This window comes from Sphingosinicella xenopeptidilytica, from assembly GCF_042676985.1.
Lineage (GTDB): Bacteria > Pseudomonadota > Alphaproteobacteria > Sphingomonadales > Sphingomonadaceae > Sphingosinicella > Sphingosinicella xenopeptidilytica.
Genome location: NZ_JBHTIK010000008.1, coordinates 168,238 through 225,908 on the forward strand (window position 1 = coordinate 168,238; position 57,671 = coordinate 225,908).

General features: G+C 62.3%; 47 protein-coding genes (2 of these 47 only partly in view). 29 read left to right on the plus strand and 18 right to left on the minus strand.

The features are described from left to right. The 5 genes from ACFQ00_RS13390 to ACFQ00_RS13410 form a co-directional block, all read left to right on the plus strand. On the plus strand, positions 1-402 hold the 3' portion of the coding sequence (locus ACFQ00_RS13390; RefSeq protein WP_381491699.1) for a winged helix-turn-helix transcriptional regulator. It extends 330 nt beyond the left edge of the window; only the last 402 of its 732 coding nucleotides appear in the window; the start codon falls outside the window, past its left edge; the stop codon is at positions 400-402. Positions 403-610: 208 nt separating this feature from the next. Next, entirely contained in the window at positions 611-1,609 is a 999-nt protein-coding gene (locus tag ACFQ00_RS13395) for an alpha/beta fold hydrolase (protein WP_381491702.1), read from the plus strand. Positions 1,610-1,685: 76 nt separating this feature from the next. Further along, on the plus strand, positions 1,686-2,264 hold the full coding sequence (locus tag ACFQ00_RS13400; protein WP_381491705.1) for an RNA polymerase sigma factor: 579 nt from the start codon (positions 1,686-1,688) through the stop codon (positions 2,262-2,264). Next, on the plus strand, positions 2,264-3,211 hold the full coding sequence (locus ACFQ00_RS13405) for a FecR family protein (RefSeq protein WP_381491707.1): 948 nt from the start codon (positions 2,264-2,266) through the stop codon (positions 3,209-3,211). Before ACFQ00_RS13400 ends, ACFQ00_RS13405 begins: the two co-directional genes overlap by 1 nt. 87 nt (positions 3,212-3,298) lie before the next feature. Continuing rightward, entirely contained in the window at positions 3,299-6,283 is a 2,985-nt protein-coding gene (locus ACFQ00_RS13410) for a TonB-dependent receptor (protein ID WP_381491709.1), read from the plus strand. Between the two features lie 137 nt (positions 6,284-6,420). On the opposite strand, the gene ACFQ00_RS13415 is transcribed toward ACFQ00_RS13410, so the two are convergent. From ACFQ00_RS13415 to ACFQ00_RS13430, 4 genes are all read right to left on the minus strand, one after another. Next, positions 6,421-7,170 (minus strand): FadR/GntR family transcriptional regulator, encoded by a 750-nt coding sequence (locus ACFQ00_RS13415; RefSeq protein WP_381491711.1) that lies wholly within the window; start codon positions 7,168-7,170, stop codon positions 6,421-6,423. 98 nt (positions 7,171-7,268) lie between these two features. Further along, positions 7,269-7,898: an MSMEG_1061 family FMN-dependent PPOX-type flavoprotein gene (locus ACFQ00_RS13420; protein WP_381491713.1), complete on the minus strand. Its 630-nt coding sequence runs from the start codon at positions 7,896-7,898 to the stop codon at positions 7,269-7,271. A gap of 14 nt (positions 7,899-7,912) precedes the next feature. Beyond that, entirely contained in the window at positions 7,913-8,923 is a 1,011-nt protein-coding gene (locus tag ACFQ00_RS13425; protein WP_381491716.1) for a Rieske 2Fe-2S domain-containing protein, read from the minus strand. A 16-nt stretch (positions 8,924-8,939) separates the two neighbouring features. Further along, positions 8,940-9,455 carry a RidA family protein gene (locus ACFQ00_RS13430; protein ID WP_381491718.1) on the minus strand — a complete coding sequence of 172 codons (516 nt, stop codon included), beginning with the start codon at positions 9,453-9,455 and terminating at the stop codon, positions 8,940-8,942. A 63-nt stretch (positions 9,456-9,518) separates the two neighbouring features. On the opposite strand from ACFQ00_RS13430, the gene ACFQ00_RS13435 reads away from it, so the two are divergent. Continuing rightward, positions 9,519-11,654, plus strand: coding sequence for a TonB-dependent receptor (locus ACFQ00_RS13435; protein ID WP_381491721.1), 2,136 nt, complete (start codon positions 9,519-9,521; stop codon positions 11,652-11,654). Positions 11,655-11,700: 46 nt separating this feature from the next. Here the strand turns inward: ACFQ00_RS13435 and ACFQ00_RS13440 are convergent, their stop codons facing one another. Then, positions 11,701-12,402: an alpha/beta fold hydrolase gene (locus tag ACFQ00_RS13440; RefSeq protein ID WP_381491724.1), complete on the minus strand. Its 702-nt coding sequence runs from the start codon at positions 12,400-12,402 to the stop codon at positions 11,701-11,703. Positions 12,403-12,834: 432 nt separating this feature from the next. Between ACFQ00_RS13440 and ACFQ00_RS13445 the strand changes: the two genes are divergently transcribed. The 12 genes from ACFQ00_RS13445 to ACFQ00_RS13500 all read left to right on the plus strand — a co-directional run bounded on the left by ACFQ00_RS13445 (position 12,835) and on the right by ACFQ00_RS13500 (position 27,160). Continuing rightward, on the plus strand, positions 12,835-13,377 hold the full coding sequence (locus tag ACFQ00_RS13445; protein WP_381491726.1) for a Csu type fimbrial protein: 543 nt from the start codon (positions 12,835-12,837) through the stop codon (positions 13,375-13,377). Between the two features lie 27 nt (positions 13,378-13,404). Beyond that, a complete protein-coding gene (locus tag ACFQ00_RS13450; protein WP_381491728.1) occupies positions 13,405-13,944 on the plus strand; it encodes a Csu type fimbrial protein in 540 nt (179 codons plus the stop codon). 27 nt (positions 13,945-13,971) lie between these two features. After that, positions 13,972-14,739, plus strand: a complete 768-nt coding sequence (locus ACFQ00_RS13455; protein WP_381491730.1) for a fimbrial biogenesis chaperone — start codon at positions 13,972-13,974, stop codon at positions 14,737-14,739. Between the two features lie 112 nt (positions 14,740-14,851). After that, the gene (locus tag ACFQ00_RS13460) at positions 14,852-17,122 is read left to right on the plus strand and encodes a fimbria/pilus outer membrane usher protein (RefSeq protein ID WP_381491733.1); all 2,271 of its coding nucleotides are present in this window, start codon (positions 14,852-14,854) and stop codon (positions 17,120-17,122) included. After that, positions 17,122-18,120 (plus strand): Csu type fimbrial protein, encoded by a 999-nt coding sequence (locus ACFQ00_RS13465; protein WP_381492006.1) that lies wholly within the window; start codon positions 17,122-17,124, stop codon positions 18,118-18,120. The genes ACFQ00_RS13460 and ACFQ00_RS13465 overlap by 1 nt, the downstream gene beginning before the upstream one ends. Before the next feature lie 221 nt (positions 18,121-18,341). After that, positions 18,342-20,045 (plus strand): MFS transporter, encoded by a 1,704-nt coding sequence (locus tag ACFQ00_RS13470; protein WP_381491736.1) that lies wholly within the window; start codon positions 18,342-18,344, stop codon positions 20,043-20,045. Next, a complete protein-coding gene (locus tag ACFQ00_RS13475) occupies positions 20,038-21,147 on the plus strand; it encodes an HlyD family secretion protein (protein ID WP_381491739.1) in 1,110 nt (369 codons plus the stop codon). Before ACFQ00_RS13470 ends, ACFQ00_RS13475 begins: the two co-directional genes overlap by 8 nt. Next, complete coding sequence (locus ACFQ00_RS13480) at positions 21,144-22,508, plus strand: efflux transporter outer membrane subunit (protein WP_381491741.1); 1,365 nt, start codon at positions 21,144-21,146, stop codon at positions 22,506-22,508. The genes ACFQ00_RS13475 and ACFQ00_RS13480 overlap by 4 nt, the downstream gene beginning before the upstream one ends. A 138-nt stretch (positions 22,509-22,646) precedes the next feature. Next, a complete protein-coding gene (locus tag ACFQ00_RS13485; RefSeq protein ID WP_381491744.1) occupies positions 22,647-23,306 on the plus strand; it encodes a hydrolase in 660 nt (219 codons plus the stop codon). 88 nt (positions 23,307-23,394) lie between these two features. Then, positions 23,395-23,643, plus strand: a complete 249-nt coding sequence (locus ACFQ00_RS13490) for a XapX domain-containing protein (RefSeq protein WP_381491746.1) — start codon at positions 23,395-23,397, stop codon at positions 23,641-23,643. Beyond that, on the plus strand, positions 23,640-25,568 hold the full coding sequence (locus ACFQ00_RS13495; RefSeq protein WP_381491747.1) for an amidohydrolase: 1,929 nt from the start codon (positions 23,640-23,642) through the stop codon (positions 25,566-25,568). The genes ACFQ00_RS13490 and ACFQ00_RS13495 overlap by 4 nt, the downstream gene beginning before the upstream one ends. Positions 25,569-25,570: 2 nt before the next feature. After that, entirely contained in the window at positions 25,571-27,160 is a 1,590-nt protein-coding gene (locus ACFQ00_RS13500; protein WP_381491750.1) for an MFS transporter, read from the plus strand. 7 nt (positions 27,161-27,167) lie between these two features. Here ACFQ00_RS13500 and ACFQ00_RS13505 read toward each other — a convergent pair whose 3' ends face one another. After that, positions 27,168-28,097: a LysR family transcriptional regulator gene (locus ACFQ00_RS13505; RefSeq protein WP_381491753.1), complete on the minus strand. Its 930-nt coding sequence runs from the start codon at positions 28,095-28,097 to the stop codon at positions 27,168-27,170. 120 nt (positions 28,098-28,217) lie between these two features. On the opposite strand from ACFQ00_RS13505, the gene ACFQ00_RS13510 reads away from it, so the two are divergent. Both ACFQ00_RS13510 and ACFQ00_RS13515 read left to right on the plus strand, forming a co-directional pair. Next, a complete protein-coding gene (locus tag ACFQ00_RS13510) occupies positions 28,218-28,916 on the plus strand; it encodes a pirin family protein (protein ID WP_381491756.1) in 699 nt (232 codons plus the stop codon). A 262-nt stretch (positions 28,917-29,178) separates the two neighbouring features. Beyond that, positions 29,179-30,687: a PQQ-dependent sugar dehydrogenase gene (locus tag ACFQ00_RS13515; RefSeq protein ID WP_381491759.1), complete on the plus strand. Its 1,509-nt coding sequence runs from the start codon at positions 29,179-29,181 to the stop codon at positions 30,685-30,687. A gap of 366 nt (positions 30,688-31,053) precedes the next feature. Here ACFQ00_RS13515 and ACFQ00_RS13520 read toward each other — a convergent pair whose 3' ends face one another. Both ACFQ00_RS13520 and ACFQ00_RS13525 read right to left on the minus strand, forming a co-directional pair. Next, positions 31,054-31,722, minus strand: a complete 669-nt coding sequence (locus tag ACFQ00_RS13520; RefSeq protein ID WP_381491761.1) for an RraA family protein — start codon at positions 31,720-31,722, stop codon at positions 31,054-31,056. Between the two features lie 16 nt (positions 31,723-31,738). Next, positions 31,739-32,545: a carbon-nitrogen hydrolase family protein gene (locus tag ACFQ00_RS13525; RefSeq protein ID WP_381491764.1), complete on the minus strand. Its 807-nt coding sequence runs from the start codon at positions 32,543-32,545 to the stop codon at positions 31,739-31,741. A gap of 215 nt (positions 32,546-32,760) precedes the next feature. On the opposite strand from ACFQ00_RS13525, the gene ACFQ00_RS13530 reads away from it, so the two are divergent. The 4 genes from ACFQ00_RS13530 (at position 32,761) to ACFQ00_RS13545 (ending at position 38,039) form a co-directional block, all read left to right on the plus strand. Beyond that, positions 32,761-33,432 (plus strand): RraA family protein, encoded by a 672-nt coding sequence (locus tag ACFQ00_RS13530; RefSeq protein WP_381491766.1) that lies wholly within the window; start codon positions 32,761-32,763, stop codon positions 33,430-33,432. Positions 33,433-33,461: 29 nt separating this feature from the next. Further along, positions 33,462-34,442 carry a LysR family transcriptional regulator gene (locus ACFQ00_RS13535; protein ID WP_381491769.1) on the plus strand — a complete coding sequence of 327 codons (981 nt, stop codon included), beginning with the start codon at positions 33,462-33,464 and terminating at the stop codon, positions 34,440-34,442. Between the two features lie 112 nt (positions 34,443-34,554). Beyond that, entirely contained in the window at positions 34,555-36,729 is a 2,175-nt protein-coding gene (locus ACFQ00_RS13540) for a TonB-dependent receptor (RefSeq protein WP_381491772.1), read from the plus strand. A gap of 11 nt (positions 36,730-36,740) precedes the next feature. After that, positions 36,741-38,039: an MFS transporter gene (locus tag ACFQ00_RS13545; protein ID WP_381491775.1), complete on the plus strand. Its 1,299-nt coding sequence runs from the start codon at positions 36,741-36,743 to the stop codon at positions 38,037-38,039. A 228-nt stretch (positions 38,040-38,267) separates the two neighbouring features. On the opposite strand, the gene ACFQ00_RS13550 is transcribed toward ACFQ00_RS13545, so the two are convergent. From ACFQ00_RS13550 to ACFQ00_RS13595, 10 genes are all read right to left on the minus strand, one after another. Then, positions 38,268-38,684: a nuclear transport factor 2 family protein gene (locus tag ACFQ00_RS13550; RefSeq protein WP_381491777.1), complete on the minus strand. Its 417-nt coding sequence runs from the start codon at positions 38,682-38,684 to the stop codon at positions 38,268-38,270. Positions 38,685-38,701: 17 nt separating this feature from the next. After that, complete coding sequence (locus ACFQ00_RS13555) at positions 38,702-40,954, minus strand: TonB-dependent receptor (RefSeq protein WP_381491779.1); 2,253 nt, start codon at positions 40,952-40,954, stop codon at positions 38,702-38,704. Positions 40,955-41,134: 180 nt separating this feature from the next. Continuing rightward, positions 41,135-41,779 (minus strand): response regulator, encoded by a 645-nt coding sequence (locus ACFQ00_RS13560; protein WP_381491782.1) that lies wholly within the window; start codon positions 41,777-41,779, stop codon positions 41,135-41,137. After that, a complete protein-coding gene (locus tag ACFQ00_RS13565) occupies positions 41,745-43,028 on the minus strand; it encodes a sensor histidine kinase (RefSeq protein ID WP_381491785.1) in 1,284 nt (427 codons plus the stop codon). Before ACFQ00_RS13565 ends, ACFQ00_RS13560 begins: the two co-directional genes overlap by 35 nt. A 103-nt stretch (positions 43,029-43,131) precedes the next feature. Further along, a complete protein-coding gene (locus ACFQ00_RS13570) occupies positions 43,132-43,890 on the minus strand; it encodes an SDR family NAD(P)-dependent oxidoreductase (RefSeq protein WP_381491787.1) in 759 nt (252 codons plus the stop codon). 126 nt (positions 43,891-44,016) lie between these two features. Beyond that, the gene (locus ACFQ00_RS13575; RefSeq protein ID WP_381491790.1) at positions 44,017-45,063 is read right to left on the minus strand and encodes an alpha/beta fold hydrolase; all 1,047 of its coding nucleotides are present in this window, start codon (positions 45,061-45,063) and stop codon (positions 44,017-44,019) included. A 36-nt stretch (positions 45,064-45,099) separates the two neighbouring features. Continuing rightward, positions 45,100-47,562, minus strand: coding sequence for a 2Fe-2S iron-sulfur cluster-binding protein (locus ACFQ00_RS13580; RefSeq protein WP_381491792.1), 2,463 nt, complete (start codon positions 47,560-47,562; stop codon positions 45,100-45,102). Positions 47,563-47,645: 83 nt separating this feature from the next. Further along, on the minus strand, positions 47,646-48,017 hold the full coding sequence (locus ACFQ00_RS13585) for a c-type cytochrome (protein WP_381491794.1): 372 nt from the start codon (positions 48,015-48,017) through the stop codon (positions 47,646-47,648). 17 nt (positions 48,018-48,034) lie between these two features. Then, positions 48,035-49,825: a hypothetical protein gene (locus ACFQ00_RS13590; protein WP_381491796.1), complete on the minus strand. Its 1,791-nt coding sequence runs from the start codon at positions 49,823-49,825 to the stop codon at positions 48,035-48,037. A 6-nt stretch (positions 49,826-49,831) separates the two neighbouring features. Next, the gene (locus ACFQ00_RS13595; protein ID WP_381491799.1) at positions 49,832-51,571 is read right to left on the minus strand and encodes a flavin-containing monooxygenase; all 1,740 of its coding nucleotides are present in this window, start codon (positions 51,569-51,571) and stop codon (positions 49,832-49,834) included. A gap of 459 nt (positions 51,572-52,030) precedes the next feature. On the opposite strand from ACFQ00_RS13595, the gene ACFQ00_RS13600 reads away from it, so the two are divergent. From ACFQ00_RS13600 to ACFQ00_RS13620, 5 genes are all read left to right on the plus strand, one after another. Continuing rightward, positions 52,031-53,221 (plus strand): acyl-CoA dehydrogenase family protein, encoded by a 1,191-nt coding sequence (locus ACFQ00_RS13600; protein WP_381491800.1) that lies wholly within the window; start codon positions 52,031-52,033, stop codon positions 53,219-53,221. A 44-nt stretch (positions 53,222-53,265) separates the two neighbouring features. Then, positions 53,266-54,354, plus strand: a complete 1,089-nt coding sequence (locus tag ACFQ00_RS13605; protein ID WP_381491805.1) for an acyl-CoA dehydrogenase family protein — start codon at positions 53,266-53,268, stop codon at positions 54,352-54,354. Beyond that, a complete protein-coding gene (locus ACFQ00_RS13610) occupies positions 54,335-55,954 on the plus strand; it encodes an AMP-binding protein (protein ID WP_381491807.1) in 1,620 nt (539 codons plus the stop codon). The genes ACFQ00_RS13605 and ACFQ00_RS13610 overlap by 20 nt, the downstream gene beginning before the upstream one ends. Before the next feature lie 28 nt (positions 55,955-55,982). Next, positions 55,983-56,627 (plus strand): TetR/AcrR family transcriptional regulator, encoded by a 645-nt coding sequence (locus tag ACFQ00_RS13615; protein WP_381491810.1) that lies wholly within the window; start codon positions 55,983-55,985, stop codon positions 56,625-56,627. 187 nt (positions 56,628-56,814) lie between these two features. Then, positions 56,815-57,671, plus strand: partial view of an enoyl-CoA hydratase gene (locus ACFQ00_RS13620; RefSeq protein WP_381491812.1) — the 5' portion only. 31 nt of this gene lie beyond the right edge of the window; 857 of the gene's 888 nt are visible here — the first part of the coding sequence; it begins with the start codon at positions 56,815-56,817; its stop codon lies off the right edge, out of view.

Here is a 57,671-nt window from a genome sequence, read left to right on the forward strand (position 1 = left end):
GAACCGATCGTGCAGGAACTTGGACGCTGGGCCGCGCGCTCGCCCGCGCACGATCCGACACTCCCAATCAGCGGTGTCTCGATTCTGCTTTCGTTCCGGACGATGATCGACCGGAGCCGCATCGGGAACCTCGACCTTGCGATCGGCTTCCGGTTCGGCGAGGACGAATATAACGCACATGTGGATCGCGGCGGCATTCATGTTGAACGAGGTGCGGCTGCAGGCGACATCATTTTCAGCGGCCAGCCCTCCGCGCTGGCGGCATTCGTTTACAGTGGCGCATCGCTGGGAGCTCTCGCGAACGAAGGTGCGCTCATTCTTGATGGCGACCCGGCGCTTGCCGGCCGCTTCGCCTACCTTTTCGTTCTGCCGCCGAAGCTCGACCCGCATTGCATTGCCTGATGCACGGGGTAGCAATGAGGCGAGGCGCAATAAATTTGGATGGTGAGGAAGGATTTTTCGTCCTCGTGTCTCTACAGATCAAAGGTTCTTGTATACGGCGGTAAGAGGGGTGGGGATGGCTGCATCTGGAGGATTGCCTGAGGTCGCCATCAGTGGTCTCCGTTCGGATGTGGCGCGTCGCCGCTGGATACGTTGGCTTAAGAGGGGCTTGCTGGCTGTCGCCGCGCTGCTCGTCGTGTTGCTCCTGGTCGGGGCGGTGTACGAGATCGCGTCGCAGCGACGCGCGGCAGAACGCTACCCGGCCTTCGGCACTCTGGTGGATATAGGCGGACGCCGGATCCATCTCGACTGTCGCGGATACGGCGCCCCGACGGCGGTGCTCGAAGCCGGGTTGAGTTTCAACGGCTCGCTCGACTGGATACCGGTTCATGATGCGCTGGCTGCGAAGACCCGTGTCTGCAGCTACGATCGTGCCGGCATCATGTGGAGCGATCCGAAAAATTCGTCCCAGGACAGTGATGCGGTGGCGCAGGATCTGCACGCGGCGCTTTCTGCGGCCGGTGAGCGCGGGCCCTTCGTTCTGGTCGCCCATTCGCTCGGCGGCCCCTATGCAATGATCTACACCCGCAAATATCCGAAGGATGTGGTGGGGTTGGTGCTCGTCGATGCGTCGCATCCGGACCAGTCTGCAAGGCTCAAGCAGGCGGGCGTCACCATGAGTGATCCGGAGTCATCTTTGCTGATGAAGACTCTGGCGTCGCTGCGGTGGACGGGGCTACCGCGACTGATGATGCAATCGAACGACGCTGGCATCCCGCTCGAGGTTCGCAAACACGCGAACGCCTATGCGGGCGCTTCCATTGCCGGCGTGAATGCTGAAATGGCAGGCTTTCAGAAAACGATGCGGGATGCTGGTGCCGCGCGGGACCTCGGAGACCGGCCGCTCAGGGTGCTTACCGCGATGAAACCGTTGTCGGAAACGGAATTGAGCGCGGCCGGGTTGAGCAAGGGCGATGGCCCCATCATCCGCAAGGTCTGGCGGGATCTGCACGACGAAGAGGCGCGCTGGTCCAGCAGGGGCGTGCAGCGGCGACTTGCCGATTCATCGCATTACGTAGCTTGGGACCGCCCTGACGCCGTGATCGCCGCTGTTGGTGAGGTTGTGGACACGGTACGCGCGGATCAAGCGGCGGCGAAGACCAAATAGTTTGGCTTTTCGGGATGAGAGGGGCCACGCCCGCATTTTGGGTTCGGATGGATATGGAGACCGCATAGGGACGGCCATGGACCATACGGGTAGATTCGAGCGGCGCCACGCGATCGCCTTATGGGTTGCAAGGGAAATCCTGCCCCATGAGAGCGCCGTGCGTGCGCTGCTGCGCCGTCTGCGCCTGCTTCCTCAGGATATCGATGAGGTGATCCAGGATTGCTATTGTCGCTTTGCCATGCTCGAGGATGTCGATCATATCGAACGGCCGCGCACCTACTTCTTCTCGGCCGCGCGGAATATCGCGGGTCGGCGCCTCAGGCGCGCGAAGATTGTTCCGATCGATTCTCATGTCGCGATGGATCTTTTCGAGGATAGCGAACTGCCCTCGCCTGAGCAGGTGGCAGGCGGGCGGCTCGATTTCCTTCGGATGCGTCACTTCATGGATGCGTTGCCAGAGCGTTGTCGGCGGATCGTTGAACTTAGGAAGATCGAGGGCTGGTCGCAAAAAGAAATCGCCGCGCACCTGGGCATCACTGAAAAGGCCGTGGAAAAGCAGGTCTGGATTGGTGTGAAGGCGATTCAGCGCGCGTGGCGGGAAGCCGATGCTGCGGTATCCGAGCGTTTGGCGGCAATCGAAGCGGGGGGACAGTGATGGCCTCGCACAATGATACGGCTCGGGATGAAGCGGCGCTGTGGGTCGCACGGATGGATGCAGGCGTTTGGGACGAGCACGACGAGAGCGAGCTCCAGGCTTGGCTTGATGTCGATGCACGCCGCTCGGGCTTGCTCCTGCAGGCGCAAGCCACCTGGCTGGCCCTGAATCCGACACAGGATCTCGCGCGGGAAGCTGAAACGTCGCCGTTGCCCGTCTATCGCCGCCGCTCATTCTTCGCCTTGGCCGGCACGGCGCTTGCTGCATCAGTCGCCGGCGGCCTGTTCTGGTTTGATGACAGCACCCGCTTCACGACCCAGATTGGGGAAATACGGCGGGTACCGCTCGCCGACGGGTCGATTGCCGCGATCAATACGGCAAGCCAACTGAACGTGACGGTTGCAGAGAATCGCCGCAGGGTCACCATCGACCATGGTGAAGCCTGGTTTCAGGTGGCGAAGGATGCAGGCAGGCCCTTCGTGGTGGAAGCCGGTTCTGTTCGCGTCCGGGCTGTGGGCACGGCCTTTTCGGTACGCCGATACAATCATGGCGCGGAGGTGCTGGTTACTGAAGGCGTCGTGGAGACGTGGGTTGCCGGCGCAGAACAGCGCGGGGTTCTGCTGAAAGCCGGGCAGCGGGCGTTCGTGGACGAAGCGCTGGAGATCAAGGAGGAACCCGCCCCGCCATCATCCATCGATCGGGCGCTGGCGTGGCGTGGCGGCAATATCGATCTGGCCGGGGAACGCTTGTCGGAAGCGGTCGCAGATTTGAACCGGTATAATCGCAAGCAGATTGTTCTGGCTGATCCAGCGCTGGGTGATGAACGCTTCGACGGCGTGTTCCGCACAGATGATCCGGAAGGTTTCGCCATGGCCGTGCACAGCAGTTTGAATGTGCGCGTTACAATTGCCGACCGCGCGATCACGATCGGATCGGCCAAAAAATAGAACGCTTTCCGCGAAGGATTTTCGGGGCTGGGGTCTCTGACCTTTCTAGGCGGCGGAAGAGGCCGCATTGGTAGGGGGGATTCATCGATGCATACACTGTTCCGTTCCGCGATGTTCGCGTCGAGCGCGATCGTGCTGGTTTCCGGACCGGCAATTGCGCAAGAGAAAACATTCGATATCCCGGCGCAGTCAGCGCAGACGGCGATAGGCGCAATGGGTCGGCAAGCCGGTATCCAGATCATTGCCGCGCGTAGCGCGACGAACGGCAAGCGCACCAATGCGGTCCGCGGCAACATGCCTGTTGAAGAGGCGCTCAACCGGTTGCTCTTGGGGACCGGTCTCACTGCCCGCCAGTCGGGCCCCCAGACCTATACCGTGGTGCTGAGCGGGAAGAACGGCGCGGCTGCGATAGCGAAGATGCCTCAGGTCGCGAGTGCCGAGGGTAGCGCCGATGCCGGGATGCTCGAAGCGCCGCAGGAAATCATCGTCACGGCATCGCGCATTCAGCGCTCCGGCTTCGATGCGCCAACTCCGACGACAGTGCTTGGCGCGGTGGAAATGAGCCAGGGCAACCGTTCCAATATCGGCGAGGTCCTAAACGATCTGCCGCAATTCCGCGCCTCCACGACGGCGGTATCCACCGTCGGGAGCACCAACACCGGAACCACGACAGCTGACCTGCGGGGCCTTGGCGCGAACCGGACGCTCACCCTGCTGAACGGTCATCGTTTTATGGGGGCAAGCGATCTCAACATCGTTCCCCAGGAGCTGATCAAGCGAGTCGATGTGGTGACCGGTGGCGCATCTGCCGCGTGGGGTTCTGGTGCGGTAGCCGGGGTGGTGAACATCATCCTGGACGAAGACCTCACCGGAATTCGCGGCGGCGCCCAAACCGGAGTCTCCTCGCGCGGCGATGCGGCACGATATGGCATCAACCTGGCAGCCGGTACCCGTTTCGCCGATGGGCGTGGTCACCTCATGATTGCCGGCGGCTATCTGGACAACAAGGGCGCGCTCAGCCGCAGCGATCGGCCATTCCTCGATTCAGGTCTCGTCAGTATCGGCGATAACCAGTTCCGGCTGGCGAACGATGTGAACTCGGTTCAGCTGTTCAACGGCGGTACGGTTTTGAGCCCCTTCACGGGTGCAACGCTGGGCGTATTCAATCCGGACGGGACATTGTCGCCGTTCCCCTATGGAAGTGAAACGTTCGGAGAATCGACGATCGGTGGCGGTGGTCAGGGCCTCTATGATTATGTTGCAGTCTCTGCGCCATTCAAACGCGCGAACATGTTTGCGCGTATCAGCTATGAACTGAACGACACGCTCAAAGTCTGGGCGGAGGGAAGTTTCAGCCGCAATTGGGCACACTATGGCTTCTTCACCGAGCCAGCCGTGGCGCTGATCGCGCCAGACAACGCCTTCCTCTCGCCCGCAACGCTCGACCAGATTACCGCGGCTGGATTGCCCGCCGGCGCTCCTTTCCTCATCGGCAGGTTCCTCGACGATGTCGGTGGCCCCAATCGCTTCCTTGATTTTCGGGTCAAACGTCGCAATCTGGAGGGCGCCATCGGGCTGGAAGGCCGCTTCGCGAACTGGACGTACAAGGCCTATTACGATCACGGCGAGCTCCGCGACGATGGTGCGCTCGCCAACCAATCGATCAGCACCCGCTTCGCGAACGCCGTGGATTCCGTTCTGGTCGGAGGAAACCCTGTCTGCCGGATCAATGCCGACGCGGATACGACGAACGATGATGCCGGTTGCGTGCCGATCAATCTGCTCGGCAATGGCAATATCACGCCACAAGCTGCTGCCTATTCGTTCGGCACTTATCGTTCGATTCAGACATCCAAGCTGGATGCGCTCGGTGCAAGTCTCCATGGTCAGCCGTTTGCGACATGGGCTGGTGAAGTCGATCTCGCCATTGGCGTAGATTTCCGTTGGGAAGAGTTCCGGACGAACGCCATCGATCCCATCTCCGCGGCAAGCGGCTTCTCGCTTGTCAACGCCTCAGAACTGAACGGCGCGTTCGATGTGAAAGAGGTTTTCGGCGAAGTGAACATACCGCTTCTGGACGCGGTTGACGTCGCACGCCTGGAAGTCAACGGGGCCGCACGTTACTCCGATTACAGCACGAGTGGTGGGATCTGGACGTGGAAAACCGGTGGTACGCTGCGCCTGTTCAACGACTTCCTGCTGCGCGGCGTCTATTCTCGGGATATCCGTTCACCCAGTATCGCCGAGTATTTCACGCAGCGCAGGGTCAATATCGGTGTGCCTGTAGTAGATCCGTACACAGAGACGGCTGACACCGCGACACTGTTCACGGGCGGCAACCCGGACCTGAGGCCCGAGATATCTCACACCTTTACCGTCGGTGCTTCTTACTCACCCGTTCGTGTGCCGGGTCTTCGCCTTTCGATCGATTACTACGACATCGACATTCGCAACGTGATCGCGTCGCTGACAGCGCAGGATACACTGGATCAGTGCTTTGAAGCCCTTCCTGCCGACAATTCCTGTGGCGGCGTCATCACCCGCTCCGAAACCGGCACGACGATTACGGGTACGTTCCGCAATCTCGCGAACTACGGAACGCGCGGACTTGATATAGAAGCGTCGTATGTTCTGCCGCTGGATCGCATTTCTAGTGGGGGCAGTGGCAATCTGCGGTTCCGGGCCTTTGCGACGCATGTCATAGCGCTTGAGATCGACGATGGCGTACGCGTTACCGACAGGGCCGGCATCGTCGGCAACACGACGGAATTCTCCATTCCGAAGTGGCGCATATCCGCAAGCATCGGGTATGAAAATGAGAGTTTCGGAGGCGACGTTCGCGTCCGCCATGTTTCCGGCGGGTGGTTTCAGGATGCGCCGATCGTCAACAACCACCTCGATAGCCAAACCTATGTTGACCTCGATTTGAGGTATAATGTCGGCCCGTTCACTCTGTTCGGCAGTGTCACCAATCTATTCGACATGAACCCGAAATATGTGACCAATGTGGCTGCGATCAATTATGATGTCATCGGAACATACATGTCGGGCGGTGTGAAGGTGAAGTTCTAGAGTGATTTCGAGGCGGGTGGAATCACCTGCCGGCTCGGAAATAACGGCAAACAAAAGATAATCTGGAGTCATTCCGGTTCAATCCGAACCGGAATGACTCCAGGATACGGACCCTGGCTTCAAAAGCGAATTCTCGCCTATTTATGCTTCGATTTCCCTTGTTTGCGGGCAAGGCCTATCCAGATCTCGACCTCCTTACGGTCACGATTGACGAGGCGGGCAGCGAGTTTGCCGTCGCCGCGTTCGATAGCCGCGACGAGGTCGTCGTGCAGCGACTGGAGCGAAAGTGTCGACGTGCCGGGCGCGGCGGGGCCGGTGAAGTGTAGAAGCGCCTTGAAGGCCTGCTCGATGCGCGCGCGGTTCGTGCGATAGAGCTCGGCGGCAAAACGGCTTCCCCCGGCTTCGAGGATGGCGATGTGGAGATCGGTATCCACGGCCGCCACGGCACTCATATCCTGAGCCTCAAGGTGCTTCTTGGCGCTCTCGAGCAGCTGCCGGATCGCCTTCATCTGGCGGCCGGTACGCCGGAGCGCCGCTTGCTCGGCCGCCGGCGTCTCAACGGTATAGCGGAACGCATAGATATCTGCCGCTTCGTCGAGGCTCATCGTGCTTTGCGCATGTGCTTTCGTACGGCGATGATCCACCACATAGGAGCCCGAGCCAGTACGCGTTTCCACCCGGTTGAGGTGACTGAGTACCCGCAGCGCTTCCCGGATGGTCGAACGGCCGACGCCGAACTGACCGGCGAGCTTCATCTCAGGCGGAAGCCTGTCTCCTACCTTGTGGACGCCCTTGTCCATGGCGTCCTGAAGCGCTTCGATGACCTGGTCGACCAAGTAGTGCGGCCGAACCTGTCCGCCCTTTGGAGGCCCCTTGTCCTTGCTCATTCGATCCCCGGTGATGTCGTCGTCAGCATCCCTTAACAAGCGCGGGGCATCTGTAAAGCTGTCATACAGCCGGGGTGAGCCTTCGCGGCGAAGTCCGCTCAGTATAGCTCGTGCGTCAGGCCGTGCTCGTAGAAGGCATTAAGCTGATCGACGCTGAGTTCGGTGATCTTCGCCATGTCGGCAAGAACCTTGCCGACGCTCGGAAAACCGCTGACATCGGGCCAGTCCTCCGGTTTCCAAAGATGCGAACGGCGGAAGGCCTTGCCGCAGTGAAAATAGGCCTCGCGCACGCGGACCTTTACCGCTGCTTTTGGCACTTTGCCCTGCTCGGCCAGCCGTTCGAGAACGGCAGGGTCGCGCGTCACGATGGCGTCGCCGTTGATACGCAGGAAGGTATCGAGCTTCGGGGCCATGAAGAGGAGGCCGACGCGACCGCTCTCGATCACGTTGGAGAATGTTTCCATCTTGTTGTTGCCGGGCCAGTCGGCAAAGGCCACGCTTCGACGATCCAAAGCCTTGACGAAACCGGGCTCCCCACCGCGCGGTGAGGCATCGAGCCCGGCCTCCGTTTCGGAAGCCACGCAAACGATGGGCGCCAGTTTCATATACTGGATCATGTAATCGTGGATGAAATCGAACTTCGATCTCACGATCAGCGGACTCGGCACATCGTAGTGCTGCCGCAGTTCCTCAAGGGTCGAGATTTTGTAGGGATCAGTCTCGGTCATCGTACGCTCCTCGGCTAATCGATGAACTCGGCGGAGGGGTGCGCCCGCGGGAAACTGCGCATGTAATCAAGGAACCTCGCCAGCGTCGCATCCGCACGCGTGAGCGAGCCGACGCGGAAATGGATCGTCTGACCGATCGCCGAATCTTCCATCGCGATTGCAATCTCGTGAAGGCGGGCTTCTTCCAGAAAAGCGCGGACCTCGGCCTCATCCTCGGTGCGCTCCGCCGCGAAAACAGAAAACATGCGGCTCTGTGACGGGGCGGGAAGGCCCATGCCGGTCATGAAGCCGAACCAGCGGCCGTCCAGCGTGCCTGTCTGGAAAAAGATCGACGTGCCGACGATACCCGCACGGATTGTCATGCGCCGGCCGCCCCAGAGGCCGTCCATGTCATAGAACATACTGTGGTCCGTCCAGGCCACGTTTCCTTCGGGATTGGGGCCTTTCAGATCGAACTTGTGCAGGTACAGGAGGTGCTGGATATCAGGCGTCTGCGCGCAGATGATCCAGGGATCGATGTTCATTGGTACCGGGAATTCCTGCGTATCGGTAAGGATATCCGCGTCCGGAAAAGGCCAGTCCGGAATTTCGAACCACGGCTCCTCCCCGTTGAATGCCCAGATCAGTCCGTGCTTTTCCTGCGTAGGAAAGGCAAACAACGACGCGCGCCGGGGCGCGGGGTCACCACTGCCGGTTTTCTGGCAAATGCCGTCCCTGTTGAATTCCCACATGTGATACGGACACTGCACGTGATTGCCGACGACCTTGCCGACGGAAATATCAGCTCCTAGGTGCGGGCAATAGGCACTGGTTACCTGCGCGGCACCGTTAGTACCCCGGAAGGCGATGACGCGCCCACCGAGGAAGGGAAAGCCCTTTACCTCCCCGGCGCCGATATCCGAGGACATGCAGATCGGAAACCAGCTTTGCGTATACAGCCCGTTCTCGCCTTCCATGGGGACGTGCTGGCCCAGCAGGCGGCGTCTGCGCGGCTGCGCTGTATCGGTTTGGATGACAGTCGCCATTCTTTATGCCTTTCGATCAGTTTCGTTGGCCGGGCAGAAGCGCATCGACCTGAATTTCCACCAGAAGCTCGGGAAACAGCAGGCGCCGGACTTCAATGCCCGTTGAGGCCGGAAAAGGGCCGTTCCCGTAAAAAGCCTTGCGCAGCGGGATCGCGGCGGCGAGCGCATCCATGTCTGTCACGTACATGACTTCCCGCACAACGTCGCCGAAGCCCAGCCCGAACTCGGCAAGTGTGCGACCAATCTGGCGGTAGACAAACTCGAGCTGTGCATTGAAGTCGCCGACATTGAGCGGCCTGAAATCGGCATCCAGACTGGTCGTGCCCGAGACATGCAGCAGCCTTCCGTCGCTTACCGCCTGCGCAAAGCCGATGTCCCGCTGTGCGGCCTGCCATTCGGGAAGGAAAAAGCGATCACTATCCGACATCTTAGATCTCCATTGGTCTGGCTGTCTGACAGATTTAAATATGTACGTCAATGGCGATATCGGCACGGATCCGCGATGAAATATCATTGCCAACGCATTCGCCATCTGTCATCTGTCTGACAGCCTGACAAAAGATTGGGTCATCTCAAGAATGAAGGGAGAGTGTTTATGCGAAGCAAAAAGGGAATGCTCCGTCTAGCCTGCTGCACTGCCGCCATCGGAGCCCTGACTGGCAGCTTCGAAGCCCATGCCGGAACGACCGCGAACGAAAACGGCGTTACGAGCGGTGACGAAATCGTCATCAGCGCCCGTCGCCGCAATGAAGCGCTCCAGGACGTGCCGATCGCGGTCACGGTCCTGACCTCTGAAGAGATTGCAAAATCGGGCGTTCAGGGCGTCGGTGACATCGCCAACCTCACGCCGAACGTCAGCTTCGACAATGCGCTCAATCTCGGCACGAACTTTCTCACGATTCGCGGGCAGGGTCAGAGCCAGTATGCGCCACCTCCAGCCGCGATCGTGGTGGATGGCGTGCTCACGATCTCACCGCTTCAGTTCAACGTCGATGAATTCGACTTGCAGCAGGCCGAAGTCCTGAAAGGGCCGCAGGGCGCCATTTACGGGCGGAACGCCATTGCCGGTGCCGTCAACATCACTAGCCGCAAACCGGGTGATACGTTTGAAGCGCGAATGCTTGCGGGTTACGGCCGCGGCGAGGAATGGCGTGCGAAAGCCAGCATAAGCGGCCCGGTGATTCCCGGGCTGCTTTCGGTTCTGGCCGGTGTCTCGTTCACCGATCGGCGCGGTCAAGTAGAGAACGTCACGACCGGGGCCTACTCGGACAAGATGAAAGACCTCACCGGCCGGCTACGGGCCATCGTGATGCCCACAGATACTGTCGAAGTCGACGTCAAATATACCTACTCCGACGCGAAGGGGCGTGATCCTGCATATATCACCAGTCGCTCGGGCGACCCTTCGGTGAGTTCGGACCCTCTCGATGCCAATCGCGAGGGCCGTAACCCGAGGACGCTTCACGACCTGTCGGGCAAGCTCAGTGTCGAATCCGGTTTCGGTACGGCGACACTGACGCTGGCGTATGTGCATGTTTCGGAAAATGTCGAGGCGGACTTCGACTTTTCGCCGCTCGATATCTTCGCGGTAAAGCAGAAGCAGAGCGAAAGCGGATTCTCCCAGGAGCTTCGCTTCACATCCACCGACGACGGCCCCCTGCGCTGGCTGGTCGGCGGCTATCACGTGCGCTCGAAACGGCGTATCGGCGCCGATATTTTCGTCGACCCGTTCTATTTCGGGCTGACGCCGGAACCGACGCAGGCGGATTTCCTGATCAGCCAGAGCAACGATCTCAACCGCTACGAAACCTGGTCCGGCTTCGCGAACGTCGAATACGATATCCTGCCTAATCTGGAGGCCGCCGTCGCCATTCGCTATGATGACGACGATCTCACCCAGCATCCGGGAACGGGGGGCACGCGCCGCGCCGGCTTCTCAAAGTGGCAGCCGAAGGGCACGCTGACGTTCAAGCCGATCCCGGAGTGGATGCTCTATTCCTCTGTAGGCAAGGGCTTCCGCAGCGGCGATTTCAACGCCAGCGGATCGAGCTTTGGCAATCCGGTGATCTCGGCGGAATCGGCAATCAACTATGAAATCGGTACCAAGGCGCGCCTGTTCGACGGACGCGTCATACTCGATGCCGCTGTTTTCCGAACCGATCTTGATAATGGACAGTTCAAACTGTTCGATGCTGTCGGTGCGACCAATGTCGGCATCAATATCGACAAGACACGCATCGAGGGCTTCGAAATCGCGGGCGCCTTCCGGTTGACGGAAGGCTTCACGCTCAGTGCCAGCCTCGGCTATGCGGATCCGAAGATCCGCGGCTTCACGCCGCCGCTTGGCTTCGGCGGTTCAACGGCCGAATACATCGGCAATCGGCCGCCGCGCGTCTCGCGCTATACCGCCAATGTCGGCCTCGATATCGACATCCCCGTTTCCGATGATCTGAACCTCTACGTGCGACCGGAGTTTCGCCACACGAGCGGCTTCTATTGGGATCTCGAGAATGATTACCGTCGCCCATCGGCGAACCTCGTCAATTTGCGCGCTGGCCTGAGCGATGCGGATGGGAGCTGGACCGTCACCGGCTGGGTAAAGAATGCGCTCTCGGAAAAGGTGACGGGAGAATACCAGCCTTTCACCAACTCCGGTCATCCGCTCGGTATCGATGTCTACTACCCTGCGGTGGGTGCAAGCTACGGTATCGAACTGACTTACAGCTTCTGAAGAAGCCGGGTGCCCGATCAATCATCGGGCATCCGGTTCTTGCCGATCAACGGGTGAGAATTTCGTTGAGGCGTGCCGCGACTGCCTCAGCATGAGTCGTGATCGCCATATGCCCAGCCTCGATCTCGCTCACTCGCCATCCTTCCGCTGCAGCTTCCGCTGCCGTTGTCTCGAAGAACGGAAACTCCGTGAAGCGCACATAGTCTCGCCCACAGTGCACGGGCGCATCATATTGCGCGATATCCGCAAATCCTTTCAGCGGCATAGGCCGCAGCCGCTCAACGATCTTCCGCGTATCTGCCGTTTCAGGTAAACCGAGAAATGTCGAGTCAGGAGGCTGAATATATTCGGGAGCCTCCCCAGTGATCAACGACCCGAACACATCACGAAGCTCCCGATGTTTACCGAAGAGCGACTGCCCGCGCTGGAGCATAAAGCCGTCGAGAACGACCAGATGGCTGACAAGATCTGGCCTCGCAGCGGCAACTTCAGCAGCGACCACCGCCCCATAACTATGTCCGATCAGGGCTATATTCTCATTGTCCAGAAACGGCAGCGTCTCCAGAATATCGGCCACATGCTCGGCAAGGCCGATGTTTGCCGTTCCCAAATGCCTACGTTCGGCAAGCGCTGTAAGTGTGGGGGCATGGGGTTCGAAGCCGAACCGCATCAGCTCGGCCTGCAGCGGACGCCAACACCAGCCGCCCAGCCAAGCACCATGAATCAGGATTATCGATGGTAAGGTCATAGGTGGAGGTTAGGCATGTTACACGTCAGAGTGCAATATTTGTCTGACAGATTTTTGTGTGAGTGATCCCGAGGCGCCTAAGTGAACTCCCATTGCGGCCCGCATTTGATAAAGGCCGCTCAACCTCATCGCTAAGGGTTCATGGTGTAAATAACAGTTTACTATTCGGAACACGGAAATGCTCTTCAGAAATTCAAGTGCGGGCTAAACTCAGCCCGCAATTTTCAGCTTACGACAGGGTGGTCGTCCTTCGATCTTTGGGCGATCGATGTAATCGACCCGACATTCCGCTATTTGAACAAATTTGCTCCAGTGCTGTCTTTCTGAAAACATCAATGTCATTTTTGGCATTTGGAAGTTCTTAACATTAATCGCCAATGATCTAGAGATTGGAAAAAGGAATCGATGACTGTGTGATGCAAGGATAGTTTCATGCTGAAAATACGACGCTACATGACTGCTTCCTCTGTACTTTGTGCTATAAGTACGTCCGCTTACGCAGACATAACAGGGAGCATAGATGCAAAGATTGCCTTGACGACAGGGTGCATCGTCAATGCGCAGAGCGCCGACGATGGCGGTGCTTCGGTAGATTTCGGCGAAATTGACTTCGGTAGTCACAACACATTGTTTACGCAGGCGGACGGGGAAGTAGCCGGCACTGGTGCCGGCATCGCTGTACAGTGCAGCCCCGGCGTGTCACCTGTCCTTGTCTTCGATGCCGGTCAGAACGATGGTTCCGGATCGGGTGGCGGCAACCGTGCAATGGAACACACGATCACCGCCGGTGAGTATGTAACTTATAGCCTGTTCTCTGACGCTGGCCGATCCACCGTTATCCCGATCGGTGGAAGCATCTCGCTGACGACCAACGGCAGCGCGCAGGTCATTCCCGTCTATGGGCGCGCTTACGGCGCCTCAGGCCTGATCACAGGCACCTACACCGATGTCATAACGGTAGTGCTCGAGCTTTAGCGGGCGTGCAAGGCGGGGCGCTGTACCATGAATCCATCCCGACAGCCCGCCGCGATCGGGATTTTTCTGGCGCTGCTATTCGTGGCTTTCGAAGCCAAGGCCGCAACTGGTGCCAGCTTTCAGGTCTCAGCAACCATAGAACCCGGATGCCTCGTCGACGGCCTCGGCGCGAGCGGACATGCGGGTACTCTCGGCGAGCTCGATTTCGGAACAGACTCGGCGCTTTCCACAGCGACACACAGCGCGAGCTCGCAAAGTACACAGGCCATAACCCTGCGCTGCACACCCGGTGTCGCGCTCGCCATGAGCATCGACGGCGGAGCCCATGCGGGAACGTCCACGCGGCATCTTCAGCGCGGCACGAATCCGGCCGATCAAATCGCCTACAGTGTCTGCGGGGACGCTGCGTGCACGGCGCCGATCACTATCGGGGGAAGCGTCGGCATTACGGTCACAGCCGCAAACATGAACGACGTTCGCCTGCCCGTTTTCGGCCGGATGACGCTGCCCGGCGATGTGCCCGCCGGTACGTATTCAGACGTGCTTACGGTGACGCTTAGCTGGTGAGGAGCGGTTTTTTTAAGGGGGACAAACATGAGGAACTGGGCATACGCGGCCGTAGCCGCCATCCTTGCATGTCAGCCTTCGCCGGGCGCCGCGCAGCCCACCGGGTCGGTTTTGATCTGGCCAGTGGATCCCGTGATTGAGGCCGGACGCAACGCCGCGGCGCTATGGCTTGAAAACCCCGGTACTGCACCCATCCTTCTTCAGGTTCGAATTTTCGGGTGGGCGCAGCCGGACGGCGAGAATGCGTATACGCCGCAAAGCGATGTTGTCGGCACGCCGCCGATGGTTCGGATCGAACCCGGCAAGAGGCAACTCGTGCGCCTGACACGCACGACCGCAACCGCTGCGAACCGTGAGCTTGCCTACCGTGTGATCATCGATGAAATCCCAATTGCGGATACCGCGCAGTCTGCACAGACCGCCGCCTCTGTGCGTTTCCGCATGCGCTATTCGCTACCGCTGTTCAGCTACGGAACGGCCGCTGAGCCGGACGTTCGGAAAAGCGATGGGAGACAGGGGGCAAAGATGTCGCCGCCGCTACGCTGGCGAACGGCCGAAGCTAACGGCAGAACGGTTCTCGAGGTTCGCAACGACGGCGATATTCATGCCCGGCTCGTGGATGTCGGTTTCACGGCGAGCGGGCGTGCCCAACGCTTGACGCCGGGGTTGCTCGGCTATGTTCTTCCCGGCGCGATCGCGCGTTGGCCGCTGCCGGAAGGGGTTTCACCCAAGGGGACACTGGTCGCGACCGTCAACGGCACACCGGATGTACAGTTTCAGCCCATGGCGCAGTGATCCGAACATGGAACCGACTGCGATCTTCGGGCGATATCGGCATGCACGGTGATATGGCATGCGCGGTGCACGCCTCTCACGCGCTGCATCCTGCACCGGGTGGTGTCTGCTCATGACGACTGCAGGCTCGCCTGCGGCTGCATCGAGCGGATATGCTTCACTGCCGCCGCCCGTGTCCGCCGCAGTGCTTGAAGATGTGCCGCTTCAGCTGGAGCTCGTCATCAATGGGGCTGCGACGGGCGCCATCGTTCCCGTGCTGATGCGCGCTGACGGCCCTGTTCTGCAAGGGGTCGATCTGAAGCGTGCTGCAGTCCCCATCGGTGGAGACGAAACCCGTCTGATTGCGCTGCGCACGATCCCGGAGGTCGCCGCGGAATATGATACGGCCAATCAGCGTCTTCTGCTTTCCGTGCCGCCCGCATGGCTCCCCCGCCAACGCCTCGGCACCACCGGCTTATCTGAAGAAACAGCGCGCAGTAGCCCCGGCGCAGTGTTCAACTACGAACTGTTTGTCAACGATCCGGACGGGCGGAAGGCGACGGCGTCGCTGTGGAACGAGGTCCGCGTGTTCGGACCCGCCGGAATTGCCAGCACCACCGGCGTTTGGCAGGTCGGCAGCCGTAGCACGCGCTTCACGCGCTACGACAGCCGCTGGACCCGATCGGATGAAGCGCGGATGATCACCTGGGAAGCGGGCGATTTCATCACGCGGGGATTGCCGTGGACGGGCGCCGTGCGCCTGGGCGGCGTTCAGGTGTCGCGTGATTTCGCGGTACGGCCCGACGTCGTCACATATCCCCTTCCCGAGTTCGCGGGCGAAGCCGCGCTGCCATCCACGGTCGAACTGTTCATCAACGACCATCGCGCGGGCGGCGGCGCGATCGAGCCGGGTCCATTCACGATGGCGACGTTGCCGCAGATCAGCGGCGCAGGAGAAGCCCGTCTTACGGTTACCGATGCGTTTGGAAGGCGGGTGACGACGACTCTTCCCTTCTACGTTTCCAGCGCATTGCTGCGCACCGGTCTCACCGACTATGCGATTTCGGGCGGTCTCCTTCGCCGCAACTATGGCACGCACAGCTTCGACTACGGGGAGGCTGCCGCGAGTGGCTCGATCCGGCGCGGGATGACCAACACGATCACGCTGGAAGCGCACGCGGAAGCCTCCGAGCACGTCGCGCTCGGCGGTGCCGGCGGCGTGTTCGGTGTCGGCAATGCCGGAATACTGACGGCATCCTACAGCTACAGCGGGCATCGCGACACGGAAGGCGGACAGCTCTCGGTAGGCTACGCCTATCAGGCCCGCCGTTTTTCGCTGACCGCAAATCATATCCGCCGCGACCGTGATTTCGCGGACATCACGACCGACGGCGGTGCGACCGCGTGGCGGCAGCTAAGCTCCATCACCGCCAGCGTTTCCACCGGCACTTTCGGCAATCTCGGTGCCGCCTGGTTCGAAACCCGGGATCGGAAAGGTGGCAAGGCCAGGCTTGCGACCGCGTCCTGGGCCCTACCACTTGGGCGATTGGCGCGTCTCTACTCAGCGGCGAGCCGGGAGTTTGAGGGACGAACTTGGTCGCTATCGGCGAGCCTTTCGATTCCCTTCGGTGCGAGCGGCGGCACGGCCAGCAGCGGCTACACGCGGGAAGCGGACGGCAGCAACAGCTGGCGCACCGACTATTCGCGCGCGGTGCCGAGCGCGGGCGGCATTGGCTTCAGCATGGGCGCGGCGCGTTATCGTGGTACGGACCTGTACGCACAGGGCGATTTCACATGGCGCGGGCCAAACGTCGAGGTTCGCGGCGGCGCCTATGGCAGCGCGCGCGGCGTGACGCGCTGGGCAGGCGCCAGCGGGTCGCTGGTGATGATGGATAATGCTCTGTTCGCGGCCAACCGCATTGCCGACGCGTTCGTTCTTGTAAGCACCGGCGAGCCCGGTATCCCCGTCCGTTACGAGAACCAGCGCGTCGGCAACACCAACGGCAAAGGCCATCTTCTGATGCCGTGGGCGACCGGCTATTACCGCGCCAAATATGAAATCGATCCGCTCGGCCTTCCGCCTTCGATCGAAACGCCGGTAGTCGAGCAGCACGTCGCCGTCAAACGCGGTAGCGGCTACCGGCTCGCCTTCCCCGTGAAACGATCCGTGTCGGCACGGATGACTCTGAGAGATTCTGTGGGCGCGCCGTTGCCGGTGGGCTCAGCGGTTACCGTCAACGGCATGTCAGGCGCCTATGTAGGCTGGGACGGCTTCCTCTATCTCGAATCGATTGCGGCGCAGAACCGGCTATCCGTGAGACTGCCGGACGACAGTACTTGTACCGCCATGTTCGCCGCAAAGAGCACGGAAGGTGAAACCGATGCGGTGCTGACATGCCTTTGATGGTCCGCTTCGCGTTCGTGCTGCTTGCAGCCGGCGTCTTCTGGTCCTCAGAGGCTGTGGCACAAACATATGGATCATGCACCGTGGGAACGGCGGGTACCAATCTGGGCAACGCATCCTCTTTTGTGGTCGGCACGTCCAGCCAATCGGGAAGCGGCGGAAGCGGCATGGCGTGTAGCGCGATTTCGCTGATCACGACATCCTATCTTAAGCTGCGCGTCGAAACCTCGACATTCGTGCTAACCGGCCCCAGCGGCCAAACAATTCCGTTCGTGATGTCGGGGACGGCAGGTGGAACCGCAATCGGTGTCGGAACCGAGTTCGATTTCTCCGGCTTCGACCTGCTCAATCTCTTTTCCGGTCCCGGCGGTGCGGTCCCAGTCTATTTCCGTACCACGCCAGCCACAGGCCTCGCAGCAGGCAGCTACACCGGTTCCGTATCGCTGCGCTGGTATTTCTCGGTCTGTACCCTGGGTGTGGTCGCTTGCCTTGCCTATTCGAACAGTCCCGGCGCAACCCGCAACATCTTCGGCGTACTAAGCAACTGGGGCAGCGGTGTGCCCGTTACCATCAACGTATCGCTCACTGTCGAGAATGATTGCATCATCACCGCCCCCGACCTTGCGTTCGGCGCCGCACCCCTGGTGGGTACATTCAATCCGGTAACGCGAACGATCTCGATCCGCTGTAGCGCGGGCGCCGCCTATACGGTCGGTCTCGACAACGGCGCCAACGCGAGCGGCAGCACACGTCGCATGCGCCGCGGGGCGACCAGCGATTACCTCACGTACGAAATCTACCGCAATACGATCACGACGGATCGTTGGGGTAACGCAGGCGTGGAAAGGCGCAGCAGCACAAGCGCAGACAGCAATCCCGGAATCTACGATGGGAGCACATTGCAGGGCTTCAGCTATCGAGCCGCTATCGATCCCGGTCAGCCGACACCGCCCACCGGGACCTACACGGACACGATCATTCTCGACGTGACCTTCTGACTCTGTTTGCACCTCAAGCCAGCTTCAGCCGGTGATAACTCAGCTGCCATGATCATGCGCTTACTGTGCCCGACCCGTCTACGTCAGCGGTCGGGACGCCAGTGTCCCTTACATGGAACGCGCTTGGCCATGCTCGAAGCGACGGATCGAACGGGGCAGATTGTGCAGCTGCGAACAAGCGTAGTATGATGCAGCGCAATGTGCATCGTGGGGACTTGCGTATGGCCTCCCGGCTTTCGCTGGCATATCAGTTCAAGCCTCACGAGCGCCCCACGCTGCCCGGCTCCCCTGCAAACCCTGACCATCCTGCCGCGCGGCGGCTGGGCTATCTTCTGGTTGGCGCCCTCGTCGGGTTGACAGGCGGGCTTGGCAACGCGCTCATCAGCACCAACCTTGCGTTCGTGCAGGGCTCGCTCGGCCTTTACAGTGATGAAGCCGCATGGCTGCCTGTCGCTTACGTCACGACCAACATTTGCGCCAATCTGCTGCTCATCAAGTATCGGATGCAGTTCGGACTTCAGCCTTTCGTGCGGTGGACGCTGGTGGGCTATGCGGTTGCAACGCTTGCGCACCTCTTCGTTCACAGCTTCTCCACCGCCATCCTGATCCGCGCCATCAGCGGCATCGCGGCGAGCGGCCTCACGACGCTTTCCGTGCTTTACATGATGCAGGGCATGTCCGCGGCAAAGCGGCTGGGCGGGCTCATGCTTGGCATCGGCATCCCGCAACTTGCGATGCCGCTTGCACGTGTCGTCGCGCCGGAGCTTCTCGAATGGGGCGATTGGCGGATGGCTTATTTCTTCGAGCTCGGCCTGGCGCTCGCCTCGCTCGCGGCCGTTATGGCCCTGCCGCTGCCGCCCAGCGAACGCCACAAAGTATTCGAACGCACCGATTTCCTCACCGTCGTCCTGTTCTTCCCCGGTATCGCCCTGCTTTGCGCCGTGCTCGGCCTCGGGCGTATCGTCTGGTGGACCGATGCGGAATGGATCGCATGGGCGCTGATCGGCGCCATCCTGCTGATTGGCGCGGCGCTGTTCATCGAGCACTATCGCAGCAATCCCTTGTTGCAGACCCGGTGGATCGGCACGCGGGAGATCGTTCGCATCGCCTTCGTCGCCATCGCTGTCAGAATTCTGCTTTCCGAGCAGGCATTCGGCTCGGTTGGCCTGCTGACGGCGCTCGGCATGGGAACCGACCAGCTGCGGACGCTTTACATTGTCATCTGCGTCGCCTCGCTTGCGGGCCTTGTCGCGTCGCTCGTCACGTTCAATCCCGCCAGCCCGGCGCGGCCCATTCGCATCGCATGTGTTTTGATCGCGATCGGCGCGTTTATGGACGCAGACTCCACCAATCTGACGCGGCCTGCGAACCTCTATATCAGCCAGGCCTTGATCGGTTTCGGGGCTTTGTACTTCATCGGCCCGGCTATGATCATAGGCATTTCAAGGACGCTTCTCGCCGGGCCGCAGCACTTCATAAGCTGGATCGTGCTGTTTGGTGCCACGCAGAATCTGGGCGGCCTGATCGGCCCGGCTTTCCTCGGCAGTTTCCAGACGATCCGCGAGAAATATCATTCGCACCATCTCGTCGAACAGATCGTGCTCACCGATCCGCTCGCAGCGCAGCGCATCGCGGGCGGGGCCCGCGCAGTCGGAGGCGTGATCGCCGATCCGGCGCTGAGGTCGGCGGAAGGTACGGCGTTGTTGGGTTTGCAAGCGCGGCTTGAAGCCAACATTCTTGCCTTCAACGACGTTTTTCTCCTCCTTGGCATGCTGGCGTGCCTTGCGCTTGTATGGGGTATCCTGATCCAATTCCGCATGTGGAGGCTGGGAGAGCGCTCCCCGGTGGTTCAGCTGGCAGAACGTATGCAGGCCGCGATGGCAGAGGCGATGAAACAGAGCAAAACGGGGCAGACGCATGAGTGAGGAAAAACGGCCTGACGGTGAAGTGGAAGGCGATGGGGCGGCTGAACCCTCGTCATGGCAACCGCCACGCAAGGATCGCAAGGCGATCGCGCTCATCGCGGCCCTCGTCCTCGCGGCCATTTTCACCATCCTCTACGCTTGGCGCCTGCCGCCGTTCGCTGGGCGTTTCGAGCAGACCGACAACGCCTATGTGCGAGGTCGCACGACGGTCATCAGCCCGCAGGTTTCCGGGTACGTGAGCGCCGTCTCCGTGCGCGACTTTCAGCAGGTGAAAGCGGGAGACGTGCTCATTCGCATTGAGAACCGAACGTATCACGCTCGCGTTGAACAGGCACGGGCTTCCATGCTCGCGCAGGTCGCAAATCTCGACAATTCGTTGCAGGCCGAACGTGCGCGCAGGGCCGGCGAGCAGGCGCAGGACGCGGCGATCCGCAGTGCAGAGGCGCAGCTGCTCCGTGCGCAGGCGGACATGAGACGCGCCGATGCGCTGGTGGCCGACGGTTCAGTTTCGGCACGCGAGCAGGACCAGACCCGCGCCGCCTTGCGGCAGGCGGAGGCGCAGCTTCGGCAGGCGCATGCGGCGCGCGAGATTGCACGGCAGGATCTTCGTTCGGTCACCGTGGGGCGGGGCGGGCTTTCGGCTGCGGTGGAAGCCGCCAAGGCGCAAATCCGGCTTGCCGAAATTGATCTCGACCACAGTATCATCCGCGCGCCCGAAGCCGGGCAGCTCAGCGAAATCGGCGTCCGCACCGGTCAGTTCGTTACGGCCGGTACCCAGCTCATGTTCCTCGTGCCGCGCGATTTCTGGGTCATCGCCAATTTCAAGGAGGCGCAAACGAGCAACATGCGGATCGGGCAGCCCGCGACCTTCCGTGTCGATGCCCTCGGCGATGCGGAGCTGACGGGGCACGTCGAGAACATGGCTCCTGCCGCCGGATCAGAATTCGCGGTGCTGAAAGCCGACAATGCGACCGGCAACTTCGTGAAGGTCGCGCAGCGGATCGCCGTGCGCATCCGCATCGATCCCGGCCAGAAGTTGGCGGAACGGCTTCGCCCCGGCATGTCCGTTGTCGCGCGTATCGACACGAAGGGCGACCGATGAGATTAGCCGCGGTGCTCTTTGCGGTCTCGATGCTTGCCGGATGTGCCGGGCCCGCGATCGAAACGGCTTCGGTTGCGCCGATTCAGGCGCCCGCCGCATGGCGCGTCGAGGCGGGGGCAAGTGCGCCGATCGAGCGGCAATGGTGGCAGGCATTCGGCGATGCAGAGCTAACTGTGCTTGTCGAGAAGGCGCAGGCGAACAATCCTGATGTCGGGATTGCCGCAGCGCGTGTCCGGCAAGCGCGCGCGCAGGAGATGGCGGCGCGAGCATTGCTGTTTCCCTCGCTCGATTTCGGGGCGGCGGCGGGCCGGTCGCGAAGCGTCAATGCGTTCGGGCGGCCCGCTGAGCAAAGCTTCGCGCAGCCGCAATTCCAGGCGGCTTACGAGGTCGATCTGTTCGGCCGGATCGCCGATGAAGCGCGGGCGGGGCGTTCCGCGTGGCTTGCCAGCCAGACGGCGCACGATGCAACCACGCTTACTGTCTCGGGAGCGGTCGCAAGCGGTTATATTACGCTTCGCGCTCTCGATGCGCGATTGCAGATCACGCGCGAAACGCTTGCCGCGCGCGGCGAGGCGCTGCGGATCGCGCGTTCACGCGCTGCGGCCGGCTATGCGCCGCTGCTCGAACTTCGGCAGGCGGAGGCGGAGTATGAGGGCACGGCCCAGCTCGTTCCGCAGATCGAGATTGCCATCGCGCGTCAGGAAGATGCGCTCAGTCAGCTCGTTGGCGAGACGCCCCACACGATCGGACGCGGCAAGGACTTTCTGGCGCTCGCCGAACCCGGCGTGCCCGATACCCTGCCGTCCGAACTTCTGCAGCGACGGCCGGATATTGCAGCTGCGGAATTCCAGCTTGCCGCAGCCGATGCTTCGCTTTCGGCGGCACGGAAGCGGTTTCTTCCGCAGGTCCGCCTCACCGCCAGCGCGGGTGCAGCCTTCTCCACCCTGCTTGCCGATCCGATCACGATCTGGTCGGTCGGCGGCAGCGTGCTCGCGCCGCTCTTCGAAGGGGGGAGATTGCAGGCACAGGCGGAAAGCACGGCCGGGCGGCGCGACGAAGCGGCCTTCGCCTATCGGCGTGCGGCGCTCACGGCATTTCGCGAGGTCGAGGACAATCTGGCGGCGGTAAAGCATCTGTCGGTGCAGATGGAGCACGTCCGCGCCCAGCGCGATGTGCTTGCCGCAGGGCTGCAACTCGCAACCAACCGATACCGTGCGGGCTATTCCCCCTATCTCGAACAGCTCGATGCGCAGCGAGGTCTGCTTGCCGCCGAACTGAACCTCATCCAGACCCGCGCCGACGCTCTCGTCGCGCGCGTGGCGCTTTATCAGGCGATGGGGGGCGGGTGGGCCATCGAGTAGTCAGAGGTGCATTTCTTTTCAAGTTTATCGAACATTCAGAATAATTTTATATGCCTGTTTCGTAGAAATGCCTCACCGTAAACCTGTCCTCACCCCCGAGCGGATCGGGGGCACAGGATTTCCAGAGGAGTTTCAGCCATGTCGATCAAAGCGACCCCGACCCCTGCCAAGGCGCTGCTTTCTCCGAGCAACCACGCCCTCGTTCTTATCGATTTCCAGTCACAGATGGCGTTCGCCACGAAGTCGATCGCTCCCGAGCTCTTGCGGAACAATGCCGCGCTCGTGGCGAGCGGCGCTGCGGGTTTCAAGGTTCCGACCATCCTCACCACCGTTGCGGAGAAGAGCTTCTCCGGCCCGATGTTCAGCGAGATCACGGATGCGTTTCCGGGACAGGCGATGCTCGATCGCACGTCGATGAACACCTGGGAAGACGCCGCCGTGATCGATGAGGTGAACCGCATCGGAAAGGACCGCATCGTGTTTGCCGGTCTCTGGACCTCGGTCTGCATCGTCGGCCCCGTCCTCTCGGCGCTGGAGCAGGGGTTCGATGCCTATGTCATCACCGATGCGAGCGGCGACATTTCAGAAGAAGCGCACGAGCGCGCCGTCGAGCGCATGGTGCAGGCGGGCGCGAAGCCGATGACCGCGCTCCAGTACCTCCTCGAACTGCAGCGCGACTGGGCGCGTGCCGAGACCTACGACCTCACCACCGGCATCGCCCGCAAGTGGGGCGGCGCCTACGGACTCGGCATCACCTACGCCAAGGCGATGTTCGGTGCCTCGGAAGGCGGTCACTGATCGCCTTTTCCCCCGCGGCCGGGCCTTATCCCCCAAGGCCCGGCCGTTCCCCCTCATCCACAACTGACAGGGAAGGATGGGCCGGATCATGAAACTCTATCTTCTTTCACTGGGCGCGGGGCTGCTCGTCGGCGTCGTCTACAGCCTGCTCGGCGTCCGTTCGCCCGCCCCGCCGGTGATCGCGCTTGTCGGCCTTGCGGGCATCCTGCTCGGCGAGCAGCTGCTGCCGCTGGCGAAGCGTATCGGCAACCGCCCTGCGTTTGCCGAATTCGTCCGCGGCGACTGCGCGAAGCACGTGCTCGGATCGCTCCCTTCCAACACGGAGCGTGACGCATGAAGACGATCACCCGGCGACAGGCGCTTGCCGGCGCCGCCACTACAGCTTTGCTGACCGCATCGGAGAGCCTTGCCATGAACCGCGACGACATCATCATCACGAATGCCAGGGTGACGACGCTGGACCGGGAGAACCCCAGCGCCGAGGCCGTGGCGATCCGGGACGGCAAGTTCCTCGCGGTCGGGTCCGAGCAGGAGGTGCGCGCCGCCGCGCCGGGCGCGCGGGTGATCGACGCGAAGGGCCGCCGCCTCATTCCCGGCCTCATCGACAGCCACATCCACGTGATCCGGGGCGGGCTCAATTACAACATGGAGCTGCGCTGGGAAGGCGTGCCGACGCTCGCCGACGCGATGGCGATGCTGAAGCGTCAGGCCGAGAACACACCGCCGCCGCAATGGGTGCGTGTCGTGGGTGGCTTCACCGAGCACCAGTTCGCGGAGAAACGCCTGCCGACGCTGGATGAGATCAACGCCGCCGCGCCGGAGACGCCGGTGTTCATCCTGCACCTCTATGACCGTGCGCTGCTGAACGCCGCCGCGCTGCGGGCGGTGGGCTACACGAAGGACACGCCGAACCCGCCGGGCGGCGAGATCGTGCGCGATGCCGCCGGGAATCCCACGGGGCTCCTGCTCGCCCAGCCGAACGCGACGATCCTCTATTCGACGCTCGCCAAGGGCCCGAAGCTGCCGCCCGAATATCAGCTGAATTCGACAAAGCATTTCATGCGCGAATTGAATTCACTAGGCGTCACCAGTGTCGTCGATGCGGGCGGCGGTTCGCAGAACTACCCCGACGATTACGAGATCATCGAGAAGCTGCATGAGGACGGCGAACTGACGCTGCGTATCGCCTACAACCTCTTCACGCAGAAGCCGAAGGAAGAGCTGAAGGATTTCGCGACGTGGTCGACGATGGTGAAGCCCGGCGACGGCGACGACACCTATCGGCACAACGGTGCGGGCGAGATGCTCGTCTATTCGGCTGCCGACTTCGAGGATTTCCGCGTCGCGCGGCCGGACATGCCGCAGAACATGGAAACCGATCTCGAACCCGTCGTGCGCCTGCTCGCGGAGCGGCGCTGGCCGTGGCGGCTCCACGCGACCTATGACCAGACGATCGGCCGCGCGCTCGACGTGTTCGAAAAGGTGAACCGCGACGTGCCCTTCAATGGCCTGCACTGGTTCTTCGATCACGCCGAGACGATCAGCGAACGCAATATCGATCGTATCGCGGCGCTCGGCGGCGGCATCGCCGTGCAGCACCGTATGACATTTCAGGGCGAATATTTCGTCGAACGCTACGGCGCGAAGGCGGCCGAGGCGACGCCCCCGATCCGGCGCATGATGGAAGCGGGGATTCCTGTCGGCGCGGGCACCGATGCGACGCGTGTCGCCAGCTACAATCCGTGGGTGTCGCTGTCGTGGCTGGTCACGGGCAAGACGCTCGGCGGTCTCACGCTCTATCCGCCGCGCAATCGCCTCGACCGCGAGACCGCGCTGCGCCTGTGGACCGAGGCCAACACCTGGTTCTCGAACGAGGAAGGCAAGAAAGGGCAGATCAAGACCGGACAACTCGCCGACCTCGCGCTGCTCTCCGACGATTATTTCGGCGTGACGGAAAGCGAGATCGTGCACCTGCGCGCGGTGCTCACGATGCTCGGCGGCAAGGTCGTGCATGGAGAGGGCGATTTCACGCCGCTCGCCCCGGCGCTGCCGAAGGCGATGCCGGACTGGTCGCCGGTCGCCACGTTCGGCGGATATTACAGCGCGCCGGAAACCGCGAAGAAACTCGCCTCCGCCTGCGGCTGTCATTCCGCCTGCACCGTGCACGGGCATGATCATGCCGCGGCGCTCGGAGCAGCCGTTCCCGCCGCCGACGTCCAGAGTTTCTGGGGTGCGCTCGGCTGCGGATGCTGGGCGGTCTAGCGATGACGCCCGCTGCTGCCGGTGTCGCGAAAGCCGCCGGGCCGCTCAGCTTTCCGGTGTTCCGTGCGCTCTGGATCGCCACGGTCGTCTCCAATGTCGGTACGTGGATGCACGATGTCGGTGCGGGCTGGTTGATGACCTCGCTGAGCCCCAGTCCGCTGCTGGTGGCAATGGTGCAGGCAGTGACGACACTGCCGATGTTCCTGCTCGCGCTGCCGTCCGGCGCGCTCGCCGATATCCTCGACCGGCGGCGGATGCTGCTTGCGGCGCAATTGCTGGGCCTTACGGCGGCGGCGGTGCTCGCGGTGCTGACGTGGCAGGGGCTGACAACGCCTTATGTGCTGCTCGCAGCCACTTTTGTGCTCGGCATCGCCGCTGCGCTCAGCGCGCCGGTCTTCCAGGCCATCGTGCCCGAACTCGTCGACACGAAGACCCTGCCGGAGGCGGTTGCGCTCAACAGCCTTGGGGTCAATATCTCGCGCGCCATCGGCCCGGCGCTCGGCGGCGTCATCGTCGCGCTCGCCGGAACCCCCGCCGTCTTCGCGCTCAACGCGCTCTCGGTGGTCGCGGTTCTCTTCGTGCTGCTTCGCTGGCAGCGCCCGGCAACGGCGCACGCCCTGCCGCCCGAACATTTTTTCGGCGCGCTGAAAGCCGGCTACCGCTACGCGCGCCATGCGCCCGCGTTGCGGTTGGTGCTGATCCGCGCGGTCGGTTTCTTCGTGTTCGGCAGTGCGCTCTGGGCGATGCTGCCGCTGGTGGCGCGGCGCGGCCTCGGGCTCGATGCGGCAGGCTATGGCGCGCTCCTCGGCTGCATGGGCGCGGGCGCGGTGATCGGCGCGCTGTTGCTGAAGCGGCTGCGGAAGCGCGTTGCCGCGAACACGATCTCGATCGGCGCGACAGTGCTGTTCGCGCTCGCCACGCTTTCGCTTGCGCTGGCCGGAAGCGCGGTGTTCGCGGGTGCCGTGATGCTCGTTGCGGGCCTTGCGTGGATCGGGATGCTCACCTCGCTCAATGTCGCCGCGCAGATGGCTTCGCCCGGCTGGGTGAAGGCGCGCGCGCTCGCCTTTTACCTGCTGGTCTTTCAGGGGGCGATGACGGGCGGCAGCGTGCTGTGGGGCGCGCTCGCGGCACGCACCGATGTTGCGACCGCGCTGACCCTCGCCGGGATCGGGCAGGGCGCGGCGCTGCTGCTGGCCATATTTTGGCGGCTTCCCAGCGGCGGTGCGGTCGATCTGGCGCCGTCCAACCACTGGGCGGAGCCGGTCGTCGCGGTGCCGCCCGCCGGGGATCGCGGCCCGGTGCTGATCGAGATCGAATACCGTGTCGATCCCGCGCGGGCACCTGAATTCATCGCGGCGCTGCGCCGGTTCAGCACCGTCCGCCGCCGCGACGGCGCGATCCGCTGGGACGTGTGGGAGGATGCCGCCGAACCCGGCCGCGTGACCGAGGGCTTCGTCGTCGAAAGCTGGCTAGAACATCAGCGGCAGCACGCGCGCGTGACCCACGCCGATCGCATCGATCAGGAAACGCTGAACGCCTTCCACATCGGCGATACGCCGCCGGTGGTTCGCCACCTGCTGCGCCCGGCCTGATCAGATTCTAGATATCTCCCAGCCCGCCTTCCTCAACATCGTCGCGGCCAATCATCACGAACTGGTCGAGAAGCCAGGAGGCGGCGGGGCCGGGCGGGGCATCCCGGCGCCAGACGCCCGCGAAGCGGTAGATGCCGCCCGGATGGTCGGGCATGGCAAGACGGACCAGTGTGCCCGCGATCAGGTCGGGTTCGATCAGCGGCAGAGGCATGTTGCCCCAGCCGATGCCCTCGCGCAGCAGTGCATGTTTGGCGCCGAGATCGGCGAGTCGCCATGTCTTGGGGCTCATCACCGAATAGTCCCGGCCTTCGGTGAAACGCGAGCGGTCGGTGAGGACGAGCTGCGTATACTCGCGGCCCGCGCCCGGCGGGATGCGTTCCATGCGGCCGAGCGGATGGTCGGGGGCGGCGACGGGCACCATCGGTACCGATCCCGCCGAAATGCACTCCACACCCTCGATCCCCGCGGCGAGCGGACCGGATATGCCGATCGCCGCCTTGCGATCGAGCACCATCGCGGTGATCGCGCCGAGCGCCTCGACATGGAGTTTGAGCTGCACGGTCGGGAATTCAGTGGCGAAGGCTCTCAGCACCCGGCCGACGCGTTCCGGCGGCAGCATCACGTCGATGGCGAGATCGACCTCTGCCTCCAACCCTTCCAGAAGCCCCTTCACGGTGGCGCGCAGGCCGTCGATGCCCTGCGACACGGCGCGGACCTCGGCGAGCACGGCGCGACCCGCGACCGTCAGCTTCGGCTTCCGTGTACCCTCACGCTCGAACAGGGTGAGGCCGAGCTGCGTCTCAAGGTTCGCGATCCCATAGCTGATGACGGACACGGCACGGTTCAGTCTGCGTCCGGCCGCAGCGAAACTGCCGGTGTCGACAATGGCGAGGAAGATGCGGAGCTGATCGAACGTCGGCGTTCCGGGAGTGCTCACTATTCAAGTCCTTCGAACGTTTCATGCAGATTTATCCGTCTGAGCAGGAAAGCTTGCAATCCCTAAATACAGTTCGTGAGGAGACGGCGGCAGGACCGCCGCTTGATAAGGAGATATCCGATGATCGAACTCAGGCCCTTTGAAAGCCTCGGCGGCGCAAACCACGGCTGGCTGGACGCCAAGCACCACTTCTCGTTCGCCGGCTATCACGACCCGAAGCGGATGCAGTGGGGCAACCTTCGCGTGTGGAACGACGACACGATCGCGCCCCACACCGGGTTTCCGCCGCACCCGCACCGCGACATGGAAATCATCACCTATGTCCGCGAGGGCGCGATCACGCACGAGGACAATCTCGGCAACCGTGGCCGCACCGAGGCGGGCGACGTGCAGGTGATGTCGGCGGGCACAGGCATCCGCCATTCGGAATATAATCTGGAGGACGTGACGACGCGCATCTTCCAGATCTGGATCCTGCCGACCCGGAGCGGCGAGCAGCCGAGCTGGGGTTCGCGGCCCTTTCCGAAGGGCGATCGTTCGGGCCATTTCGTCACGCTGGCGTCGGGCTTCGACAACGACAACGACGCGCTTTCGATCCGCACCGATGCGCGGGTGGTGGGTGCGACGCTGAAGGCGGGCGAGACGGCGGACTATCCGCTCGGGAAAGATCGCAAGGCCTATCTCGTCCCTGCGACGGGTACAGTGCAGGTCGGTGATGTTCGCATTGCGGCACGTGACGGTGCCGCGATCAGCGACATGGATGTTCTGCGTATCACCGCGATTGAAGACAGCGAGATCGTGCTCGTGGATGCGGCTTAGACAAGCAGAAAGATTGCCGTTCGCACCCGCCGAGTGCGAACGGCAATTGTTTTGAGCGACCCGAGGCATGTGCGAATTTACTGTTCGGCTGAGTAAGGCCTGCTTCCCCGTTTGACCAGTTGCCCGGTCAGGGCGCGTTCGATATCTTACAGAAATCCATGCCGTTGATGCCGCCATCCGCTTTGTTCGTGATCGAGGTTTCAAGCGACCTCAGGGCTACCGATTCCGGGCAGATTCCCAGATGAGGCTGTCGAAAATATCCATGCTGCCGGTTCTGGCAAGGTGGCAGCGTGGATGGAGGAAAGCTGCGGTAAGGCGTTGCCGATTCGCGTTGCCGATCGCCATGACGCTCGCTTCATGTGCGATCTACGGCACGTCCGTTGCCGGCTGGGCAAACGGCTCGCTCGAAGAGGCTGGTGCCGTATCAACGACACACCCGGGACGCCTCATCTATGAAACCAATTGCGCGGGGTGTCATGGCAGGGCTCTCGAGGGCGCGTCGGCAACGGCGCTTGTAAAGAGTGAATGGTCCTACGGACGCAGCCGCTTTGCGATTGGAAACAATATCCGAAACGGCATTCCGTCAGCGGGGATGCCCGCTTGGGGTGATATCCTGACAGAGGATGAGCAGAACAGCCTCGTGGAGTATATTCTCCAGACGCAGGCTGCCAAGCCGCTTCCTCCCAAAGCCCTGCCGAACACGATCCAAACAGAGGACTATCGACTGAAAGTCGATGTCATCGTCGATCCGCAGCTGAGCGCGCCTTGGGGTATCGCTTTCATCGACGCGCGCCGGGCACTGATAACGGATAGATCGGGAAAGCTCTTCTGGATGATCGACGGCGCTATCGACCCCAATCCGATCGTCGGCTTCCCTCCTGTCGATCGAGCGACGTCGACCGGCGGTCTGTTCGATGTCGAGATCGATCCGGACTATGAAAAAAACGGCTGGGTCTATCTGGCCTTCGCGCATTCGGAGCGCGCGACGGATGCCAAGAGTCCCGGCATGACGCGCGTCATTCGTGGTCAGATTGAAGGACACGAATGGAAGAGGACACAATCCCTGTTTCGTGTGCCCGACTCCATGCATCTTCCCGGCAGTCGCCACTGGGGTGGACGGATGCTCTTCGACAGGTCCGGCAGTCTCTATTTCAGCATCGGCGACATGAGTGCGCCGAAGGATTCGCAAGATCTTTCAAAGCCGAGCGGCAAGCTGTTTCGCATCCGCCCCGACGGCACTGCGGCGCCTGGTAATTCCTTTGCGTCCGCGGATCCTATCCGCGGAGTCATCTTCTCTTATGGAAACCGCAACATCCAGGGGCTCGCCCAGCATCCGGCAACGGGCGCGATCTGGAGCAGCGAGCACGGGCCACATGGGGGAGACGAGCTCAACATCCTCAGGGCCGGCGCCAACTATGGCTGGCCCATCGCAACCTACGGCGTCGACTACGACGGCAGCACGATCAGTGAGTTCACGGAAAAGGCAGGGGTTGAGAAGCCCGTCCGCCACTGGACGCCTGCTCCCGGCATCAGTTCCCTCGACTTTTGCGGCGGGTGTCTTTTCCCGAAATGGCAGAACAATCTGTTTATCGGCTCGCTTTCACATGAGACGTTGTTTCGGTTCGTGGTCGATGGTGAACGGATCACGCGCGAAGAAATCATCCTCAAAGGCTACGGACGCATTCGCGAAGTAAAATTCGGGCCTGACGGTTCGCTCTATCTCGCGTTGAACAACCCCGGCGCGATCGTGCGCCTGACACCCATGTTGTGATTTTGGACGGTAATTTTCGGACAGCCCGTGGTGACGGCGCGGACGGCGCTCTGATTGGCGATTGATTTGTGGGCTTTGCGCCGCCAAGCTGGTCGTTTCTGAAGAAATCCAGAAAAGAGCATGGGCTATGGGCGAGTTAATGCCTGGGCCGTGCAGAACACGGAAAACACCTTCAAGAACGAGGAGCGCGGTCAGCCGATCAGAGTAAGGTATTCGACGGGCTTGTACCTTAGATCGATCAGTATCGTGAGCGGGAGTATTTCGTCTCCCGAAGTTCAATTTTCTTTCGCTTCGGCTCGCCGCGTTGCATGTGGCGATTTTGCAGCAATGCCCTTGGAACAGAGGCATAGCCACTAGAGGACGCCGTCATCTGACGAACAGCTTTGCCACAACCAGCTTCGTGGCACCGGAGATTGTTCCCAGAGGGCGTGCCTGGCTCACTCCCGGAAGCATTTCGCGTTCCACGGATTGCATCTCGATCGCTCGTTCGATGTCGGCCTCGGCCTCATCCGGAGGCAGGACGACCACGCCGCCTTCGTCCGCGATCACGAGATCGCCCGGCATCACCACGGCACCCGCCACGCTGACCGGAACATTCATGGCGCCACCAATGCCTTGTACGCGCGTAGTGATGCTGCTGATGCCGCTTGCCCACACGGGCAGTCCGCACGCCCTGATTTCGTGAGGGTCGGCGCACGGGCCATCGACGATAACGCCAGCGATCCCGGCACGGGCAAGGCAGAGCGCGACGCCTCCGCCAAGACATGCATGATGCCTGTCTCCCAGCCTGTCGATCACCAGTATCTGGCCAGGACCGACAAGCCCTGCCGCATGATGCAGCAACGTGGAATCGGCGGCCGGAAGGCACAATGTAACGGCGGTTCCGGCAACGCGGCCGACGGGGACGATGGGCCGTATCACGGGGGCAGGAAAACCGCGGAGGCGAAAGTGCCCGATGGTTGCAGGTTCCGCGAGGACGGCCCGGTCGAGGAGTGACTGAGGCAGTGGTTCCGGTTGCGGACGAATATCGAACATTCCGATTTCCTCTTGCTCAGACGAGAACGCGATTCTGGCGGACCGGAAGCCGGGTGCGGACCTGTTCCATATACCGCGAATCCAGCCGTGTGCTGACGAAGCCAGGGCCGTTCGAAACCTGGGCGACAACGAGTCCCCATGGATCCACGATCATCGAGTGGCCAAAATTCATGTATTTGCCGTTGTCGAATGTGCCGACCTGGCCGGGTGCGGCAACATAGCACTGTGTTTCGATCGCGCGGGCGCGCAGCAAAATCTCCCAGTGATCCGCGCCGGTCTGGAACGTAAAGGCCGAAGGGACCACGATCAGGTCCGCCTCAAGGTCGGCGAGACGACGGAACAGTTCAGCGAAGCGAAGATCGAAGCAGATCGCAAGGCCGACGCGCACGCCCTCGATGACGACGACGACGATATCGCTTCCGGCGGCGATCGTGGCCGATTCCTTCAACTCGGTGCCGTCGGGCAGCGTAGCGTCGAAACGATGGATCTTGCTGTACCGGCCAAGGAGGGTTCCGTCGCGCGAAAACACGGCCGATGTGTTGTAGCAGGCCCCGTCTCGCAGTTCGACTGAACTGCCGGCGTGGATATTGACCTGCAATCGTGCGGCAAGCGCGCTCATCGCCTGATGATATCCGCCCTCGAGAACCGGTTGCGCGCTGTTCCGCAGCTTGTCGGCAGATCCCGAAATGAACGCGCTCATTTCCGGCAGGATGACCAAGTCTGGACGGTCCTCCTGCACTGCTGCTTCGACGAGTGCGACAATATTGTCGATATTCGCTGCCTGATCGTCGGAAGAGTTGAGCTGTATTACGGAAAATTTCATGGATTCGACGCCCTCGATAATATCGACATTAGCTAGCGGGACGTGGGTTCAGGGGTCCAATGTGGAATTTCTATAGCGTGCAATAAGCGTCTGGAATGCAGGGGCGTTGGCCCCATAAGCGTTGATTATGCGCCGGTATCGCGAGAATTGATTGGGAGTCTCGGGTGCCAGTCGGTCTAATGGCACGCTCATTTCCTTTGAGGGGAGGAACCGGAATGTACGTCGTCAACCCGATGCCCGCGCAAATTTCTGACCACCTGCTCAGCCAGCTTCTGGAAACAGATACGGGAACGATCGGCCATTTTCTTGATTCGGGTTTCATGGATGTCGGTGTAAGCGCGAAGATGCCGGGTGCGCGTATCGCTGGTACTGCAGTGACCGTTAGGGTCACGGTCCCTGATTCCGTTATCGGCCACTATGCCCTGAAATTCGTCCGGCCCGGCGACATTCTGGTCATCGAACGTGGCCGGGATCGCGAGACGGCCTGCTGGGGTGGCACGACATCCGTTGGTGGCGTGAAGGCCGGGCTTGCGGGCCTTATCATGGATGGTGCCGGAAATGACATTTCGCAGGCCAATGCCGCCGGCCTGCCGATCTGGTGCCGCGGCGTCACGCCGATCACGACGAAATATCGCGGGCTTGGCGGCGAGATCAATGTGCCGATCTCGTGCGGGGGCGTGGCCGTCAATCCGGGCGACGCCATCCTTGCGGACGAGAACGGGGTTCTCGTGATCCGCCCATCGGACCTGCCGCAGGTGATCGGCGACGCGCTTGCGTTCCGGCGGAAGGAGGAGGAGCTACTGTCGGCCCTCGCCGAAAATCCGTCGCTGTGCTACCCGGACATCACGGGGGCGAGCGCGATCGTGGGAGCGAAGCTCAAAGTGTAGATAGGCGGTCGTGAGAGGGTCGGTGTACGATGAACACGAGATTTCTCGAAACACTGGTCTGGCTCACCCGACTGCGCAGTTTCAGCCGAACGGCGGAAAAGCTCAATACGACTCAGCCTGCGGTTTCCAACAGGATCAACAAGCTTGAGGAACTGCTGGGCGTAAAACTCTACGACCGCAGCGCCCGCCAGTTTGAACTGACTCCGGCGGGGAGGCGGATCATCCGCCTTGCGGAGCAGATCGTCGATCTTTCCGGCGAGTTGCGTGAAGCGTCCATCAGCGACGAGGCGATTGATGCTAAACTTCGTGTCGGTGTGATCGAAATCGTCACCATGTCTTGGTTGCCGGATCTCGTCGACATGGTGGGCGAGAGCTTTCCGAAAGCCGTTCTCGAAATTGGAACCGGAACGACGGGGCAGCTTCTGCAGCAACTGCGTCAGGACGAGATGGATCTGGTGATTATCGTCGGTCCTGTGAACGAACCTCACACTTTGTCGATTCCTATCTGCAACGTCGCGCTGGAATGGCTCGCGGCCCCTGGAAAATACGATTGCACGCGAGAGATCGACGTTGTTGACCTCTCGCGTATGCCGGTGGTTCTGAACGGGCCCGGCAGCTCGGGTTACGATATGCTGATCGAATATTTTCGAGGGTATGGAATTCACAATGTGCCCTCGCACGATCGGAAGCTGGTGATCGATTGTATTTATTCCCTCGGGACGGCGATGCAGGTCGTTCGCACGGGGCTCGGCATTATGGCCCTGCCGGTTTTCCTTTTCAATGAAGATCTGCGTGAGGGACGCGTGGCCTGTATGCCCGTTCGGCAGCGCCCACCGAACTTCACGATCACGGCGTGCTGCAAGGAGCCGGTTGCGAACCGGCTCATACATCGTGTCATCGATATGGCGAACGCCGCCGCCGCTGCTTGCGCGCTGCGCTACGATCCCTCGCAATTTTGGCTGGATCAGCGCGCAAACCAGCGCATCAATTTTGATGATGGTGCGCAATAATAACATCCCATTGGACCCGGTCTGTGTTGTGCCCTACGCCCGATAGATCAAAAAAATCATGATCTCTCCCCGCCTGCAAAAAGGTGGGGAGACAGGGCTGAGGGGGATACCGATGGACACAGGGGTTCTAGCTGTAAACTTGCGGAATGTTCGTTGCAGCCTTCTGGTGGGCGCGTCCTTGCTTGTTGCCGATGCCTGCGGCCTGCCCTTTACGGGCAGTGCACTCGCGCAAACCGTTGAACCGTCCGATGAGATTGTCGTCACGGCGCGCCGTCGCGACGAGACCGTTCAGGACGTGCCGCTCTCCGTCTCTGCGTTCAGCGGCGCGCAGCTCGAGGGTCGGGGTGTGTCGACGCTCAAGGATCTTCAGCATGCCATTCCGGGCCTTCAATATTCCGACCGTGGCAATTTGCAGACGGAACTGACAATTCGCGGCGTCGGTGGCGATTCTCGCAACATCGGTATTGAGAGCGGCGTCGGTATGTATGTCGATGGCGTGTATGTCGCGCGCACATCGGGTTACAACGCCGACCTGACGGACCTAGAGCGGGTCGAAGTTCTGCGCGGTCCGCAGGGCACGCTGTTCGGCAAGAACACGATCGGCGGCGTCATCAACATTACCTCGCGCAAGCCCACTGACGAAACCGAAGGTCAGGTTTTCGCAAGTTACGGGAATTACAACGCGCTTCGCACGCAGGCATCGCTTTCGGGCCCGCTCTCCGATAATCTCTTTGCGAAGGTCACGGTCGCCACATGGGATCGTGACGGCTATATTCACAACGTGTACGATGGGCGGGATCTCAACGATGAAAATCGTCGTGGCGGACGTCTTCAGTTGCGTTGGCTTCCCACTGATCAGCTCGAAATAAACGTCAGCGCCGATGTCACCAGAGATCGCCGCCACGCAGTTCTGAATCAGATGAACTCTACCTCAGGCGCGGCGGCGCCCTATTACACGGGCGATCGCTTTGAAGCGAACACGGATCAGCGCAACGAGGACAGCCGCGACATGTGGGGCGTGAGCCTCACGGCAGACTATACACTGGCGAGTGGGCACGTTCTCACCTCGATTTCAGCGGTCAGAGACATCCAGATTCTGGTCTATAGCGATATCGATCAGACACCGCTCGATCTCTTCCACAGCGGCCCGTTCACGGACAATTCGCGTATGTTCAGCCAGGAACTGCGCCTTGTGTCGCCATCTGACGGCCCTTTGACCTATGTGGCGGGTCTCTATTATTTCCGGCAGGATTCCGATGGTATCCGCCGCGTCTACATCGGCGGATTGCTTGCCAACGGCGCCATCAACGATGCGGCGGTTCTGACGAACAGCTATGCGGGCTATCTGAATGCCGATTACAAACTTACCGACAAGCTGACACTGACCGCTGGCATTCGCTACACCCAGGAAAAGAAGTCTGGTGAATTCCTGCAGATCCGACCGAACCTCAACTATGATTTCCAGGATATGCGGCGCAAGGACAGCAACTGGTCCTGGGTCGGGAGTCTGCGCTATGAGTTTAACGACAATCTGACCAGCTATGTGAGTGTCTCGCGCGGCTACAAATCGGGAGGCTTCAACCTTGATACCATCGGCGCGCCCAATCTCATCGCATCGGACCTGACGTTCGGCCCCGAGGAGGTCACCAACTACGAACTCGGCATCAAGGGGCGTTCGAGCGACGACCTGGTGCGTTTCAACCTCGCGGTCTTCGATCTGGAATACCAGGATAAGCAGGTCTCCCAGTTCATTTCGACGGGGGCTACGACGATACCGTCCAATCAGGTGACGAATGCAGGCCGTGCCCGCATTCGGGGTTTCGAAGCAGACGCGACGCTGAAGCCCTTCACGGGTTTCACTCTCACGGCGACCGCCGCGTATCTCGATGCGAAGTACACGCGTTTTGACAGCGCCGCGTCGATCGGAGGCGTGCTGCTCTCCTATGCCGGCAATCGTATAGAGCGTACGCCGGATTGGACCGCTTCGGCGACCGCCGAATATCGCTATGCCATGGACCACGGCGATCTCGTGCTCTCCGGCACCGCGAGCTATACGGGCGATGTCCATCTCCAGGCCGACAATCTCGACCGGAATTTTGAAAATGGCTATCTGCTTTTCGATGCCCGTGTCGGCTATGAAATGGAAAACGGGTTTTCGCTCTCGCTCTGGGGCAAGAATCTCGGCAAGAAAGACTATCGCACTTTTGCGCGTGTCTTTGCGGGGCTTGATCAGGCTGTGTACGGGGAGCCGCGGACATACGGGATCGACTTGCGGTATCGGTTCTGACGGGCAGGAGCATGATGACGGAGCGGGTGGGGGAGAGGGCGAAAGGTCGCTGGACGGACTGGCTGGTTGTGGCGCTTTTGATGAGCGCGATGATCTTTTCGTTCGTCGACCGGTTCGCCTTGTCCCTGCTTGTCAATCCGATAAAGGATGATCTGGGCGTTTCGGATGCCCAACTCGGCCTTCTCCATGGTGTCGCCTTCGGCCTGTTTTACGCGGGCATGGGTTTGCCGCTCGGCTGGCTTGCGGATCGCTGGTCGCGCAAGGGCACGATCATGGTCGGGGTTGGTGTCTGGAGTGCCGCAACCGCGGCCTGCGGTCTTGCCGGGAACTACACGCAGCTCCTCCTCGCCAGGATACTGGTCGGCGCGGGGGAGGCGGGTTTGGCACCGGCGAGCTACGGGATCGTCCACGATCGTTTCCCAAAGCGTTCGCTGGGCCGCGCGATGAGCCTCTTCCAGCTCGGCAGCATGGTCGGCGCCGGAGTAGCGATGTATCTTGCAGGCAAGGTTTATGGTTTCTTCTCTGCGTCGGGCGATGCGGGTTGGCACTGGCTCCTTGACCTTGCTCCATGGCAGAAGACGTTCATCGTTCTTGCCCTGCCGGGTCTTCTGTTCGTGCCCTTGATCGCGATGATTCGTGAAGTCCGGCCAGAGGCAAATGTACTTGGCGGGGCTGCTGGAAATTTGTCGCTGGTGACCGCACTGCGCGAAAAGCCGATGCTCTACGCAAGTCTTTTCCTGGGCATGTCCGGGGTCATCGCATCATCTTATGCCTTGCTGGCCTGGATGCCGGCTGTCCTGGGCCGCGAATACGGTATGTCGCCTGAAGTGGTGGGCACCACTTACGGTCTCGTTGTTCTTATCGCCAGCCCTGCCGGATTGCTTATGGGGGGATGGGCGGCCGATTATCTTCAGACGCGCGGTTCACCCTCACCGCACGCGCGGATCGCAATCTTTACGGCAGCCGTCGCGCTTCCCCTAACATTCGCGATGGGATTTGTATCTACTGCCACCGGATTGCTTGCAACCGCAGCGGCACTCCATCTCGTGCTGGCCCTGCCGATCGGCGTGATTCCGGCACTTATCCAAACGATTTCTCCGGCGGCGGTTCGCGGCCAGCTTTCCGCGCTTTATGTCTTGGTGGTCAATTTGATCGGCCTTGGCCTGTCGCCGACGCTGGTCGGGGCTCTCTCCTCGGCCAGCGCAGGGGATGCAGCGGGTCTTCGCCACGCTCTTGTTCTTGTCTCCGTCATCCTGCTCCTTCTCGGTTTACCGCTGATCGTGAAAGTCGAGAGATTGCTTCGGCAGTAGCTTTGTGGCCAAAGCCTTGCCCCACGATTTGGGCAAGCGACGAAGCTGCAACGTGTTCTCCCAGGCACGTCCGGGCGCTATGTCATCGAACGCGCTATCGCGCGCGGACTTTACGCCAAAGCGCTCAAACCAGGTATGGATTACCAAACGCCTCGTATCTTAGCCCTGTCCAGAAGGTACTGATCTGCTCGGGGAGAGCCTTGCAAAGGTCGGAAAATCGAAAGCCAGTCAGGCCGGTACCGTCTCAGGCTGAATTGATGCCGCCGCGGGCCACTGCGAAAAATCGAGATAGTTGCGGTCGGTGGCGATCTTCCCGTCCCGGAACGTCAGGATGGTGCAGAAGGGGAGCGACCAGTTCGCTCCCTTGTCCGGATCGAAGAGGAGCGATTCGACCACGACATGGTTTTCGAAGGGATAGGTCGCCTGAATCCGGATGTACCGACGTGGCGCGGCGCGCAGGACGGCCTGTTCGAATTCTTTGAACGGTTCCGGGTCGGAGATCTCGCCGCTGCCCATCACGCCCATCGTCGCATCGGGATGGTAGAGTTCCGAGATCATCCGCGCGACATCGGTATTGTAAAGCTCGGCCCACCTGTGAACGGCCGCGACATTGCGCGCGTGGGTGTCGCTGTCCTGATTTCCCATGACGGTCTCCGATCCTGTCAGAAGTTGACGCTGGCCTGAACACCGTAGGTGCGGGGCGCCGCCATCACGCCGAAGATCGGCGCGTCCACGATATCGGCGATGTAGGTCGCGTTCGACATCACCTTTTCGTTCGAGATGTTGTCGATGAAGGCGGCGAGCCGCCAGCGATCGCCGGGCGCCACGTAGGTGAGACGCGCCTTCGACCAGCCGTAAGCCTTCTGGGAGAGGTCGTGGACCTGGAAGGCGCTGAAATAGACGCGCTTCTGCCAGGCGTAGTCGCCGCGCAGGACGAGGCGGCCGTGATCTCCCATGTCGAGCTCGTACTGGGCGCCGACCGCGAGCTTCAGCTTGGGGGCGCGCGGCAGCTGGAAGCCGTCCAGATTCCGTTCGCCCGGCCCGGTGCATCCGGGCTGCGGCGCGGGGAGAGGGTTCTTGGGGTCCGCGAGGCAGGTGTCCTGAAACTTGCTGTCGAGATAGGTGAATCCGAAATCGACCTGCAGCCCGGGCGCCGGCAATGCCACGCTTTCGAACTCGAAGCCCTTCACGACCGCGCTCGCGGCGTTCCGGATGACGATGTTCTGCCCCTCAACGTCCTGAATCTGGAGATCGGTGTAGTCGTAGTAGAAGGCCGCCATGTTGAGGCGGAGATGGCGATCGAGAAGGTCGGCCTTGGCGCCGATCTCGTAGGCCCAGATCTTTTCCGGATCGAACGGCGTGTTCTGGTAGCTGCCGACGTTGAAGCCGCCGCTCTTGAAGCCGCGCGAGGCCGACGCGTACAGGAAGATGCCTTCCGCCGGGATGAAATTCACGCCAACCTTGGGCGTGAAGCTCTTGAACGTCTTGGGGTCGAACGCGGCGATGTTATCGAAGAACGGGTTGAGGACGTTGACGAACTCGACAGCGTTTCCGCCGCTGCGCTTCTCGCTGCTGTAGCGGCCGCCGACCACGAGGTTCAGCGCATCGGTGGCGTCGTAGTTGATTTCGCCGAACGCCGCGTAAGCCTTTGTCTTGGCCGTGCCGTTGAGCTTGAGGAGGCAGCAATCCGGGACCGGCGGGAGCCCGAGCATGCCGTCCACGAACGGGAAATCATATTCGTTGCGGACGTTATTCTTCTCCTGAAAATAATAGAGCCCGAAAATCCATTCCAGATCCCGGTTGCCGGGAGAGCTGAACTGGAATTCGTGACTCCACTGGTCATGATCCTCGACGCGCAGCTGCGTGGTGGCGTGGACCGACGTGATGTCGAGATCGTTGAAGCTGTAGGGCCGGGTGCGGCGGTATGCGGTGAGCGACCTGACCGTCATGAAATCGAGGTCCAGCGTCACCTTGGCCGACAGGCCCCAGATTTCCGGCTTGTTGATGTTCTCGACATCCGATTCGATGTCCCGGCTATAGGGCAGGGGGCGGGTGCCGCCGTGCTCGGCGATATAGGCGCGAAGGTAGGGGTTGTTCGCCGCTCCGGGGCCCTTGTAGAGCCAGAGCGTGGCGGCATCGTCGGCCCTGTAATAGTCACCGCTGAGCAGGATCTCGAGACGTTCGGAGGGCTGGATGCCAACGCTCAGCCGGGCCGCGATATCGTGCTTGTCCTCGATGCGGTCATGGGTTCCACCGGGGCGCGTGACACGCGTGTAGCCGTCGCGGTCTTCCATCTGCACGGCTGCGCGGAAGGTGAGCGCATCGCCGGCGAGCGGGCCGCCGCCGGCGACGAAAAGACTGTAGCGATCGTAGTTTCCAACGATCAGCGAGGCCTCGCCGCCCCATTCGGAATTGGGGCCCCTGGGGATGATGTTGACGGATCCGCCGGTCGCGTTCCGGCCGTAAAGCGTGCCCTGCGGGCCGCGCACGACCTCGACGCGTTCGGCGTCGAGGAAACCCGGGACCGCGGCGGAGGAACGTGAGAGATACACGCCGTTCAGGTGAAGCGCGGTCGAACTGTCAGTGCCGCCGATGAGGCCGGAATAGCCGATGCCGCGGATATAGATCTGGGCCTCGCCCTGATAGATCGAGACGTCCATGCTGGGCGTGAGCTTGCCGAGCGCTTCGACGTCTCCGATCGAACGGTCCTCCAGCGCCGAACTCGACAGGGACGCGGCGGAGACGGCGGTGGTCTGGAGATTGGTTTCGCGCCTTTGCGCCGTGACGATGATTTCCTGGATGCCCGTGTCGTCAACGGGACGGTCGGTTTGGGCAAATGCCGATGCCGGGAGGGCGCAGGCTGCGATCAGCGTTCCGGCACTCGCACCCGACAACATCCAAAATCTGTTCGACATTCCGATCCTCCCATAGCGCCCATTTTTTCGGGTGGTCGGCATTCAATCGGTCGATCCCGATCTTTCGGCGCGCCCTTTTCGGGTCTGGCCGTGCTCCCCCCAAGCACAAGGAAGAGTAGAGTGCGCGGGGGTGGTCCGCGATACCGCTTTCCGGTGAGGTCCGCGGCGCAGATGGGGGGTCTACTCGATGATGCTCTGGCGAAGCGCGATCGCTACGGCATGCGCACGGTCCGAAGCCCCGAGCTTCTCATAGAGGTTCTTTATGTGAGACTTCACGGTTTCCTCGCTGAGGGCTAGGCGATTGGCGATCTCCTTGTTGGACAGGCCGTCGGCAAGGCATTCCAGCATCTGCATTTCCCTGAGCGTCAGGGTCTTGCGGCTGTCGAGGCTGCGCGCATCATGCGCGAACCGCTTGAGAAGGGGCATGGTCACCTCCGCCTGAAGATATCCGCCGCCTTTCGCGACGGCCCGGATCGCACGCACCAGCTCGTCGCGCGTCGCGGTCTTCAGCAGATAGGCGCTCGCGCCGGCATTGATGGTTTCCCACACGTAGGCGGGATTGTCGTACATGGAGAAAACGACGATCTTCGATTCCGGACTGTTCTCAAGAATTTTCGAGATCGCCGCAAGGCCGCTGAGGCCGGGCATGCGAAGGTCCAGCAGCACGACCCTTGGTTTCAGGGTGCCGACTTCCGCGATACCGCCTTCCGCATCGGCGCTCTGCCCGACGACGACGATGGAATCGATGCTTTCGAGCATCGTGGCGACGGCCTCGCGAACGGCATTATGGTCATCGATAAGATAAACCTTGATCGGTGCAGCCATGATCATCCCCATATCTTATGATTATCCGCGTGCCCGCGTTCCGCGTGCTTTCGATCTTCAATTCCCCGCCGCTGGCCTCGGCGCGCTCCCGCATCATCATCAGGCCGAAATGCCTCGCCGGAACGGATTGCGGATCGAAGCCGCAGCCGTTGTCGAAAATGATGAGGCTCGTGCCCTGCTGTTCGCGCTTCAGGCGAATGTCGAGGCGCGAGGCTCCGGAATGCTTGCGCGCATTCAAAATGGCTTCCTGTATCAGCCGGAACAGCATCGCGTCCTGACGCGAACGCCAGCTGGCGAGGTCCGGATCAAGATCGAGCGCGATCTCGAACGGAATGATCGCCCGGATCGATGACACATACTCGACGACCGCCTCGCAAAGACCAAGTTCATCAAGGACGTTTGGCCGCAACTCGTTCATGAACGCGCGCATGTCGGACGTGCACGACGACAATTCCCGCCGCAGCCCGACGAGCTGGGTCCGCACGGTTTCGGGAATATCCGTAGCAACGCAGGCGTCGAGGCCGTGACCCAGCGAGAAGAGGCGTTCTCCCATGCGGTCGTGCAAATCCTCGGAAAGCGTGCGGCGCTCTTCCTCTTGCGCGTTCATGAGGCGGCGGAGCAGCGACAGCGAGCGGTCGCGTTCCCGTCCGAGATCGCGCGCCCGGTTGATCGCCATATGGAGATTGGCCGCGGCCCAGTTCGAGAGCATCGCGCCAAGCGCGAATGCAACGCCCATGTAGAGCAGGACATAGGGTGCCGTTGAAACCGGATGGCCCTGCGCAAGATCGCTGGCGACAAGCGAAAGGAAGAGAAACAGGTTGAGGAGAAGGATGTTGACGGATGCCCGGGCTCCGAAACGGAATGCCGCGGCGACGATCGTCAGGTAGAAAAGCGGAATGAAGGGAGAGGCGCTGCCGCCAACGGTGAGAGCCATCGTGAAGGCCAGGATCGAGTCCGCGGCGGCGGTGATCCGGGTTAGGCGGGCGGTATTACCGGCACGGTGAAGATACCAGTGAAAGCCTTCCATATACAGAAAGCCGGACAACAGCAGGGCCGTGCCCGCGATATGCAACCGGTTTTCCGCATACAGCGCCAGGCCCCAGGCAAGCAGCGTCAGCCGCCGGATCCAGATCAGCTCGCGTTCAACCTTGAACAGGCGAAGGCGCCCGTCATGATCTTCGGTCAATGTTTCAAACCGGCCCAGGACCTGTTCGACCTTCTTTCCAATCCAGACGCCCAGTGAACCCATGCGGCTTTTCCTGCTCCCCTCGCATGAGGAGAGCATATCATAGTTCCGCATTGTAGCCCCTTGCGTGCGTCTGCTTCGCCTGAGGCAATCGTCAGGGCGCGATCTACTGCGCCGTGTAGCCGCCATCCACGGCCAGTGCGTGGCCGGTGACGAAGCTGGCCTCGTCCGATGCCAGCCACAGCGCGGCCCGCGCGATCTCGTCGACCTGCCCAAGGCGCTTCATCGGCTTCTTGGCCATGAGCGTCTCGCCGAGGCCGGGTGCGTGGCTGATCAAGCGATCGAGTAGTGGCGTCTGGACCATGCCGGGGCAGAGCGCATTCACGCGGACCCCGTTTGCCGCAACGGAAATGGCGGCCGAGCGCACGAGGCCGACGATCGCATGTTTGCTGGCGACGTAGATCGGCAGCCCCTCCGCGCCCACGAGACCGGCCACCGAGGCCGTCGCCACGACCGATCCGCGGCCGCGCGCAACCATGCGCGGAAGTATGGCCTTCAGGGTCCGCCAGACGCCCATGAAGTTGATGTTCATGACGCTCTCGACCTCATCGGCCTCGTATTCCCAGAGCTGGCCGATACGGCCTTCGATGCCTGCGTTGGCGAAGACGATATCCGGCTCCGAAAAGCGCGCAGCAGCAGATTCGACGAGGGCGTCGATCTCGTCCTGACTGCGCACGTCGCAGCGCTGCGCATGGACGGGCACGCCCTGCGCACGCAGCGCGGCGGCGAGATCATCCTGCTCCTGTTCCGCGATATCGCCGAGAACGAGGCGCGCGCCCGCACCGCCGCATGCAAGCGCGATCGCCCGCCCGATTCCCGTTGCCGCGCCGGTGATCAGCACCGTTTTGCCGTCGAGTGAAGCCACGAATCTTCCTTTTTCGATCGAGTGTGTCGTTCGAGGGGAACCTGCCGTCCGGATGGACAAGCTAGCCTGCTGCAGGTGATGCCCGCGATAACGCGTCCGGGGGAAAGCGTCCGCGCAATCGAGGGATCAGGCTCCGGGGCGCAGGCGGCGGAGGAAATCGACGACGACCGCGTTGGTCTCCTCGGCCTTTTCCTGCTGTATCCAGTGTCCGGCACCCCTCAGCACGGTGCTGCCCATCCAGTTCGGCATGTGCTCGGACGCCCGGTCTATCGCCTCCGCGCCCCACCACGTGGCGACGTCGAATTCGCCGCCGAGGAACATCGCCGGAGACGTGAGTGGACGGCCGGCAAGCGGCGCCAGATCGTGCCAGTTGTTCTCAAGATTGTGGTAGAAGCTGAGCGGTCCCGAAACGCCGCTGCCGTGCAGCGCGTCGACAAAGACCTTGAGATCATCTTCCGTGAACCAGTGTGGCATCGCGGTGGGTACCGCGAAGCGGTCGCGCAGGCGGGCGCCGCGCGGCAGGCACAGGGCGCCGCCGCGGATCAGTTCGATCGGGTCGGCGCCTTCGAGGGAGAAGCCGGCCGCGATCATGGCGTCACCGGAAACGCTCCACGTGAGATCCCGGACCCAGCCGGACACATCGGCCTCAATCTCGTCTATGATGTCCGAAAGCCCGCTGAAATACACCTGATAGAAATCGAGATCGGGGCCCGAGATACGGCTGTGGATTTCGTGCGGCGGCAGTTCGCCGAACGGGTTGCCCGGCAGCGCGATCTGGCCCCGGCCGGAAAACGGCACGCTCATGCCGAGCACGCCCGTGAAAATCTCCGGGTGCTGCCACGCCGCCGTCCAGACGACCGGCGCGCCCCAGTCGTGGCCGATGAGAATCGCGGTCTTTTCGCCGAGCGCGCGGACCAGCCCGACGAGGTCCGCGACCAGAAAGCGCAGGCGATAGCAATCCGTCTGCCAGAATTTGGAGGACAGGCCGTAGCCGCGCTGGTCGATCGCGACGACACGGTAGCCCTGTTCGGCGATCGCGGGGATCTGATAGCGCCACGAATACCAGAGTTCCGGAAAGCCGTGGACCAGAATGACGAGCGGGCCTTCTCCCATTTCCACGGTATGAAGGCGAACGCCTCCGACATCGGCAAAGCCGTGTTTCCACGTATCCATTCTTTTCCTCCCCATGCAGCCGGACAGGCAGCCGTGTCAGGCGACGGGCGCCTTGCCGAAATTCCGTTCGATAAGAGTTTTGCGGAACGTGAGTTTCGTGAAGAGCCACTTTCCGATCGCCCTTGCTGCTACCGCCGGGCGCATGAGAACGCCCGGCGGCGACACGAAGTGGGTGACGGACAGATACAGGCGATAGATATCCGGTGCGTCGTGCATAAGTTCCATGATGCGGTCGATGTACCAGTTCTGCAGCCTTGCGAAGCGCGGGCGCTTTTTCTCAACGTCCTTGATCCACGGGAAGCGCAGGTTCTGTTCCCGGATCACGGCCCAGACCAGATCTTCGAGGCCGGACACGTCCCGATAATAGGCCCTTACCGCTTCGGGATCGCGCAGATCGGAGACGCGAAGCGCATCGCGGAGCTTGCCGATTTCGAGCAATGCCTTGGTCATGCCCGCACCGGAAATCGGATCGGCGCTGGACAGGGAATCGCCGACCGCGACCAGCCCGCCGGGCACGTGGCGGAGCGCTTCGTAGCGGTATCGCTGCATTGTCGGATAGCGGAAATTATAGACCGGCGAGCACGCTTCGTAGTGATCGAGTTCCTCCCCCATGACCGGGGTCGGCATACGGTCGGCGAAAGCCCTGAATTCCTGCGCGTTGCGGGGCGGATCATAGCAATCGTAGCCGACGAGCGTGGTCGCCATGACAGTTCTGCTGCTGTCGGTGTAATACTGGCATCCATAGTATTTCTGGTGCGGGCGATAGCAGTAGCTGAGAACCATCACCTTGTCGTTCCAGACGCGCTCGGCGGGAACGCGGTGATACATCGTGGAATAGAAGCAGCTGATGTGGTCTTCCTCGAGCGTAGGCACCGGAAAGCCGTGTCTTGAAAGTATCTCCGGGACCGGCGTGTTCTTGCCGGCCGCGTCGATGACGAGTTCCGCAGCCACGACCTCGCCGGATTCCGTGACCGCGCCGAGCACGTTTCCGGAATCGGGGTCGAACACCAGATCGCGGACGGTCTGCTCGTAGCGGTAGTCGACTGCGGGCTCGTCATCGAGCCGCCGCCGCAGGCACCATTCGAGCAGGGGGCGGCCGGCGCAGACGATATCGATGCCGCTCTTGACGACCTTCTTCCACGAGCCCGCAAGCAGGATGCGGTATTGCTCGCCCATGTCGACGCGGAATGCGCCTGCCGTGACCATGTCGTCGATGATGCCCGGGAAGACGGCTTCGGCTTCCCGCTGGCCGGCGATCAGCAGATGGTGCAGATGCCAGCCCTGCGCCGCGCCGGGGCGCCCTTCGCTTCGCCGGTGCGTCTGGTCCTTTTCGAGGACGATCACCTTTTCATAATGTTCCGAAAGCGCCTTCGCCGTGACGATTCCCGCAATCGAGCCGCCGATGACGACAGCGGTTCCCCGGCCTGCCGCTCGCATCGCGTCCGGGCCGGGGAGGGCAACCGGCGTTTTCGCGTCGTTGGCGCCTTGCCTGCGGGCGCTGGGCAGGAACGTCTCGAAATAGAGATTCGTCGCGGTGAGCTTGTGCCTCTCAACCCAGTCGCGCGCGGCCGCCACCATGGGTGCGGGGCCGCACAGATAGATGTCGGCATTGCCGTCGTTGAAATCGCTTGCATCGAACAGGTCCGTCACGAACCCGGTCGCACCGGTCCAGCCGGGCGAGGCTGCCGAGACGATGCCTTTCCAGCGGAAATGCGGAACCGCCGCCGCAAGCCGTTCGAGCCGGTCCGTCAGCACGAGGTTGGGGGCCTCATTGACGCCGTAATACAGCGTGACCGGTACGGAGGCCCGATCGGCGACGAGCCGCTCGGCCATCGCCAGCACGGCGGAAAGGCCGGTGCCGCCCGCCACCAGCACGATCGGCCGCTTCACGTCGCGCAGCCAGAAACTGCCTTTGGGGCCGCGCATCTCGATGAGATCGCCGGAGCGAGCGCTTTCCAGATAGGCGGACATCACGCCGCCCGGCTGCAGGCGGATCAGGAACACGGCTTCATCGCCCGCGAAATCCGCGTCGGTGAAGGAGTAGCTGCGCCATTCCGATGTTCCGGGAACCTTGAACTGGGCGAATTGTCCCGGCCGCGCTGCGAACGCGCTGTCGAACCCGGACATATCGAGGGTGAGCAATACGACGTTTTCGGACAACCTGCGAACCGCGGCCACTGTGCATGTGCCGGAGAGGACGCGCGCGGCATTGTCCGCCAGAGGATAGTCGAACGCGATGACACAGTCGGATGCGGCACGGGTCTGGCACGCGAGGATATGGCCCATGTCCTTCTCGGGCTGGCTGAGCCCGATCGAATGGCCCTGCTCATAGCGACCCGACAGACACTTTCCCACACACGTGCCGCACACACCGGCCTCGCAGGCATGCACGATCGGAACACCGGCATCTTCCGCGGCATCGAGAATCGTCTGCGCCGGTCCAACCGCCAGCGTGCGACTTGCGCCGTCGGAATAGCGAACTTCAACCGTGTACGTCATCAGGGGGCTCCGGAGGGACCATGCCCATGCACTTGGAGCCAACCGATGCAGGTTTCCATCACGCGAAATGGTGGCGAGAGAGGCTATTTGGGGCGATCGTCCCCGGAGGCGCCGGACTCGCGCTGTGCCAGTATCCAGATCGCGATCCGGCGCGCCTGCTCGTCGGACATGCGCGGGTAGGCGACCATCGGCACCTGCCCCCACGTCCCCGCGCCGCCGCGCTGGATCTTGAGCCTCAGGCGCTCGACCGCGACGGCATCCGCGCCCTCATAGACGGCGGCGACATCGCGGAAGGCGGGGCCGATACGGGTTTCTTCGATATCATGGCAGCCGTTGCAGCCGAGATCGTTGAACACGATCCGCGCCTCGTCCCGCGTCCAGAGCGTGCCCTCCTCGGCCGGGTTTCCGGCGGCGGCCGCACCGGCGAAAAGGATGGCGGGGAACAGGAAATGCATCGATCGCTCCTTTCCGATCAGTCGCCGACGTCGATGAGAAGACCCATCGAGGGACCGGACCCGGCCGGATAATTGCCGTAGGTGGCGACGAGCTGCCCGGTGTGCGGATGCACGGCGATCTGGCGCAGGAAGGCCATCCTGCGCGGCAGCGGATAGACGGTCACGTCGCCGCTGCCCGGGTCGAGCCGGTAGATGGAGTCGCTGTTGGCCGTTGCGACCCACACGGCCTTGCGCTTTTCATCCCATGTGACGGCATAGGGCGCGCTGGCACGGTCCGGCAGATCGTAGGTCTGAAGCACGCGGCCCGCGCGCATGTCGATGCTTGCCACCTGGCCGGTGCCGAACAGGGCGACCCACAGGCGCCCCGCGTTGTCCCGCATCATCCGGCGCGGGCCCGTGCCTTCCGCGAACTCGACCAGCTTCGTGACTTTGTTCGTCAGCGTATCGAAGCAGCCGACATGGCCGTTGACTTGCGAATACCATGCGTAGCGGCCATCTTCCGACAGGACGGTCGAATAGATCAGGTGATTGATCGCGCTGAGGCCGCTGATCGTGTTCGTGTCATAGAACGAGACCTCGCCGGAATCCGGGTGCAGTGACCCCATCTGGTTCGTGCCGACGAGCGTGATCCAGATACGCCCCGCCTGATCGCGCGCCAGATGCCCGCGCGAGTCGATCGACATGTCGTGAACGATCGCGGCGCCGGCGAGCGACGGGTCCGTCGGCAGGTTGCCCGGCCGCAGGGTCCACAGCTTCCAGCGTTCTGTCTTCGGATCGAAGCGGCCGAACTGGTCGTTGTCCACCATCGAGACCCAGAGATGGCCGGCATCGTCCGGCACGATCGTGTGCGGTCCGGTCGATCCCTTGAAATCGACGGGATACCATTTGGTCATGCCGGTTTTCGGGTCCAGCCTCGCCAGCAGGTTGCGCCTGACGTCCGCACCCCACAAGAACGGGTCCTTGGGCGACGGCACGAGCTCGCGCACGAGCGCGTCGCTCGGGAACGGATATTCCCTGATGGTGGTCCTGGCCGTCACGCCGAGCGGCGCGCCGAGAGAATAGTCATCGACCGAAAGCTGGTCCATCGCCCCGTGAAAATTCCCGGCGAGATACTGCGCGATGGTTTCACCCTGGTTTTCGGTGAAGAAATTCAGATTGGCGTCGATCGCGGTGGGCCAGTCGATGGCGTTGAGGTTCATCGCGCTTTCGATGGGAAGCACAGAGTAGTGCTGGGTCCGCATGTATTTGACGATGGTGCGCCATGCCTCGTGGCGCACCACCTTCCGCCACTCCTCGAGCGCGCGGCGGTCTCCGTCCGGGCCCCCGCGGACGGCGTCGATCTTCGCCGCATAGTCGCGCATCTTCGGGCTGCCGGTCTGGTGGCAGCTCGAGCAACTGGCGATGGTGACGTTCCGCGCGTTGCTAGCGGGGGCGCGGGCAAACCATGCCGATGCCGGGGCCTGAAAGGCTATGTTGGCGGTCGGTTCGAGGAACAGCGTCGTTTCCCCGCCCGTCTGCGCGTCGGGTGCGCTCTTGACCTGCCGGAAGCCGAGCTTATCCGCCGCGAGTCCGGTGTCGGGAGCGGTTTTCGCATCCTCGAACGTGAAGCGCCCCTCATCGTCGGTGAACACGGTTATGGCGGCGGGCCCCGCCGTGCCGGAAGGCATGGAGAGCGTCACCATCGCCTGCGGAACCGGCTGCCCGTCGTGCAGGCCGATCACGCGCCCGACGAACCTTGCCGAAGCCGGCGCGCTGAGACCGATGAAGGCTGCGCCGAGCAGCAGCCACGCTACAGAGTCTTTTCCCATGGTCTTTCATCCACGACGTGAAGTGCTGACGGATAGGCCGCGCCCAGCGCCCGGGCTATCGCCTGTTCGGGGATCGCGATCCCTGCTTTTCGGGGATGGGAGGAACGCGAAATCGGAGAGGTCCGGCCCGCCCAGCATCCGTTCCCGGAATTCCTGCGGTGTCCGGGTCCAGATCGTGACCGTGCCGTTCGCGTCAAGATACCAGCTCTTGCAGCCTGAGAGCCAGATCGTGTCCCGCGCGTGGCTCTGCATTTCGGCGATGAACCGCTGTTGGGCCTCGGCGCGCGGCACGACGGTATCGGCGCCGCTGTCCTCCAGCGCGTTGATCAGACGCATGATGTAGGCGGTCTGCAATTCGGTGCAGCTCATCGTCGAGAGATTCCCGACCGTCGAATAAGGCCCGCCCAGCACGAACAAATTGGGAAAGCCGCTGACGGCGACGGATTCGAAGCTCGCCGCGCCATCTTTCCAGCTGTTTTCCAGGGATGGGCCGCCCGCAACGGAGATGTTCAGCGGCTGACAGAACGCGTGGGTCTGGAAGCCGGTCGCGAACACGAGCACATCGAGTTCGTGCAGCGTGCCGTCCGCCGTCACGATGCCCTCGGGCACGACCTTGCCGACAGCCTCCGCCACCAGATGAACGGATGGATTCTGCAGGTCGCGATAATAGGTGCTCGAAAAGACGAGGCGCTTGCACATGATGGGATAATCGGGCGTCAGCTTGCGGCGCAGTTCCTCGTCCTCGATCGCTTCGAGGTTGGCGGCGCAGGCGGCACGGAAGATATCCTGCGCGTCCCGGTTGCCGACGACCGCCGTGCCGAACTCGCCATTGTACCAAGCGGCGAAAAATTCAAACAAACGGCCTGTGAGTTCCGGGTAACGCGACAGCATTTGCTTGCGCTGTTCGGAATAGTGCTCGTTCGGATAGGGAAAGACCCATTGCGGCGTGCGCTGGAACACCGACACGCTTTCGGCCTTGCCCGCAAGCGCGGAGACGATCTGCACGGCGCTCGAACCGGTGCCGACGACGCCGATCTTCAATCCCCTGGGATCGAGACCGGGATCCCACTGCGTGCTGTGCACGGCCTTGCCGCGAAACGTGCCGAGGCCCGCCATGTCCGGAAGGGAGGGGACGTGTAGGAAGCCGACCGCCGAAATGAGGATGTCCGCATCCAGCGCGCGGCCTCCGGTGAGGCGGATACGCCACCGGTCCTGCTCATAGGTGCAGGAGCTGACCTCGGAATCGAAGCGGATCAATGGCGTGATGCCGTAGGCGTCCGCGACATTCTGAAGATAGGCCCGGATTTCTTCACCGGGCGCGAACATCTGCGACCATGCGGGGTTCAGATGGAAGCTGAAGCAGTAATAATAGGACGACACGTCGCAGGCGACGCCGGGATACCGGTTGTGATGCCACGTGCCGCCGGGCCCCTGCGCCTTTTCAAGAATGGTGATGTCGGTGAACCCGGCCTGCCGCAGGCGCACGGCCATGCAGATGCCGCCGACACCCGCGCCGACGATCACGATCGCGGGCTGCTTGCGCCGGGGATCGTGCGCCCTGAATTCGGCCGGAATCAGGGGAGGGGCAGGGGCGCGGGTCTCTTCAACGGGCAATTCGAGCAGCTGGCGTTCGATGTCCGCCTGCAACGCGGCAAGCTCCTGCGCCCGTTCTTGTGGACCGGAGCGCAACCGTTCCATCTCCGCCGACATCCAGAGATCGGTCAGATGTTTCGCCTCGGTAGCCATGTGCGATCCCCTGTCGTCAAGCTGTGCGGCCCGGCCATCGTTCGCGTTCGGAATATTTTTGATTATTGATTCATTAGTCATTATCTTCATGCACGGCGACGGGATGTCAAGGTCGTTTCATCCGGACCTGCTGCTGCCGGGTGTCGCAGGACAGGAACGCGGGTCTGGCTGTGGTCGCCGGGTCTGCTCCGGCAGAACCGGATAACGAGGCCGGTATTGGGCGACGATACCGCATTGTGGGGAGCCGACTGAGGCAAATGGGTGGCGCCGTCATGCGGCAGCCTGGGTCACGGGAAAAATTATTCTTGTATTTCTGCCGGTTGTTTCCGCGTTCATTCGAGGAATTGGGCCCCTCGCCGTTTGCGATGCAGGGCGTTTCCGGAGCGACATCCCTTGACATTATACCGTGCCGGGTGAGAATTATGACCAATGATTCAATAATCAAATTTAAGGAAGCTTGTGCTGCTTTCATCCGAGTTGCAGGCCTTTCAGGAAGAGGTGCGGCAGTTCTGTGCGGAGGAACTGCCTGCGGATATCCGCGCGAAGGTGCTGCGCAATCAGAAGCTGGAAAAGGACGATTACATCGCGTGGCAGCGGGCGCTGGACCGCAAGGGCTGGTTCGCCGGTCACTGGCCCGCCGAGCACGGCGGGCTGGGCTGGAGCGCGCTGAAGCGCTGGATCTTCGAGGAAGAGCTTTACGCCGCCGGGGCGCCCTGGCTGGTCCCCTTCGGCGTGTCCTACGTGGGGCCTGTCATCTACACCTTCGGCAACGTGGCGCAGAAGCGGACGCATCTGGAGCCGATCCGGCGTTCGGAAATCTGGTGGGCACAAGGATATTCGGAACCGGGTGCGGGGTCCGATCTCGCCAGCCTCTCGACGCGGGCGGTGCGCGACGGCGATCATTATCGCGTGACGGGTCAGAAGATCTGGATCTCCTATGCGCACTGGGCGGACAAGATGTTCCTGCTCGCGCGGACCTCGACCGAGGGCAAGCCGCAGGACGGCATATCCTTCCTGCTGCTCGACATGTCGGCGCCCGGCATCGTCGTGCGCCCTATCCCGACGATCGACCGGTATCATCACGTGAACGAGATTTTCCTCGATGACGTGAAGGTGCCTGTCGCCAACCTTGTCGGCGAGGAAAACCGGGGCTGGACCCAGGCCAAGTTCCTGCTGGACCGGGAAAGGTTGCTGACCGCCGAGGTCGGCAAGGCGCGCCGGCTGCTGCGGCGGCTGCTCGATATCGCGCGCGCGACGCCGTCCGGAAGCGGATCGCTCTCCGGGGACCGGCACTGGCGCCTGAAGTTCGCGGAGATCTACTCGGAAACGCTGACGCTCGAGGCGACCTGCCTCGATCTGCTGACGGAGGCGCAGAACGGCCGCGATCCCGGCCCCGTCGCCTCCATGCTCAAGATCGTCGGTTCCGAGCTTCTGCAAAGGATAAACGGAATGACGATCGATGCGATCGGCCTTCACGGGCTGGCCTACGACACCTCGGGGCTCTCGGCCGAGAGTCCGATGACCGGCGCCGCGCAGTTCGCCGGCAGCGTCCGCGAATATCTCTATTCGCGCGTGCTGAGCATCTACGGCGGCAGCAACGAGATCCAGCGCAACATCATCGCCCGCTCCGTGCTCGGGCTCGGCCGGTAATGGCGACGCTTGAACCGGAAATCGCCCGGCTGTTCGAGCACGAGGTGGGCCGCTTTCTCACGGACCACGGCCCGGCGGATCATGCGGGCACGGCGGTGGAGGGCTGGAAGGCTTACGCCGATCTCGGCTGGCTGGGGATCATGGTCCCCGAAGCGCATGGCGGCATGGGCGGCGGGCTTTCCGACTATCTGATCGTCGCGCGCGGCATCGGCGGTGCGTTGCTGAAGGCACCGATCACCCTGACGGCGGTCGTCGGCACGGAACTCGCACTGCACGTGGAAGACGTGGCTCAGCGGCAAACGCTGCTGGGCGGAATCTGCGACGGCTCGCTGGTCCTCGGCCTCGTCGGGTCGGGGAACGATCCGCCGGGCAGCGAGAACGGGCGCGTGGCGGCGTCGGCGGACTCCGGCGGCGTCCGGCTCACGGGGCGCTGCTTCTGCGTTCCGCACGCCGGGGATGCGAACCTCCTGCTGGTCGTCGCACAGTCGGCGGGGCGGGAGGACGGTCTCTATCTCGTGGATCCGGTGTCGGAGGGGCTGGAACTGCATGGCTACCCGATGATCGACGATCGAAACGCAGCCACGGTGGTGTTCGATCGCGTGTTCGTTCCCCGCGATCGCAGGCTTGCCGTACCTTCGGTGGCCGCGGCGATGGAGAAGGCGGGCCTGTCAGCGGCGGTGGCGACCGCGGCCGAGGCGGCCGGGGCGATGCGCGCGCTCAACGAGCTGACGCTGGAGCATGTCAGGTCGCGGCGGCAGTTCGGCCGGGCGCTCGCGGACTTCCAGGTCCTCCAGCACCGGCTGGTCGACATGATGATCGCGGAGCGCCGGTCCGCCGCGATCGTCAAGACGGCGGCGGAAGCGATCGATACGGGCTCGCCGCTCGCGGCCCGGCTGGCCGCCGCCGCGAAGATCACGGCCGACCGGGCCGGGCGCTTCGTGGGAGAGGCCGCGATCCAGCTTCACGGGGGCATGGGGATGAGCGAGGAATGCGCGGCGGGCCGGTATCTCAAGAGCCTGCTGTATCTCGCCCAGAACTGGGGCGTGGCCGAGGCGCATCTCGATCGTTTGGCCGACGCCGTGATATGTGAACTCACGGAGCAGGGAGCCGCTGATGTCCGGCACGACGCGTAACTGCATGGCCGTCGACCACTATGCTGCGTCGGGTGTCTGGCGCGAGCGGACCGTCGCCATGGATGCGCTCGACCACGCGTTTGCCGATCCGGACGGCGCCGTGTTCGTCGGCGAGGATGCGCCGTGGACATATGCGTCGGTGATGTCCGATGCAGAGGCGCTGGCCGCGAGCCTTCAAGATCTCGGCCTCCGGCCCGGCGATGTCCTCAGCTTCCAGTTGCCCAACTGGCCGGAGACCGCGGTCATCAACCTCGCCGCCTGCCGGCTTGGCCTCGTGTGCTGTCCGCTGGTGCCGATCTACCGCGACAACGACCTGGCGTTCATGCTGCGGGATTCGCGAAGCCGGGTCCTGTTCATCCCGGGCACGTTTCGCGGCTTTTCCTATACGGAGATGCTGGAACGGCTGAAGCCGTCGCTGCCCGACCTGCACATCGTGACCGTGCGCAGCGGCGCGCCGGGGATGCTCGATTTCCGGCATCTGGTGACGGCGGGCGCCGGACGCCGCCTCGATTGGCCTGAAGTGTCGCCGCATAGCCCGAAACTGCTGCTCTACACATCGGGCACCACCGGCCTGTCGAAAGCGGTGCTGCACGATCACAACACGCTGGCGCGCGCGATCTCGGTGAGCGCCGACCACTGGGGCGTGCGGGAAGGCGACGTGGTGTTCATGCCGTCCCCGGTCACGCACGCTACCGGTTACAGCAATGCCCTCGAGCTTCCGTTCATGGCGGGAACCCGCGGCCTGCTGATGGAGCGATGGGATTCGACCGCCGCGGTGACCTTGATCGACACGCACGAGGCCACGGTAACGGTCGGCGCCACGCCATTTTTGAAGGAACTCACGGCCTCGGCGCTGGCGGCGGCGTCCGATCTTCCCAGCCTGCGGGTCTTCGCCTGCGGCGGCGCGTCGGTGCCGGAGACGGTCATCGATGCGGCCAATGCGGCGTTCAGGCAGAAGCCGGCGTTTCGCGTCTACGGCAGCACAGAGGCGCCCTATATCACGCTGGGCTTTCCGGGAAGCGATCCGGCGCGCCGCGGCGCCACGACGGACGGCGCCGTCGTCGACTACGAGGTGCGGGTGCTGGACGATGCCGGCGCGGACCTCCCGCGCGGAAGCGAGGGCGAGATCGCCGTGCGCGGCCCCTCGCTGTTTCGCGGCTACATGCGCGAGGAGGACAATCAGGACAGCTTCACGCCGGACGGTTTCTTCCTGACCGGCGACATCGGCATCTATCGCGACGACGGGGCGATCCTGATCACCGATCGCAAGAAAGACCTGATCATCCGCGGCGGCGAGAACATCAGCGCCCGGGAAATCGAGCACTACCTGCATCGCCACCCGGCCGTTTCCGAAGCGTCCGTCGTGGCCATGCCGCACGCCCGGCTTGGCGAGGGCGTATGCGCCTATGTCATAGTGGAAGAAGGGCAGGCGCTCTCGTTGCCAGACCTCGCGGACTTTCTGCTGGCCGAGCGGCTCGCCCCGCAGAAGGTGCCCGAGCGGCTGGAAATTTTGATGGACTTTCCGCGGACTCCATCTGGTAAGGTCAGGAAAAACGTGCTGCGGCAGATGGCGCTGGAAAGCCCCGCTGCCGGCGGATGAGGACAGGGCCGGAAAGGAGCGTACGGACGTGGTGAAGGCGGCAGCGCGGCGCGGAAAGAGCGACGCGCGTATCAAGAAGGATCAGGCGACCCGCCTGCTTCTCATCGAGACGGCCGGAAAGCTGATCGGTGAGCATGGCTATGCCGGCTGCTCGATCGCGCGCCTGACGCTCAGCGTCGGTATCGCTCACGGCGCCTTCTATCTGCACTTCGCTTCGCAGCAGGATCTGTTCGACCAGATCCTGCCGACCCTCGGCACCGAAATGGCCGACGAGATCGGCAATGCTGTTCGCGACTGCATGAACGTCGTGGAAGCCGAGCGTCGCGGATTCCTCGCGAACTTCGAATATCTGAACCGGCATCCCTACATGTACCGTGTGATGGCCGAGGCCGAACTCTTCGCGCCCGCGGCCTATATGCGCTACCAGAAGTCCGCGGTCGAGAAATACGCGAAGTCGCTGAAGCGGAACATGGCCCCGGAACTGGCCGGCCAGTTCGAACTGGAAGAGCTGAAGGTGATCGCGACCGCGCTGGTCGGCGCGCGGATAAACCTGCTGCGAAACTACGGCGTGAAGGACTGGATGATCCACCCGATCCCGCCCGGCGTTCTCGATGCCTATGAACGCTTTACCGCGCACAGTTTGCGCGCGCTCGTGTCGGACCATCGCGCCTGAGGCCCGCGCGGCGGTACTGATGCACTTGTCGCGGACGGTTCCGGCGGTCCCACGGACGCCTGAACGGCAGTAACAAGGATTTCAATGCGAACGCGCAAAATTTTCGGTAGTCACATGCTTAAAAATGATCTATGAATCATAAATCAAAAATATCAATATCGCGATGATCCGGGTGAGGGGAATATTGGTGCAAATCGAGTCGTCTCCCGTTCTTTATGCCGTAGACAGCGCCGGTATCGCGCGCATCACGCTCAACCGGCCCGAGACCGGAAATGCCCAGAATGTCGCGATGACCTATGCCCTGAACGACGCGTTCGTGCGGGCGGCGCACGACAACGCGGTTCGGGTGATCATCCTCGGCGGTGCCGGGAAACATTTTTCCACCGGGCACGATCTGAAGGACCAGACCTTCGATGCCGTGGGCCGCGATTATCCGCTGACATCCACGTGGGCCGACATCGATCTCGACAGTATCGAGGGTTGGTACGGCTGGGAACGCGAGGCCTTTCTCGACATGTGCCGACGCTGGCGGTCGATCCCCAAGCCGGTCATCGCCGAGGTGCGCGGTGCCTGCATCGGCGGCGGCCTGATGCTGGCGTGGGTCTGCGACCTGATCATAGCAGCGGAGAACGCATTCTTTCAGGATCCCGTGGTCGCGTTCGGCGTAGGCGGTGTCGAGTACCTGTCCCACGCCTGGGAACTGGGTGCGCGGCAGGCCAAGGAAAAGCTCTTCACGACGGACCGGTGGACCGCCGACGAGGCGCTGGCGTGGGGCATGGTGAACCGCGTGGTGCCGCTGGACGCGCTTGAGCAGACGACGCTGGAACTGGCGCGAAAGATCGCCGCGAAACCCGCTTTCGCGCTGAAGATGGCGAAGGAGGCGATCAACGGCTCGTTGGACGCGCAAGGTCTGCAGCAGGCGATTGATCGTGGCTTCGCGCTGCACCAGCTTGCCCACGCGCAGAACCGTCTGAAGTTCGGCGGATTGCTCGATCCCACCGGATTGCCCGAAGCGATCAGGACGTCGGGCGAGGTGTGCGAGCT

Bases quoted from the DNA above. Each gene is read 5' to 3' on its own strand.
- ACFQ00_RS13445 (WP_381491726.1), top strand. From the start codon at position 12,835: ATGCTGAAAATACGACGCTACATGACTGCTTCCTCTGTACTTTGTGCT.
- ACFQ00_RS13440 (WP_381491724.1), bottom strand. From the start codon at position 12,402: ATGACCTTACCATCGATAATCCTGATTCATGGTGCTTGGCTGGGCGGC.
- ACFQ00_RS13450 (WP_381491728.1), top strand. From the start codon at position 13,405: ATGAATCCATCCCGACAGCCCGCCGCGATCGGGATTTTTCTGGCGCTG.
- ACFQ00_RS13610 (WP_381491807.1), top strand. From the start codon at position 54,335: ATGTCCGGCACGACGCGTAACTGCATGGCCGTCGACCACTATGCTGCG.
- ACFQ00_RS13435 (WP_381491721.1), top strand. From the start codon at position 9,519: ATGCGAAGCAAAAAGGGAATGCTCCGTCTAGCCTGCTGCACTGCCGCC.
- ACFQ00_RS13420 (WP_381491713.1), bottom strand. From the start codon at position 7,898: ATGACCGAGACTGATCCCTACAAAATCTCGACCCTTGAGGAACTGCGG.
- ACFQ00_RS13485 (WP_381491744.1), top strand. From the start codon at position 22,647: ATGTCGATCAAAGCGACCCCGACCCCTGCCAAGGCGCTGCTTTCTCCG.
- ACFQ00_RS13480 (WP_381491741.1), top strand. From the start codon at position 21,144: ATGAGATTAGCCGCGGTGCTCTTTGCGGTCTCGATGCTTGCCGGATGT.
- ACFQ00_RS13510 (WP_381491756.1), top strand. From the start codon at position 28,218: ATGATCGAACTCAGGCCCTTTGAAAGCCTCGGCGGCGCAAACCACGGC.
- ACFQ00_RS13425 (WP_381491716.1), bottom strand. From the start codon at position 8,923: ATGGCGACTGTCATCCAAACCGATACAGCGCAGCCGCGCAGACGCCGC.
- ACFQ00_RS13490 (WP_381491746.1), top strand. From the start codon at position 23,395: ATGAAACTCTATCTTCTTTCACTGGGCGCGGGGCTGCTCGTCGGCGTC.
- ACFQ00_RS13555 (WP_381491779.1), bottom strand. From the start codon at position 40,954: ATGTCGAACAGATTTTGGATGTTGTCGGGTGCGAGTGCCGGAACGCTG.
- ACFQ00_RS13590 (WP_381491796.1), bottom strand. From the start codon at position 49,825: ATGGGAAAAGACTCTGTAGCGTGGCTGCTGCTCGGCGCAGCCTTCATC.
- ACFQ00_RS13575 (WP_381491790.1), bottom strand. From the start codon at position 45,063: ATGGATACGTGGAAACACGGCTTTGCCGATGTCGGAGGCGTTCGCCTT.
- ACFQ00_RS13415 (WP_381491711.1), bottom strand. From the start codon at position 7,170: ATGAGCAAGGACAAGGGGCCTCCAAAGGGCGGACAGGTTCGGCCGCAC.
- ACFQ00_RS13595 (WP_381491799.1), bottom strand. From the start codon at position 51,571: ATGGCTACCGAGGCGAAACATCTGACCGATCTCTGGATGTCGGCGGAG.
- ACFQ00_RS13400 (WP_381491705.1), top strand. From the start codon at position 1,686: ATGGACCATACGGGTAGATTCGAGCGGCGCCACGCGATCGCCTTATGG.
- ACFQ00_RS13515 (WP_381491759.1), top strand. From the start codon at position 29,179: ATGCTGCCGGTTCTGGCAAGGTGGCAGCGTGGATGGAGGAAAGCTGCG.
- ACFQ00_RS13410 (WP_381491709.1), top strand. From the start codon at position 3,299: ATGCATACACTGTTCCGTTCCGCGATGTTCGCGTCGAGCGCGATCGTG.
- ACFQ00_RS13455 (WP_381491730.1), top strand. From the start codon at position 13,972: ATGAGGAACTGGGCATACGCGGCCGTAGCCGCCATCCTTGCATGTCAG.
- ACFQ00_RS13530 (WP_381491766.1), top strand. From the start codon at position 32,761: ATGTACGTCGTCAACCCGATGCCCGCGCAAATTTCTGACCACCTGCTC.
- ACFQ00_RS13460 (WP_381491733.1), top strand. From the start codon at position 14,852: ATGACGACTGCAGGCTCGCCTGCGGCTGCATCGAGCGGATATGCTTCA.
- ACFQ00_RS13550 (WP_381491777.1), bottom strand. From the start codon at position 38,684: ATGGGAAATCAGGACAGCGACACCCACGCGCGCAATGTCGCGGCCGTT.
- ACFQ00_RS13475 (WP_381491739.1), top strand. From the start codon at position 20,038: ATGAGTGAGGAAAAACGGCCTGACGGTGAAGTGGAAGGCGATGGGGCG.
- ACFQ00_RS13535 (WP_381491769.1), top strand. From the start codon at position 33,462: ATGAACACGAGATTTCTCGAAACACTGGTCTGGCTCACCCGACTGCGC.
- ACFQ00_RS13540 (WP_381491772.1), top strand. From the start codon at position 34,555: ATGGACACAGGGGTTCTAGCTGTAAACTTGCGGAATGTTCGTTGCAGC.
- ACFQ00_RS13520 (WP_381491761.1), bottom strand. From the start codon at position 31,722: ATGTTCGATATTCGTCCGCAACCGGAACCACTGCCTCAGTCACTCCTC.
- ACFQ00_RS13560 (WP_381491782.1), bottom strand. From the start codon at position 41,779: ATGGCTGCACCGATCAAGGTTTATCTTATCGATGACCATAATGCCGTT.
- ACFQ00_RS13580 (WP_381491792.1), bottom strand. From the start codon at position 47,562: ATGACGTACACGGTTGAAGTTCGCTATTCCGACGGCGCAAGTCGCACG.
- ACFQ00_RS13495 (WP_381491747.1), top strand. From the start codon at position 23,640: ATGAAGACGATCACCCGGCGACAGGCGCTTGCCGGCGCCGCCACTACA.
- ACFQ00_RS13405 (WP_381491707.1), top strand. From the start codon at position 2,264: ATGGCCTCGCACAATGATACGGCTCGGGATGAAGCGGCGCTGTGGGTC.
- ACFQ00_RS13430 (WP_381491718.1), bottom strand. From the start codon at position 9,455: ATGGCGAATGCGTTGGCAATGATATTTCATCGCGGATCCGTGCCGATA.
- ACFQ00_RS13500 (WP_381491750.1), top strand. From the start codon at position 25,571: ATGACGCCCGCTGCTGCCGGTGTCGCGAAAGCCGCCGGGCCGCTCAGC.
- ACFQ00_RS13470 (WP_381491736.1), top strand. From the start codon at position 18,342: ATGGCCTCCCGGCTTTCGCTGGCATATCAGTTCAAGCCTCACGAGCGC.
- ACFQ00_RS13545 (WP_381491775.1), top strand. From the start codon at position 36,741: ATGATGACGGAGCGGGTGGGGGAGAGGGCGAAAGGTCGCTGGACGGAC.
- ACFQ00_RS13585 (WP_381491794.1), bottom strand. From the start codon at position 48,017: ATGCATTTCCTGTTCCCCGCCATCCTTTTCGCCGGTGCGGCCGCCGCC.
- ACFQ00_RS13465 (WP_381492006.1), top strand. From the start codon at position 17,122: ATGGTCCGCTTCGCGTTCGTGCTGCTTGCAGCCGGCGTCTTCTGGTCC.
- ACFQ00_RS13565 (WP_381491785.1), bottom strand. From the start codon at position 43,028: ATGGGTTCACTGGGCGTCTGGATTGGAAAGAAGGTCGAACAGGTCCTG.
- ACFQ00_RS13525 (WP_381491764.1), bottom strand. From the start codon at position 32,545: ATGAAATTTTCCGTAATACAGCTCAACTCTTCCGACGATCAGGCAGCG.